This window comes from uncultured Methylophaga sp. (genome assembly GCF_947259025.1).
Classification (GTDB): domain Bacteria; phylum Pseudomonadota; class Gammaproteobacteria; order Nitrosococcales; family Methylophagaceae; genus Methylophaga.
On the sequence record NZ_CAMYKO010000005.1, the window covers coordinates 749,731 to 807,072 of the forward strand.

56 protein-coding genes and 1 tRNA gene (2 of these 57 cut by a window edge) are annotated in these 57,342 nt (G+C 53.2%); 8 read left to right on the forward strand and 49 right to left on the reverse strand.

Annotation, left to right across the window (positions count from 1 at the left end):
- The 24 genes from Q0X64_RS09590 to Q0X64_RS09705 form a co-directional block, all read right to left on the reverse strand.
- Nucleotides 1-1,889, reverse strand: the 5' portion of a protein-coding gene (locus Q0X64_RS09590; protein ID WP_297811931.1) for a TonB-dependent receptor. 448 nt of this gene lie to the left of the window's left edge; the window shows 1,889 of its 2,337 coding nt (coding positions 1-1,889); it begins with the start codon at nt 1,887-1,889; its stop codon lies off the left edge, out of view.
- Between the two features lie 177 nt (nt 1,890-2,066).
- A complete protein-coding gene (cysG, locus tag Q0X64_RS09595) occupies nt 2,067-3,455 on the reverse strand; it encodes a siroheme synthase CysG (RefSeq protein ID WP_297811936.1) in 1,389 nt (462 codons plus the stop codon).
- Nucleotides 3,456-3,457: 2 nt separating this feature from the next.
- Complete coding sequence (locus Q0X64_RS09600) at nt 3,458-4,240, reverse strand: DUF1223 domain-containing protein (protein ID WP_297811939.1); 783 nt, start codon at nt 4,238-4,240, stop codon at nt 3,458-3,460.
- 23 nt (nt 4,241-4,263) lie between these two features.
- Nucleotides 4,264-5,337 (reverse strand): tRNA pseudouridine(13) synthase TruD, encoded by a 1,074-nt coding sequence (truD, locus tag Q0X64_RS09605; protein WP_297811942.1) that lies wholly within the window; start codon nt 5,335-5,337, stop codon nt 4,264-4,266.
- 9 nt (nt 5,338-5,346) lie between these two features.
- A complete protein-coding gene (ispF, locus tag Q0X64_RS09610) occupies nt 5,347-5,814 on the reverse strand; it encodes a 2-C-methyl-D-erythritol 2,4-cyclodiphosphate synthase (protein WP_366517506.1) in 468 nt (155 codons plus the stop codon).
- Nucleotides 5,814-6,524, reverse strand: a complete 711-nt coding sequence (ispD, locus tag Q0X64_RS09615; RefSeq protein WP_297811944.1) for a 2-C-methyl-D-erythritol 4-phosphate cytidylyltransferase — start codon at nt 6,522-6,524, stop codon at nt 5,814-5,816. Before ispD ends, ispF begins: the two co-directional genes overlap by 1 nt.
- The gene (gene ftsB / locus Q0X64_RS09620; RefSeq protein ID WP_297811947.1) at nt 6,517-6,810 is read right to left on the reverse strand and encodes a cell division protein FtsB; all 294 of its coding nucleotides are present in this window, start codon (nt 6,808-6,810) and stop codon (nt 6,517-6,519) included. The genes ispD and ftsB overlap by 8 nt, the downstream gene beginning before the upstream one ends.
- Before the next feature lie 3 nt (nt 6,811-6,813).
- On the reverse strand, nt 6,814-8,097 hold the full coding sequence (eno, locus tag Q0X64_RS09625; RefSeq protein WP_297811950.1) for a phosphopyruvate hydratase: 1,284 nt from the start codon (nt 8,095-8,097) through the stop codon (nt 6,814-6,816).
- A gap of 38 nt (nt 8,098-8,135) precedes the next feature.
- The gene (gene kdsA, locus Q0X64_RS09630) at nt 8,136-8,981 is read right to left on the reverse strand and encodes a 3-deoxy-8-phosphooctulonate synthase (RefSeq protein ID WP_297811953.1); all 846 of its coding nucleotides are present in this window, start codon (nt 8,979-8,981) and stop codon (nt 8,136-8,138) included.
- On the reverse strand, nt 8,978-10,618 hold the full coding sequence (locus Q0X64_RS09635) for a CTP synthase (RefSeq protein WP_297811956.1): 1,641 nt from the start codon (nt 10,616-10,618) through the stop codon (nt 8,978-8,980). The genes kdsA and Q0X64_RS09635 overlap by 4 nt, the downstream gene beginning before the upstream one ends.
- 103 nt (nt 10,619-10,721) lie before the next feature.
- The gene (gene tilS, locus Q0X64_RS09640) at nt 10,722-12,059 is read right to left on the reverse strand and encodes a tRNA lysidine(34) synthetase TilS (protein ID WP_297811959.1); all 1,338 of its coding nucleotides are present in this window, start codon (nt 12,057-12,059) and stop codon (nt 10,722-10,724) included.
- Between the two features lie 18 nt (nt 12,060-12,077).
- Nucleotides 12,078-13,034: an acetyl-CoA carboxylase carboxyl transferase subunit alpha gene (gene accA, locus Q0X64_RS09645; RefSeq protein WP_297811962.1), complete on the reverse strand. Its 957-nt coding sequence runs from the start codon at nt 13,032-13,034 to the stop codon at nt 12,078-12,080.
- A gap of 56 nt (nt 13,035-13,090) precedes the next feature.
- Nucleotides 13,091-14,188 (reverse strand): PilT/PilU family type 4a pilus ATPase, encoded by a 1,098-nt coding sequence (locus Q0X64_RS09650; RefSeq protein ID WP_297812187.1) that lies wholly within the window; start codon nt 14,186-14,188, stop codon nt 13,091-13,093.
- Between the two features lie 91 nt (nt 14,189-14,279).
- Nucleotides 14,280-17,780 carry a DNA polymerase III subunit alpha gene (gene dnaE / locus Q0X64_RS09655; RefSeq protein WP_297811964.1) on the reverse strand — a complete coding sequence of 1,167 codons (3,501 nt, stop codon included), beginning with the start codon at nt 17,778-17,780 and terminating at the stop codon, nt 14,280-14,282.
- Between the two features lie 32 nt (nt 17,781-17,812).
- Nucleotides 17,813-19,567 (reverse strand): mechanosensitive ion channel family protein, encoded by a 1,755-nt coding sequence (locus Q0X64_RS09660; RefSeq protein ID WP_297811967.1) that lies wholly within the window; start codon nt 19,565-19,567, stop codon nt 17,813-17,815.
- Nucleotides 19,564-20,613, reverse strand: coding sequence for a beta-N-acetylhexosaminidase (nagZ, locus tag Q0X64_RS09665; RefSeq protein ID WP_297811970.1), 1,050 nt, complete (start codon nt 20,611-20,613; stop codon nt 19,564-19,566). Before nagZ ends, Q0X64_RS09660 begins: the two co-directional genes overlap by 4 nt.
- A gap of 12 nt (nt 20,614-20,625) precedes the next feature.
- Complete coding sequence (locus Q0X64_RS09670) at nt 20,626-21,111, reverse strand: L,D-transpeptidase (RefSeq protein WP_297812190.1); 486 nt, start codon at nt 21,109-21,111, stop codon at nt 20,626-20,628.
- Between the two features lie 73 nt (nt 21,112-21,184).
- Nucleotides 21,185-22,204: a vWA domain-containing protein gene (locus Q0X64_RS09675; protein WP_297811974.1), complete on the reverse strand. Its 1,020-nt coding sequence runs from the start codon at nt 22,202-22,204 to the stop codon at nt 21,185-21,187.
- Nucleotides 22,205-22,270: 66 nt separating this feature from the next.
- Entirely contained in the window at nt 22,271-23,206 is a 936-nt protein-coding gene (locus Q0X64_RS09680) for a VWA domain-containing protein (RefSeq protein ID WP_297811976.1), read from the reverse strand.
- Complete coding sequence (locus Q0X64_RS09685; protein WP_297811978.1) at nt 23,203-23,742, reverse strand: MxaK protein; 540 nt, start codon at nt 23,740-23,742, stop codon at nt 23,203-23,205. Before Q0X64_RS09685 ends, Q0X64_RS09680 begins: the two co-directional genes overlap by 4 nt.
- Nucleotides 23,735-24,751 carry a VWA domain-containing protein gene (locus Q0X64_RS09690; protein WP_297811981.1) on the reverse strand — a complete coding sequence of 339 codons (1,017 nt, stop codon included), beginning with the start codon at nt 24,749-24,751 and terminating at the stop codon, nt 23,735-23,737. The genes Q0X64_RS09685 and Q0X64_RS09690 overlap by 8 nt, the downstream gene beginning before the upstream one ends.
- The gene (locus Q0X64_RS09695) at nt 24,748-25,593 is read right to left on the reverse strand and encodes a hypothetical protein (RefSeq protein ID WP_297811984.1); all 846 of its coding nucleotides are present in this window, start codon (nt 25,591-25,593) and stop codon (nt 24,748-24,750) included. Before Q0X64_RS09695 ends, Q0X64_RS09690 begins: the two co-directional genes overlap by 4 nt.
- 8 nt (nt 25,594-25,601) lie before the next feature.
- Nucleotides 25,602-26,495 carry an MxaS protein gene (locus Q0X64_RS09700; protein ID WP_297811987.1) on the reverse strand — a complete coding sequence of 298 codons (894 nt, stop codon included), beginning with the start codon at nt 26,493-26,495 and terminating at the stop codon, nt 25,602-25,604.
- Entirely contained in the window at nt 26,495-27,514 is a 1,020-nt protein-coding gene (locus tag Q0X64_RS09705) for a MoxR family ATPase (protein WP_297811990.1), read from the reverse strand. Before Q0X64_RS09705 ends, Q0X64_RS09700 begins: the two co-directional genes overlap by 1 nt.
- Nucleotides 27,515-27,758: 244 nt before the next feature.
- On the opposite strand from Q0X64_RS09705, the gene Q0X64_RS09710 reads away from it, so the two are divergent.
- The gene (locus Q0X64_RS09710; RefSeq protein WP_297811993.1) at nt 27,759-29,126 is read left to right on the forward strand and encodes a sensor histidine kinase; all 1,368 of its coding nucleotides are present in this window, start codon (nt 27,759-27,761) and stop codon (nt 29,124-29,126) included.
- Nucleotide 29,127: 1 nt separating this feature from the next.
- Nucleotides 29,128-29,802: a response regulator transcription factor gene (locus Q0X64_RS09715; protein WP_297811995.1), complete on the forward strand. Its 675-nt coding sequence runs from the start codon at nt 29,128-29,130 to the stop codon at nt 29,800-29,802.
- A 10-nt stretch (nt 29,803-29,812) separates the two neighbouring features.
- Here Q0X64_RS09715 and ahpF read toward each other — a convergent pair whose 3' ends face one another.
- From ahpF to bioA, 4 genes are all read right to left on the reverse strand, one after another.
- Entirely contained in the window at nt 29,813-31,393 is a 1,581-nt protein-coding gene (gene ahpF, locus Q0X64_RS09720) for an alkyl hydroperoxide reductase subunit F (RefSeq protein WP_297811998.1), read from the reverse strand.
- Between the two features lie 139 nt (nt 31,394-31,532).
- Complete coding sequence (gene ahpC, locus Q0X64_RS09725) at nt 31,533-32,099, reverse strand: alkyl hydroperoxide reductase subunit C (protein ID WP_297812000.1); 567 nt, start codon at nt 32,097-32,099, stop codon at nt 31,533-31,535.
- 361 nt (nt 32,100-32,460) lie between these two features.
- On the reverse strand, nt 32,461-32,532 hold the full coding sequence (gene pqqA, locus Q0X64_RS09730; protein ID WP_297812193.1) for a pyrroloquinoline quinone precursor peptide PqqA: 72 nt from the start codon (nt 32,530-32,532) through the stop codon (nt 32,461-32,463).
- A 123-nt stretch (nt 32,533-32,655) separates the two neighbouring features.
- Nucleotides 32,656-33,966 (reverse strand): adenosylmethionine--8-amino-7-oxononanoate transaminase, encoded by a 1,311-nt coding sequence (gene bioA / locus Q0X64_RS09735; protein WP_297812003.1) that lies wholly within the window; start codon nt 33,964-33,966, stop codon nt 32,656-32,658.
- Between the two features lie 110 nt (nt 33,967-34,076).
- Between bioA and Q0X64_RS09740 the strand changes: the two genes are divergently transcribed.
- Both Q0X64_RS09740 and Q0X64_RS09745 read left to right on the forward strand, forming a co-directional pair.
- Nucleotides 34,077-35,504, forward strand: coding sequence for a glutamate--cysteine ligase (locus Q0X64_RS09740; RefSeq protein ID WP_297812006.1), 1,428 nt, complete (start codon nt 34,077-34,079; stop codon nt 35,502-35,504).
- Nucleotides 35,492-36,517, forward strand: a complete 1,026-nt coding sequence (locus tag Q0X64_RS09745; protein ID WP_297812009.1) for a M14 family metallopeptidase — start codon at nt 35,492-35,494, stop codon at nt 36,515-36,517. The genes Q0X64_RS09740 and Q0X64_RS09745 overlap by 13 nt, the downstream gene beginning before the upstream one ends.
- Before the next feature lie 56 nt (nt 36,518-36,573).
- On the opposite strand, the gene Q0X64_RS09750 is transcribed toward Q0X64_RS09745, so the two are convergent.
- The 7 genes from Q0X64_RS09750 to Q0X64_RS09780 form a co-directional block, all read right to left on the reverse strand.
- The gene (locus tag Q0X64_RS09750) at nt 36,574-36,900 is read right to left on the reverse strand and encodes an iron-sulfur cluster assembly accessory protein (protein ID WP_297812012.1); all 327 of its coding nucleotides are present in this window, start codon (nt 36,898-36,900) and stop codon (nt 36,574-36,576) included.
- A 3-nt stretch (nt 36,901-36,903) separates the two neighbouring features.
- Nucleotides 36,904-38,046 (reverse strand): cysteine desulfurase family protein, encoded by a 1,143-nt coding sequence (locus Q0X64_RS09755; RefSeq protein ID WP_297812015.1) that lies wholly within the window; start codon nt 38,044-38,046, stop codon nt 36,904-36,906.
- Nucleotides 38,047-38,058: 12 nt separating this feature from the next.
- A complete protein-coding gene (locus Q0X64_RS09760) occupies nt 38,059-38,505 on the reverse strand; it encodes an Rrf2 family transcriptional regulator (RefSeq protein WP_297812018.1) in 447 nt (148 codons plus the stop codon).
- Nucleotides 38,506-38,559: 54 nt separating this feature from the next.
- The gene (gene cysE, locus Q0X64_RS09765; protein WP_297812021.1) at nt 38,560-39,354 is read right to left on the reverse strand and encodes a serine O-acetyltransferase; all 795 of its coding nucleotides are present in this window, start codon (nt 39,352-39,354) and stop codon (nt 38,560-38,562) included.
- Entirely contained in the window at nt 39,347-40,084 is a 738-nt protein-coding gene (locus tag Q0X64_RS09770; protein WP_297812023.1) for an RNA methyltransferase, read from the reverse strand. Before Q0X64_RS09770 ends, cysE begins: the two co-directional genes overlap by 8 nt.
- Entirely contained in the window at nt 40,068-41,111 is a 1,044-nt protein-coding gene (gene queA / locus Q0X64_RS09775) for a tRNA preQ1(34) S-adenosylmethionine ribosyltransferase-isomerase QueA (protein ID WP_297812026.1), read from the reverse strand. Before queA ends, Q0X64_RS09770 begins: the two co-directional genes overlap by 17 nt.
- A gap of 127 nt (nt 41,112-41,238) precedes the next feature.
- Entirely contained in the window at nt 41,239-42,093 is an 855-nt protein-coding gene (locus Q0X64_RS09780; protein WP_297812029.1) for an HDOD domain-containing protein, read from the reverse strand.
- A gap of 166 nt (nt 42,094-42,259) precedes the next feature.
- Between Q0X64_RS09780 and Q0X64_RS09785 the strand changes: the two genes are divergently transcribed.
- Nucleotides 42,260-42,346, forward strand: a tRNA-Leu gene (locus Q0X64_RS09785).
- 90 nt (nt 42,347-42,436) lie between these two features.
- Here Q0X64_RS09785 and Q0X64_RS09790 read toward each other — a convergent pair.
- Nucleotides 42,437-43,060: a response regulator gene (locus Q0X64_RS09790; RefSeq protein ID WP_297812032.1), complete on the reverse strand. Its 624-nt coding sequence runs from the start codon at nt 43,058-43,060 to the stop codon at nt 42,437-42,439.
- A 323-nt stretch (nt 43,061-43,383) separates the two neighbouring features.
- On the opposite strand from Q0X64_RS09790, the gene Q0X64_RS09795 reads away from it, so the two are divergent.
- Nucleotides 43,384-43,614, forward strand: coding sequence for a DUF2789 domain-containing protein (locus tag Q0X64_RS09795; protein ID WP_297812035.1), 231 nt, complete (start codon nt 43,384-43,386; stop codon nt 43,612-43,614).
- Nucleotides 43,607-44,956, forward strand: coding sequence for a class II fumarate hydratase (locus tag Q0X64_RS09800; protein WP_297812040.1), 1,350 nt, complete (start codon nt 43,607-43,609; stop codon nt 44,954-44,956). The genes Q0X64_RS09795 and Q0X64_RS09800 overlap by 8 nt, the downstream gene beginning before the upstream one ends.
- A gap of 8 nt (nt 44,957-44,964) precedes the next feature.
- Here Q0X64_RS09800 and Q0X64_RS09805 read toward each other — a convergent pair whose 3' ends face one another.
- The 5 genes from Q0X64_RS09805 to Q0X64_RS09825 all read right to left on the reverse strand — a co-directional run bounded on the left by Q0X64_RS09805 (nt 44,965) and on the right by Q0X64_RS09825 (nt 49,500).
- Entirely contained in the window at nt 44,965-45,726 is a 762-nt protein-coding gene (locus Q0X64_RS09805; protein WP_297812043.1) for a slipin family protein, read from the reverse strand.
- A complete protein-coding gene (locus Q0X64_RS09810; RefSeq protein ID WP_297812047.1) occupies nt 45,723-47,075 on the reverse strand; it encodes a nodulation protein NfeD in 1,353 nt (450 codons plus the stop codon). Before Q0X64_RS09810 ends, Q0X64_RS09805 begins: the two co-directional genes overlap by 4 nt.
- 68 nt (nt 47,076-47,143) lie before the next feature.
- A complete protein-coding gene (cfa, locus tag Q0X64_RS09815) occupies nt 47,144-48,337 on the reverse strand; it encodes a cyclopropane fatty acyl phospholipid synthase (RefSeq protein WP_297812050.1) in 1,194 nt (397 codons plus the stop codon).
- 164 nt (nt 48,338-48,501) lie between these two features.
- Nucleotides 48,502-48,981 (reverse strand): bacterioferritin, encoded by a 480-nt coding sequence (gene bfr / locus Q0X64_RS09820; protein ID WP_297812053.1) that lies wholly within the window; start codon nt 48,979-48,981, stop codon nt 48,502-48,504.
- A gap of 312 nt (nt 48,982-49,293) precedes the next feature.
- A complete protein-coding gene (locus Q0X64_RS09825) occupies nt 49,294-49,500 on the reverse strand; it encodes a (2Fe-2S)-binding protein (protein WP_297812055.1) in 207 nt (68 codons plus the stop codon).
- A 151-nt stretch (nt 49,501-49,651) separates the two neighbouring features.
- Between Q0X64_RS09825 and Q0X64_RS09830 the strand changes: the two genes are divergently transcribed.
- Entirely contained in the window at nt 49,652-50,350 is a 699-nt protein-coding gene (locus Q0X64_RS09830) for a response regulator transcription factor (RefSeq protein WP_297812058.1), read from the forward strand.
- Nucleotides 50,351-50,380: 30 nt separating this feature from the next.
- Here the strand turns inward: Q0X64_RS09830 and Q0X64_RS09835 are convergent, their stop codons facing one another.
- The 8 genes in view from Q0X64_RS09835 to Q0X64_RS09870 are tightly spaced (each overlapping or abutting the next) and all read right to left on the reverse strand, a layout consistent with a single transcriptional unit that may run on beyond the window.
- The gene (locus Q0X64_RS09835) at nt 50,381-51,676 is read right to left on the reverse strand and encodes a HAMP domain-containing sensor histidine kinase (protein ID WP_297812060.1); all 1,296 of its coding nucleotides are present in this window, start codon (nt 51,674-51,676) and stop codon (nt 50,381-50,383) included.
- On the reverse strand, nt 51,676-52,713 hold the full coding sequence (locus Q0X64_RS09840; protein WP_297812063.1) for a cyclopropane-fatty-acyl-phospholipid synthase family protein: 1,038 nt from the start codon (nt 52,711-52,713) through the stop codon (nt 51,676-51,678). The genes Q0X64_RS09835 and Q0X64_RS09840 overlap by 1 nt, the downstream gene beginning before the upstream one ends.
- On the reverse strand, nt 52,700-53,470 hold the full coding sequence (locus tag Q0X64_RS09845) for a DUF1295 domain-containing protein (RefSeq protein WP_297812066.1): 771 nt from the start codon (nt 53,468-53,470) through the stop codon (nt 52,700-52,702). Before Q0X64_RS09845 ends, Q0X64_RS09840 begins: the two co-directional genes overlap by 14 nt.
- Nucleotides 53,457-53,990, reverse strand: coding sequence for a DUF2878 domain-containing protein (locus Q0X64_RS09850; protein ID WP_297812069.1), 534 nt, complete (start codon nt 53,988-53,990; stop codon nt 53,457-53,459). The genes Q0X64_RS09845 and Q0X64_RS09850 overlap by 14 nt, the downstream gene beginning before the upstream one ends.
- Nucleotides 53,983-55,248 (reverse strand): cyclopropane-fatty-acyl-phospholipid synthase family protein, encoded by a 1,266-nt coding sequence (locus tag Q0X64_RS09855; protein WP_297812072.1) that lies wholly within the window; start codon nt 55,246-55,248, stop codon nt 53,983-53,985. Before Q0X64_RS09855 ends, Q0X64_RS09850 begins: the two co-directional genes overlap by 8 nt.
- Nucleotides 55,245-56,033, reverse strand: coding sequence for a DUF1365 domain-containing protein (locus Q0X64_RS09860; RefSeq protein ID WP_297812075.1), 789 nt, complete (start codon nt 56,031-56,033; stop codon nt 55,245-55,247). Before Q0X64_RS09860 ends, Q0X64_RS09855 begins: the two co-directional genes overlap by 4 nt.
- Nucleotides 56,030-57,280 carry an FAD-dependent oxidoreductase gene (locus Q0X64_RS09865; protein WP_297812079.1) on the reverse strand — a complete coding sequence of 417 codons (1,251 nt, stop codon included), beginning with the start codon at nt 57,278-57,280 and terminating at the stop codon, nt 56,030-56,032. Before Q0X64_RS09865 ends, Q0X64_RS09860 begins: the two co-directional genes overlap by 4 nt.
- Nucleotides 57,277-57,342 carry the final stretch of an acyl-CoA desaturase gene (locus Q0X64_RS09870; protein ID WP_297812082.1) on the reverse strand. It continues 858 nt past the right edge of the window, so 66 of the gene's 924 nt are visible here — the last part of the coding sequence; its start codon lies beyond the right edge, outside the window; it ends in the stop codon at nt 57,277-57,279. The genes Q0X64_RS09865 and Q0X64_RS09870 overlap by 4 nt, the downstream gene beginning before the upstream one ends.

A 57,342-nucleotide genomic window follows, 5' to 3' on the forward strand; every position in this document is an offset into this window, starting at 1 on the left:
TTGGCGAACCAATCTAACTTCTCGTACTCACCAGCCAGACCAAGTTCAAGCCCCAAACGGGCTGTTTTATCAATATTTCTGAAGTTACCCAAACCCAGTCGGCCAGCTGTTGCATCAGAGACCTCTTCATCTTCAGGGAAGAAGAACAAGTCATCTTTCAGTTGAGTGTAATAAACGTTAGCGTACCAATTGTAATTAGCTTGCTCGCCTCTCAGACCACCCTCAACAGTTCGAGCAACGACATCATCCAATGGAGGATCAGCCAGGAATGCATTTGGATAGGCACAGGGTGATTCAGGCTCAGCGCAAGTTAGTTCTGAAGCTGTTGGGGCGCGGTTAGATTCGCTATAGCTGGCATATGCTGTCATTGACTCTGTCAGCTCGTATGTCATACCCAGAGTTGGATTAAGACGCTTGAAGTCATTCGAGTTACCAGACTCATTCAAATCCTGGTCACCGCCTTCACTGGTACCTGAAATATCAATTGATATCCAGTTATAACGTGCCCCAAGGGTTAATGCCAGACGATCTGTCAGCGAGTGCGTGTTAGTGAAGAAAATACTGTATGTTTCAGTATCGATATCACCATCAACAACCGTTTCTCCAATGACAAATCCGGTTCCGGAGGTTCCGCGTGAGTTTGTAAATTGAGCTATCTCAGACTGCGATGAGTACTTAACATCGGACTTGTCGAAAGAGGCACCAACAATCAGTTGGTTTTCACGACCAAACAAGTCGTCCAGAAATGTAGTCTGAACACCAAAACCATAGCTATCCTGCTCGGTTTCGCTGGTATTGTTCAGTGCAATAAAATCATCATCTGCAAAGCCTAAATCGGCACCGGTTACTGTATTCCCATTGATGCCTTCTATTGCTTCAAATGCTCCATCTTCATCTTCACCGATGTTACCTGTAGCGACATCACCATCAAACTCGAGCTCTGAACCATCGCCATTGAAGGTACTGCGATCACTGCGGCGATAATAAGTATTGGCAGAGAGCATAGTAGTGTCATCAATCCAGTGTGAACCATTCAGCGTGAACATGCGAAGTTCGTTCTGGGTGTTGTCCGGGTAGGTGAATACCGCTTCCCTGTCGATGTCAACCAGCTCTATTGGAGAGGCACCGTTACCATTGAGGTCACTGTCAACGGCGGTAATCCCGAAATCAAGTGTCGAGTCTTCATCCGCATAACTCAGTTTAGAAAAAAACTGCTCCACCCGTGATGGAGAAAAATCACGCCAGCCATCTTCTTTCGTGATTGAACCGTTTACATAGTAGGCAAAATTACCATCGCTACCACCACTCTCAATGGTGCCCGAATCACGACCAAATGATCCTGTATAAGCTTCCAGACTGTGGCCGGAATGAGTAAAACCATTTTTGGTTTCAATCGATAAAGCGCCACCCAATGTGTTCAGACCAAACACAGGGTTTGAACCAGGAATCAGATTCAAATTGGCGATCGCTGAATCAGGGATCAGGTCGAAGTTGACGACATCGCCAAAAGGCTCATTAACACGGATACCATCCATGTAAACGGATAAACCCTGAGAATTACCGACCAGTGGTGATGCGGTAAAACCACGGAATTTCAAATCCGGTTGGAAGGGGTTGTTCTGAGCCTGGTTGAGACTGACACTACCGAGTGTTTTATCCATGAACTCTGACAGGTCAAGGCCCTGAATACGTTCAATATCACGATCATTGGCTGATTGGATATTGGCCGGTATTTCATCAGCTGGCAGACCTACACCCTGGATTGGGGTAGTGCCAATGACCTCGAGGTTATCGAGTTCAACTTGATCTTCAGCCGCTATCGCAGGTCCAGCCAAGAAGGCTGAAGCCAGCATCAAGCTTAATGCTTTCTTGTTATGCGGAACTTGCATTGCTTATTACTCTCCCGAAAATTTTTTTCTTATATGTGGTTATGGTTGAAACCACTTAATTTCTATAGCACAGACAGTGCCAATCATTAAAGTTGATAAAAGACAACCAGTTAAAGACAAGACATCATGCGGGCAGGCAATGATATGGCTGAAATAAACCAGTCTCCCTGGTTGTTTTTAACCAGACTTAAACCAGGCCAGTGTATTATGCAGCCTGGTCACTTCGCCGATAATGACCAGCGTAGGGGCAACGGGTTTTTCACGCTCGGCGATAGCAGGTAGTTCATTAATGGTGCTTACCCATACTTTCTGGTTTTCGGTGGTGCCCTGCTGAACCAATGCAGCGGGTTTGTCCGCTGCCATGCCATGTGCCTGTAACTGACGGCTGAGCTCAGACAGGCCAGCGAGGCCCATGTAAACCACGACAGTTTGTCTGGGCTGCACCAAACTCTCCCAGTTCAGATCCAGTTCGCCCTGTTTCAATTGACCGGTCACAAACACACAGCTTTGTGCGTAATCACGATGGGTCAGCGGAATCCCAGCGTAACTGGCACAGCCTGATGCGGCAGTAATTCCAGGCACCACTTGAAATGGAATTTTTTCATCAGCGAGGGTATCAATTTCTTCACCGCCACGGCCGAAAATAAACGGATCGCCACCTTTGAGCCGAAGTACCCTTTTACCCTGTTGGGCATACTCCAGCAGCAACTGATTAATTTCTTCCTGCCGCACCGCATGCCAGGCACGCTGTTTGCCGACATAAATCAGTTCCGCCTCTTTACGCACCAAAGCCAGTACTTCTTTACTCACCAGACGGTCGTAAAACACCACATCGGCCTGTTGCATCAGCCGTAAAGCCTTGAAGGTGAGCAAGTCCGGATCACCGGGGCCGGCGCCGACCAGATAAACTTCACCGCGACCAATAGTTTCATTCTCAGGGTCAGCCAGCTTTTGCATCAGGGTGGACTCGGCCAATTGCTCACGTCCCGCCAGCATATGATCAGCTACCGGGCCTTCCAGTACCGACTCCCAAAACCGACGTCGTTGTGCCATTTTGCCAAACTTTTGTTTGACGGCTTCACGGTAACGGGCCACCAGTTCACCCAGCTTGCTGTAACCGGGCGGGATCAAGGTTTCCAGGCGGGCACGCAGATTCCTGGCCAAAACCGGGGAGCCGCCGCCACTGGATACTGCCACCACAATAGGCGAACGATCCAGAATGGAAGCAAGAATAAAATCGCACTTGTCGGGGTTATCAGCCACATTGGTCAGAATATTTTTCGCCGTCGCCGCAGCGTGAACCGCGTCATTCACAGCTTCGTCATCGGTGGCGGCAATGACCAGGCGCTGTGAGTTAACATGTTGCGTATCAAAGCGAGACTCAAGCCAGGTGAGCTGCTTTTCATCGACCAGTTGTTGCATCGTTGCAGATATGGCGGGGGCAACAACGGTCACCCGGGCCTGCGCCTTAAGCAGCAGACCGGCTTTACGGGCGGCAATATCGCCACCGCCGACCACCAGGCAGTCTCGCTGCTTCAAGTCAACGAATATGGGTAAATGTTCCATTATTATTTTTCTGTCAATGGCATTGAGAGTCCCTGCAGGACATAGCCGTCATTAAGGTTCTGTACCACTGCCACCAGGCTCATCTCGTTGAGCTTCCAGTCCGATGCCAGCGTGATATCAGCATCAATGTCTGTGCTGCCGTCTGGGTTAAGGTCAAACGGTCCCAGCCAGCGGCGGACCAGGTTCTGATGGTTAAAAACGGCGCCTATATTATCACCTCCGCCTATCTCACTGATAATGTTGTCTTCAATTAGCGCCAGATAGACTTTGCTGTGCTTTCTGTTATCAGGGTCAGGGACAGACACGCTGCTGTGAATTTCTAATTGCTGATCGCTTTTTTCGGCCTGCAGTTTGATATCGGCCTCGGCATCAAAATCATTGATGAACTCAATCGCTGTCACACCGTGCTGACGCCAATTGTGGACAATTTCACCGCCGATAAACACGCCAGGCGTGAAAACGGTCTGATACAGGTTAAGCCGCGCCAATTGCTTTTGCCGTTCGCTATAAAACGGGGTCGCAAAACGATCAACCCAGCCTTTTTTCTGATCCAGGTAATCGATATGAAAAGTCAGCGCGATCAGTTGCTCGCGCGCAAAACCCTGTTCAGGCAACTCGCGGCTCCAGCGCTCGGCAGGCGGACATTGGCCACAACCTTCCGACACAAACAGCTCCACCACTGCAGCTTGTTTGTCGCCGCTTTCTGCTTCCCATCTGTCGGCATAAGCATTATCGAACAGCAGAAATAACAATAAGCCCAGCCCGGTGATTGTCTTGTTCAGCATATTAAGCCCCTGTGATGCCTTTATTACTGAGAAAAGTCAGGTTTTACGGAGTTCCGCAGGCTTACGTCGGTAATGTCGGCCAGTTCCCTTAACACAGCGGTAGCATAACTGCCGGGTGGCAGAAAAAAACTGAGTAATAAATCTTCGCCTTGCCACAGCCAGGAGAACTGCTGAGGCCTCAGCCGCAGCGACCGGCGTTCTTGTTTAAGCCCTGCCTGCTCAAGGCCCTGCTGCCAGTCTTGCCAGTCAGCTAATACCTGCTCTTCCAAAGCCAGAGCCCGCTGTTGGCTCAAGGGCCGTCCCCTGCCCCACAAGGGTCCGGTAGGGTGAATATCAAAGTCGTTCAGCCGCTTTTCAACCCCGTCATCGTTGCTGCCGGGCAGAAACACACTGCCTGACCCATCAAGCTGCATCATATCGCCGGCCAGCCATTGCTGCCAGTTGTTCAGCCTGACCCTCTCTGACACAACCAGGTTAAACAGCCAGGACCGCCCCGCGGAAAGAATCATTTTGCGCTGCTGGCTTTTTTTAGGTTTCAGCGCCTGTTCAAACCATTGCTGAGCACGTTGCAGATTATTCAGACTGTGACCAAAGCGCTGCTGGGCGAAATAATTGGGCACGCCGAAACTTTTAATGCGCTCAAGGTTCTGTTCCCAGCGCGCGGTGTCACCTTCAATATCAGTGAGCAACAGGCTGAACTGATTGCCCGCCAGCACACCGCGTTTGAGTTTTTTTGTATGTTTAGAACGCTTCAGGATACGGTAGTTGTCAGCGTTAAACTGATCCCAGTCCGGCTCATCATGACCCTCAAGCTTGATACTGAACCACTGCGTAGTCACGGCATGGCGATCTTTGAGTCCGGCATACCCGACTGCCACCGAATCAACACCGGCAAAACGGGCCAATTGTCCCGCCAGCCAGTCTGTGTTGCTGCTGGCCTTTTCAATTAACAGAAAAGTATGTCCGCCCTCACCGGCCAGTTCAAAAGGCAAATGTTCATCGACCCGGAAGTGTGTCGGCTGCTGCCGGATACTGGCCCTGCATAAAGCGGCATCCGCATTGGCTCTGGCCAGTTGATTAAAATCAAATTCCGCCACCGGCTAAGCCTATTTGATCAACACTACGGCATGGGCGGCAATGCCCTCTTTGCGTCCGGTAAAGCCCAGCTTTTCGGTTGTAGTGGCCTTGATATTGAGTTCTGCTTCACTGATTGCCATATCATCCGCCAGCAAAGCTTTCATTGCCGGAATATGCGGTGCCAGTTTTGGCGCCTGCGCCACCACTGTGGCGTCAATATTACTGACCGCCCAGCCACGTGCAGACAGATCAGCAATAACCCGCCTCAGCAGCACCCGGCTATCGATATTTTTGAAACTGTCATCGGTATCTGGAAAGTGATGGCCGATATCCCATAATCCAGCCGCTCCCAGCAAAGCATCACAAATCGCATGGATCAGCACATCACCGTCGGAATGGGCTTCCAAACCGTGGCTGTGAGGAATGTTAACGCCGCCGATGATCAGCGGACAGTTATCAGCAAAGCGATGAACATCAAAGCCGTGACCAATACGCATTAGGATTGCTCCGCCTGTTGTTGCATATAAAGAGAAGCCAGCGCCAAATCTTGGGGCACTGTGATTTTGATATTGTCCTGATGGCCTTCCACCATCATCGGCTGCCAGCCGGCCAGTTCTATCGCACTGGCTTCATCGGTCACCGTCAGGCCCTGTTTTGAGGCCGTTTCCAAGGCTTTTTTCAAAATGCCCAGGCGGAACATCTGCGGGGTCGCGGCCCGCCACAAGCCATGGCGATCCACTGTTTCCAGAATTTGATTATCGGCATCCGCCCGTTTGACCGTGTCATTGACCGGGATCCCCAGAATGCCGCCGACCTGGTGGGTGAGCAGCGTTTCCAGCATACGGTCAATATCCTGCTGACGCAGGCAGGGTCTGGCCGCATCATGCACCATCACCCAAGGATCATCATCAGTATGCTCGGCCAGCGCATACAAGGCATTGAGGACCGAATCAGCGCGTTCTTTCCCGCCTTTGGCGAACAACAATTCACAATCAGGATTGAAATCAATTTCAGACCACCACGGATCATCATCGGCCAGCGCCAATACAATACCTTTGATCTGAGGATGGGCAGCGAGTCTTTCCAGCGTGTGTTGCAACACCGGTTTGTTGTCGAGCGTCAGATACTGCTTGGGTCTATCAGCCAGCATACGGCTGCCGATACCCGCCGCCGGCACCACGGCCCAGACATTCTCGGTATTACTCATCCTGTTGGGCGTCGCTTTCGATCACATGAAAAAAAGTCTCGCCCCGGCGAATCATGCCCAACTCACTGCGGGCACGTTCTTCCAAGGCATCGAGACCGCTTTTCAGATCCTGTACTTCGGCCGTCAGCACCTGGTTACGCTCGGCCAATTTGTCATTGTCGAGCCGTTGTTTTTCCACCTGATGATGCAGACGCAGCAAGGAAGGCAGCCCGTCATGACTGAACCAGAGTCGGTATTGCAGCAATACCAGGAATATGGCCAGCACAATCATAACGGGTTTAATCATGGCTTAGGGTTTAACGTTAAACGCCTTGATACCGGGGTAAGTCGCTTTGTCACCCAGCTCTGCTTCAATACGCAGCAACTGGTTGTACTTGGCAACACGGTCCGAACGGGACAGTGAACCGGTTTTAATCTGACCGGCATTGGTAGCCACAGCCAAGTCGGCGATGGTGGTGTCCTCGGTTTCACCACTGCGATGAGAGACGACCGCGGTGTAACCGTTTTCTTTGGCAAGGTTGATGGCATCCAGCGTTTCAGACAAGGTGCCGATCTGATTGACTTTAATCAGAATCGAGTTACCCACGCCTTTATCGATGCCTTCCTGCAGAATCTTGGGATTGGTCACGAACAGATCGTCACCGACCAGTTGCACTTTATCACCCACCTTATCAGTCAGGACTTTCCAGCCGTCCCAGTCGTTTTCGTCCATGCCGTCTTCAATGCTGATAATGGGGTACTTGCTGACCCAGTCAGCCAGCAGATCAGCAAATTCAGCAGAACTCAGTGAGCGATTTTCAGAAGCCAGTACATACTGGCCATCTTTATGAAACTCAGAACTGGCCGCATCAAGCGCCAGCATGATGTCTTTGCCTGCTTCATAGCCAGCGTTTTTGATCGCTTCCAGAATGACTTCAATCGCTGCTTCGTTGGAGGGCAGGTCCGGCGCAAAGCCGCCTTCATCACCGACTGCAGTGTTAAGGCCACGACCATTCAATACTTTTTTCAGTTCATGGAACACTTCAGCGCCATAGCGCACAGCTTCACTGATACTGTCAGCACCCACCGGCATAATCATGAATTCCTGCAGATCGACGCTGTTATCGGCATGTGAACCACCGTTGATGATATTCATCATCGGTACCGGCATCACTGCCTTGTCGTCAGTGGCAAAGAATTTATACAAAGGCTTTTTAGCATCGGCTGCAGCCGCTCTGGCAGTTGCCATGGAAATCGCCAGCAGCGCATTCGCACCGAGACGGGCTTTATTTTCGGTGCCGTCGGTTTCAATCAGCTTATTATCGATGGCACGCTGGTCTGCAGCTTCCATTCCCAGTACAGCTTCACGCAGTTCGCCATTTACGGCGGCCACAGCTTTCAACACGCCTTTACCCAGGTAACGGCTTTTATCACCATCACGCAGTTCTACGGCTTCACGTTCACCGGTAGAAGCACCGGAAGGTACTGCAGCACGGCCCATGACGCCGCTTTCCAGGTGCACATCTGCTTCTACCGTTGGGTTACCGCGTGAATCGAGGATTTCACGTGCTGTTACGTCAATGATCTTGCTCAATGCTCTGCTCCCGTAATCAAATTTTGTATTTTTTGAATTTATCGCGCTGCCAGTAAGGCATCTTCAATATAGTCTTGCTGCTTGACCGTGCTGTCGATGGCCTGCAGTGTCTCCAGCAACGCTGACATTTTGTCCAGCGGCCAGGAGTTGGGGCCATCGCTCAGGGCTTTTTCCGGTTCCGGGTGGGTTTCCATAAACACCCCGGCGACACCGGTCGCCACGGCTGCCCGGGCCAGTACGGGCACAAACTCGCGCTGACCACCGGAAGCGCCGCCCTGTCCACCCGGTTGCTGCACCGAGTGGGTGGCATCGTAAACCACCGGGCAATCCATACCGCGCATCAAAGGCAGACCGCGCATATCGGAAATCAGTGTGTTGTAGCCGAATGAGGTGCCGCGCTCGCAGAGCATGATTTGCTCATTGCCGGTCGCTTTGGCTTTTTCCGCCACATGCTGCATATCCCAGGGCGCCAGAAACTGGCCCTTTTTGATATTGACCGGCAGACCCTGCTGGGCAACATTGACAATAAAGTTGGTCTGACGACACAGGAAGGCCGGGGTCTGCAGCACATCAACCACGCTGGCGACTTCTTCCAGCGGCGTGTCTTCATGCACATCGGTCAATACCGGTAAGTTGTACTGTTTTTTGACCTTTTCCAGGATAGCCAGTCCGGCATCCAGACCGGGGCCCCGATAGCTCTTGGTTGAGGTACGGTTAGCCTTGTCAAAAGACGATTTATAGATGAGCGAGATACCCAGCTTGTCAGTGATTTCCTTGAGCTGACCCGCTACATCCAGGGTCATTTGCTCGCTTTCAATCACACAGGTACCGGCAATCAGAAAAAAAGGCTTGTTATTGGCCGCTTCAAAACCGCACAGGTTCATGAGTGACTACCCCGCTGTTGTTTGTTGGCCTTGGCCGCATTGATAAAGCCTTCAAACAGCGGATGACCGTGACGCGGTGTCGAAGTAAATTCCGGGTGGAACTGACAGGCCACAAACCAGGGGTGATCCGGGATTTCAATCATCTCAGCCAGGCTTTGATCCTTGGACATACCGGAAAAGACCAGGCCGGCCTGCTCCAGTTTCTGCATGTAGTTGTTGTTGAATTCGTAGCGGTGGCGGTGACGCTCGACAATTTCATCAGCACCGTAAATATCGCGGGCCAGGCTGTCGGGTTTGAGCTTGCAGGTATAGCCCCCCAGACGCATGGTGCCGCCCAGGTCGGAATCATGATCACGTTGTTCGACGCTGCCATCGGCATTCTGCCATTCGGTGATAAGGCCAATCACCGGATCCGGCGTCTCCAGATCAAACTCGGTGCTGTAGGCCTTTTCCATACCGGCCACATGGCGGGCATAATCGATCACAGCGACCTGCATACCCAGACAAATACCGAGGTAAGGAATCTTGTTTTCACGGGCATAACGGGCGGTGGCAATCATGCCTTCAACGCCGCGTTCACCGAAGCCACCAGGCACCAGGATTGCATCCATGCCCTCTATGCGGGAAGTGCCATTTATCTCCACCTGCTCTGAGTCCATATAATGCACGTTGACCTTGGTGCGCGAGTGAATACCGGCATGAATCAGGGATTCGGACAGCGACTTATAGGCTTCGGTCAGATCCATGTATTTGCCGACCATGGCGATATTGACCTCGCCTTCTGGCTTACTGAGGTTGTCATAAACCCACTCCCACTGACTCAAGTCGGCGGGTTTGGCATCCAGCCCCAGTTGCTTGACCACAATGTCATCCAGCCCCTGGCGATGCAGTTCCATCGGGATTTTATAGATGCTGTCGACATCAATCGCGGAAATAACCGCTTTTTCCGGCACATTGGTAAACAGCGCAATCTTACGGCGCTCGGATTCCGGTAATGGCCGGTCAATGCGGCAGACCAGAACATCAGGCTGAATACCGATGGTGCGGAGCTCTTTGACCGAATGCTGCGTCGGTTTGGTTTTTATTTCACCGGCCGAGGCAATATATGGCACCAATGTCAGATGCAGGAACAGCGCACGTTCACGGCCCAGTTCCGTGGCCATCTGCCGGATGGTTTCCAGAAACGGCAGCGACTCAATATCACCCACAGTACCGCCGATCTCAATCAGCGCCACATCGGCATCATCGGCGCCGGCATAAATGCACTGTTTGATTTCATCGGTAATATGCGGAATCACCTGAACGGTGTTACCCAGATATTCACCGCGGCGTTCTTTGCGGATCACATTTTCGTAGATCTGACCGGTCGTGTAGTTATTACGACTACTCATATCTGCATCAATGAAGCGCTCGTAGTGGCCCAGATCCAGGTCGGTTTCTGCGCCATCATCGGTCACGAACACCTCGCCATGTTGCAACGGACTCATGGTGCCGGGATCGACATTGATGTAAGGGTCCAGTTTCACCAGGGTGACCTTGAGACCACGCGCTTCAAGAATAGCAGCCAGTGATGCCGCGGCAATCCCCTTCCCCAGAGACGACACAACACCACCAGTGACAAATATAAATTTAGTCATATTATGGAGAGTTCAAAATAAACGACGCGGCCAGAATAGCTGCGCTCAAAATAGGGTATAAATTATCAGAATTGCCCAGTTCGCTCAATCAAAAACTGGTTTATCAAGGCTGTTCCAACAGCGGCAGCCAGCCCTTTTCACCGATATCCGCGGCGTAATGCTCGGCGTAGCCATAGCCCACCACCGCAATCAGTTCCTGCCCGACAAAAAGCAGCGGGATTTGAGTGCGCTGCCAGGGCGGCACGCCCCACTCCTGAAACAGCTGTTTCAGGGATTTGTGCTGGGCATGGCCCTGCAACCTGATACGCTCGCCACCCTGACGAAATTTCAACATTATCTGACTGTTTAACACATGCGGTTTGAGCCCTTGACCGGAACTGAGACGCCAGTGCAGTCGACGGCCATCACCCAGGGTCATCGTCTCGGTGCCGTTGATAAGGGTTTCGCCCAGATCAGTGCGGTCGGTTTCTGCTGACTCAATAAACAACTGATCCCGGTAACGTCTGACCAGTCCACCCGGCCATTCAACATGCGGGTTTTTATCTTCGGCCGCCAGACAGACTTCTTCCAACACCCGCTGCAAAATGGCAGCAGACGGTAATGGCAGTTCAGCCGTTTCAATGGCATAACGCAGCAGATTACGCTGACGGGCCTCAGGCAGTTGCGTCAATGCCGAAATCGACAGACCATCACTGTCCGTTAACAAGACTTGCCCGGCATCGAGCTGTGCCAGCCCGCGCATCAACACGACAGCTTCACGGCAGTGGTCAGCACTGCGGCTGAGGGTGGTGGCCATTCCCGGCCAGCGTTGTTCCAGCAGTGGCCAGATGGCATGGCGCAGATAATTCCGGTTCAGGGTCTGATCGTCATTGCTGGGATCGTCAATCCATTGCAGCTTATGCAGCTTTGCATAGCTCACAATGTCAGTTTTGCTGATGCCGAGAAATGGCCGGATCACAGTCAGGCCCTGATTATCGCTTTCTTCTGCCATTGCCGATAGACCAGCCGGTCCGGCGCCGCGCAGCAGTTGTAATAACAAGGTTTCGGCTTGATCCTGCTGATGCTGTGCGGTGAGCAGAACTTCATTATCAGCCAAATCAAAGCGAAAGGCGTGATAGCGGGCCTCACGGGCCGCGGCTTCCAGCCCCAGTTCATCGACACTATCAACTGACACGCTGACAGACTCAAAACTGACGCCCAAATCAGCCGCAGTCTGGCGGCATTGCACAGCCCAGCGACTCGAGTCTGGATGCAATCCATGATCAATATGAAGTGCCCGGATGGCGGGCAATTGCGGGTGGTGGGTGGTCGCCAGCAGATGCAGCAGAACATGCGAGTCCACGCCGCCACTGTAGGCGACGCAGACTGCTCTGTCATCAACCTGACGGATCAGGTCAACAATAAACTGCTGGGGATTCAGGGCTTTGTGGCTGGATGCCATGATGTCTGCCCCTGTTGATTAACCCTCAAATTCGCCGTAATTGAGGATCCGCTGCTGACGGCGCTTGATCAGGTTCTCATGGGAGACTGATTCCAGTTCTTTAAGCTTGGCTTCCAGCGACTTGCGAACCCGGGCAGCCATTTCCTCGACATTGCGGTGCGCACCGCCCAGTGGTTCCGGCACCACTTCATCAATGAGTTCAAGCTGTTCCAGGCGGTCGGAAGTGACGCCCAGGGTGGCTGCCGCATCAGGCGCTTTTTCAGCGCTTTTCCAGAGGATAGAGGCACAGCCTTCAGGGGAAATGACCGAATAAATACTGTACTGCAGCATCATCAGGTGATCAGCCACGCCCACGGCCAATGCGCCGCCGGAGCCACCTTCACCAATCACGGTACTGATAATCGGAGTCTTAAGTTTGGCCATTTCGTAGAGGTTACGGGCAATCGCCTCACTCTGACCGCGTTCTTCCGCACCAATCCCGGGGTAAGCGCCTGGGGTGTCAATAAAGGTCAGTACCGGCATACCGAAACGCTCGGCGGTTTTCATAATGCGCAGCGCTTTACGATAGCCTTCCGGTCGGGGCATACCGAAGTTACGGGCGACTTTTTCCTTGGTATCTCGGCCTTTCTGATGACCAATGACCGCCACCGGACGACCATTGAGGCGGCCGATACCGGTGACCAGCGCCGCATCGTCGGCATAGGCTCGATCACCGTGCAGTTCTTCAAAGTCAGTGATGATGTGCTTGATATAATCGAGCGTGTAAGGGCGCTGGGGATGACGGGCCATCTGTGTGACCTGCCAGGGCGTCAGCGAGGAAAAGATAGACTTGGTCAGCGACTCGCTTTTTTCCTTTAACTTCTGAATTTCTTCAGTGATATTAAGATCACTGTCGTTACTCATGTAGCGCAACTCATCGATCTTCGCTTCCAACTCGGCGATGGGTTGTTCGTAGTCAAGGAAGTTTAACTGCATCAGGTTACCCTTACATCCAAAAATGACGAATTATACACACTGGGGAGCGGCAAAACTCAGTTGAGGATCAATTCATCCTCAGCATCACTATCCATAGAGCCTTCGCCCAGACGAATTGCCAGACTCAGATCATTGCGTGAGTCGGCATTATTCAGCGCCTCATCCATGGTGATTTTGCCAGATTGATAGAGCTTGATCAGTGCCTGATCAAACGTGATCGTCCCCGGATCAGTGGACTCTCTCATCGCATCCTTGATACTGCCAATCTCACCCTTGTTGATAAGCTCGGAAATATAAGGCGTGTTCAACATGATTTCTACTGCCGGCACCCTGGCATTGCCATCCACGGTCGGTAACAGGCGCTGGGAGATGATGGCCCGCAAATTCAGTGATAAATCCATCAGCAACTGACGGTGCAGGGTTTCCGGGAAAAAGTTGACGATGCGATCCAGTGCCTGGTTAGCGTTGTTAGAGTGCAGCGTGGCCAGACACAGGTGACCGGTCTCGGCGTAATTGATGGCGTGTTTCATGGTGTCCATATCGCGGATCTCACCAATCAGAATCACATCCGGTGCTTCACGCAGGGCATTTTTCAAGGCGTTTCCATAGGACAGGGTATCAATGCCGACTTCACGCTGTTGCACGATGGAGCGCTCATGGCTGTGAACAAATTCCAGCGGATCTTCGATGGTGAGTATATGCGAGCTGGAATTGCGGTTGCGGTGACCGATCATCGATGCCAGCGTAGTGGATTTACCGGAGCCGGTCGCCCCAACCACCAGCACCAGGCCACGTTTTTCCATGATGATATCGCCCAGCGATGCCGGCAGATTCATTTCTTCAAAGCGCGGTATCTTGGTCTGGATATAACGGATGACAATGGAGCATTCACCACGCTGACGGAAAATATTCACCCGGAAGCGCCCCACGCCTTTGAGGGGCACGGCGAAGTTCATTTCCAGCGTATCTTCAAACAAGGCGGCCTGCTCTTCACTCATCATCGAATAGGCCATCTCACGCACATCACCTGGTGCCAGGCGCTGTGTACCCACCGGCCGGATTAGCCCCTGAATTTTGATATGGGGTTCAGTGCCGGTGCAGAAAAACATATCTGAGGCTTCCTTGTCCGCCATCAGCCTGAAATACGGTGTCATATCCACGTGGTCATCCCTCTTTTCTGTGTTTTCCCAATTAGCCTAATCCTACACCATTGTTTCAGGGCAATAAATCGCTGCCGTCAGGGCATTAATTGCTGTTGACCGGCGCCCCGCTGTAACGAACACTGACCGCCACCTCACCGGGCAGAGAACCCAGTTGACTCAGCAATGTATCACTGGGTGTGACCTGCCATTCATTACCCAGGCTGAAACGGGCACTGGCCTGCTGGTTGCGATAACGCAGCTCCAGTCCCAGGCCACCGCCTTTGAACGGGGTCAGCGTGGTTTTCAGCCCTTCCACCCACTGATTGGCTTCATCGCGGCTGGCGATATCAATCTGCAGCGCGCTGGCAAAGGCTTCGCGGGCACCGGTGATATCAAACACTTTTTCCGCGGTAGCGGCCAAACCACCGGTGAAATTGTCCTGACCGATTTTGCCCTGGATCACCACCAGCTTGTCGGGCTGAATAAAGGCCTGATACTGCTCATAGGCTTCGGCAAACACCCGCACTTCCAGCCGACCACTCTGATCATCGAGGGTAATAAACGCCATGCGGCTGCCGTTTTTAGATTTCATGGTGCGAATCGCCACCACCAGCCCGGCCGTCAGTACCGGTTTTTCATTACGCTGATAGCCCTTGGATTCGGGGGCATCCAGATCAGTAATTTTCTTGGGGATAAACTGTGCCAGCTCTGCTTCATAGCGGTCGATAGGATGGCCGCTCAGATACAGTCCCAATGTTTCTTTTTCCGCCTGCAGCAAATGCTCCTCTGCCCACCTGGCAGCCTGCTCCAGCGGTTCGTCCTGATTGGAATCCGACGCCGGTGTCAGACCAAACAGATCATTCTGACCACTGGCCTGATCACGGCGATGCTGCTCGGCAATCTGCATCGCTTTACCCAGACTGGCATCGAGGCTGGCACGATGTCCGCCCAAAGAATCCAGTGCCCCGGCCTTGACCAGCGACTCCATCACCCGGCGGTTAATCTTACGCATATCCACGCGGCGGCAGAAATCAAACAGGGACTCAAAAGCCTCGCCCTGTTCGCGCTCGGCAACAATGCCTGCCAAAGCTGATTCGCCGACCCCCTTGATAGCCCCCAGGCCATAACGGATGGTGCGTTCGTCTTCCACCGTGAATTGAATCTTGCTGTGATTCACATCCGGTGGCTGGACATTGAGCTTCATATCCCGGCATTCATCGATTAGCCCCACCACTTTATCGGTGTTATCCATATCCGCCGACAATACCGCCGCCATAAAGGCCGCCGGATAGTGGGCTTTCAGCCAGGCAGTCTGGTAGGCCACCAGGGCGTAAGCGGCCGAGTGCGACTTGTTGAAGCCGTATTCGGCAAACTTTTCCATCAGGTCGAATATCGGCCCGGATTCTTTTTCCTCTATCCCCCGATTGGCGGCGCCCTCCAGAAAAATTTTGCGCTGCTTGGCCATTTCTTCGGGTTTCTTCTTACCCATCGCCCGCCGCAGCATATCAGCGCCGCCCAGACTGTATCCGGCCAGCGTCTGCGCGATCTGCATCACCTGTTCCTGGTAAACGATAACCCCGTATGTGGGTTTGAGCGCCGGTTCCAGATCCGGATGCGGATAATCAACCCGGGCCCGGCCGTGTTTACGGTTCACAAAGTCATCAACCATGCCAGATTGCAGCGGCCCGGGCCGGAACAAAGCCACCAGCGCGATAATGTCTTCGAAAGTATCGGGCTGCAGGCGTTTGACCAGTTCTTTCATACCGCGCGATTCCAACTGGAACACGGCGGTGGTCTCACAACGCTTGAGCAGGTCAAAGGTGGGTTTGTCATCGAGTGGCAGATTGGTGATATCAATCTCATCCACCTTGTCACCGATCAGGCTGCGCACATTATTCATCGCCCAGTCGATGACGGTCAGGGTTTTCAGACCCAGAAAGTCGAATTTCACCAGGCCGACGCTTTCCACATCGTCCTTATCGAACTGCGACACCAGGCTGGCACCATTGTGTTCGCAGTAAAGCGGCGTGTACTCGGTCAGTTCCTTGGGCGCGATGACCACGCCACCGGCGTGCTTACCGACATTACGGGTCAGACCTTCCAGTTGCAGCGCCAGATCGATCAGGGTTTTGACTTCTTCTTCGTTATCGTAGCGCTCTTTGAGTTGCGGCTCCTGCTCCAACGCCTTGGTCAGCGTCATTTTCAGTTCAAACGGCACCAGCTTGGCCAGCTGATCGACAAAGCCATAGGGATGACCCAGTACCCGGCCCACGTCGCGCAACACGGCTTTAGCCGCCATGGTGCCGTAGGTAATGATCTGGGAAACGTGGTCACGGCCATAATGCTGGGACACGTATTCAATCACCCGGTCGCGGCCGTCCATGCAGAAGTCGACGTCAAAGTCAGGCAGCGAGACCCGTTCCGGATTCAGGAAACGTTCAAACAGCAGGTCATATTGCAGCGGATCCAGATCGGTAATTTTGAGCGCATAGGCCACCAGCGAACCGGCACCCGAGCCCCGCCCCGGTCCCACCGGTACACCATTATTCTTGGCCCACTGGATGAAGTCGGCAACAATCAAAAAGTAGCCGGGAAAACCCATGCTGTTAATCACATCCAGCTCTATCTGCAGACGCGCTTCGTAGGGGGCTTTGTTGGATTCTCGATCAGCCTCACCGGGAAACAGCACCTCGAGCCGCTCTGCCAGGCCCCTGTAGGATTCCTCAGAAAAGAACTCATCAATGGTCATGCCTTGCGGCACCGGGAAGTCTGGCAGGTAGTGCTCACCCAGGGTGAGTTCCAGGTTACAGCGCTTGGCGATTTCCACCGTGTTGATCACGGCTTCCGGAATATCCTCAAAGAGTTTGTTCATTTCCTCGGCGCTGCGCAGATACTGGTGCTCTGAGTACAGGCGCGGCCGGCGCGGGTCATCGAGCTGGCGGCCATCATGAATACAAACTTTGGCTTCATGAGCCTCAAACTGATCCGACTTGAGAAAACGCACGTCATTACTGGCCACCACAGGAATGTCGTGTTCGGCGGCCAAAGCCACGGCGGCGCGGATAAAGCGTTCTTCATCCTCACGGCCGGTGCGGATGAGTTCCAGGTAAAAACGCCCCGGAAACAGCCGCTGCCAGAATGCCAGTTGCTCGCTGGCCTCCTGCTTTTGATGATTGAGCAAGGCACGGGCAAGCGCCCCTTCACGTCCACCGGACAGACAGATAAGTCCTTCAGTCTGACCTTCCAGCCACTCGGCATCCAGCATCGGCACGCCTAAATGCTGTCCCTCGCGGTAAGCCCGTGACAACAAGCGCGACAGGTTATGAAAGCCTTCCAGGTTCATGCACAGCACGACAAAGCGTGTGCTCTGCTTGGCATCGTTGGGATCACGCAGCCTGAGATCGGCACCCAGAATGGGTTTCACCCCGGCCTGCATCGCCGCATTGAACAGTTTGACCGCGGCAAACAGGTTGTGCTGGTCGGTAATCGCCACCGCCGGCATGCCGAGGTCGACAACGCGGCTGACCAGCGGTTTTACCCTGACCAGACCATCAATCAGGGAGTAATCGGTATGAAGATGCAGATGAACAAACTGTTCGGCCATGGACAAGTTAAACCTGTAACAAAATCGGTAATTTAGCGTGGAAACTCAACCGGCCCCGGCACTTCTTCGCCTAGGGTCTGGCTGACAATGGATTCAGCTTCCTGCTGACCGCGTGCCAGCGCATCTTGCTGAGACATGCCCGGCTTGAACGGTTCCACCGGCGGAGTTTCCACATCGCCGCGTTTGAGATAAAGGGTCTGGGTGGGGAAGGCAAACTCCACATCCAGTTGCCGAGCCAGGCGCAGAATATCCAGCAAAAAGCGATGCCGCTCACGCAGCTCGGTGCTCCAGTCGGGCGTCGCCCAGAATACATACACCAGGATATTCAGCGAGGCTGCGCCGTATTCGTTGAAATAGACCTGATAAAAGTCTTTACGCATGTAGGGATGCATCTGGATGATCCTGCGTATGCCCTCGCAGAAAGCCTCGATCTGTTCGGGGCTGGTGTCATAAGTGACTGAGAGCGTATGACTCAGCCGCCGGTAACGCCTTGCCCCCATATTATCAATTTTGGTGGTGGTCAGGATCGAATTGGGCATGGTTACCAGCGAGTTATAGAAAGTGCGCACCCGGGTGCTGCGAAATCCTACCTGCTCGACCATGCCTTCAATATCACCGATCACCACCCAATCACCGATACTGAACGGCCGATCCAGCAACACAGTGACTGAGCCGAAAAAGTTACCCAGCAGATCCTTGGCGGCCAGCGCGAAAGCCAGACCACCCAGCCCCAGACCGGCAAGCAGGCTGGTCACATCAATATTCAGGTTATCGGCAGCGAAGACGATCCCCATGACCACCACAAACACCTTGAGACTTTTGGTGACCATCGGCACTAACAAGTCATCAAATTTGTTATGGGTTCTCAGCGCCCGGCTGGTCCACATCGCATCAAAAATATCGACGATACGAAATGCACTCCAGATCCCGGATAAGGACACCAGCAGTTTGACTGCCACCAGCAGAATCACCAGTGCCGTATCAGGCAGACCCAGCATATTGAGGCCCGACCACCACATCAGGGCCATTGCCATCAGCCCCAGCGGGCGTAGTACATTACTGTCGAGAGACTCAAACGCAGGTTGATTTTTCTGCCAGCGACTGACGTTGATTTTAAGTACCCAGGCCAGCACTTTGTCGGCGATAGAGCCGATCACAATAATCAGGAACAGACCCAGCCATTGCCAGTATTCCAGTAAAAAGCCCTGCTTGAGCACCTTGGGCATTTTCGCCCTTAACTGGACACTGGCAGGCAAAGCGACGACATCACCGTTGTCGGCATCAAACGATTGTTCGCGGGTGAGACTCTCGAATATCGCCGGTACCGACTCTACGGTTTTGCTGGAAAACAGCCAGTTTTGCTGATCGTTGATTCGCAGCACGATATTCCCGGCTTGGCTGCGCAGCAACGTGAACTGCTCCTGTTTGGGCCGCGCTGGAATGGCATCCAGTTCGGGGGTATCCGAGAGTTGAATCACGGTGAATAACAAGCGCGCGGTCTGCTGGCCTTTTTCATCACGGATCAGCGGGCTCACCTGAGACAGGTCGAGGGTGGCGACAGCCCGGTTAATCGCAGCCTCATCACCAGTCGTGACCTCAGTCATGGCGCTGATAAACTGTTTGACTGTGGCCTGCGGACTGGTCAGTTTTTTGCGGCTGCTCTGCTCAGCAGGTACTGGCTTGTCAGCCTGCTCGGCTTCCTTCTGGCCTAGCGCAGCCCCCGAATAGACACCGGCCTGTAAGGACAGGCTCAGCCCCAGCAGCAGGATAAAAACCACCTTTCTCATGCCAGGTTCAGCTCCATTTCCGAGTTCGGTGCATAGTCGTCAATCATCGCTACCGCCTGTTTCCATTGCTCACTGGCCAGTAATTCATCGCGGTCAACAGCATGGCGTCCATGCAGGCGCACCAGTCTCGCATGCCTCAGAGGGTCGGGTTGGATTTTAAGCCCGTCAATAACGGTCTCCACACTGCCCGGGTTATTACACACCAGCAGCATATCGCAGCCGGCTTCCAGTGCTGCCTCGGCGCGCTCCAGTGGGCCGCCGGCAAAGGCGGCGCCTTCCATGCTCAGGTCATCACTGAGAATCGCACCCTGAAAACCGAAACGCTCGCGCAAGACTTCCTGCAGCCAGAAGCGGGAAAAACCGGCCGGCATTTCATCGCTTTGCTCATAAACAATATGCGCCGGCATAATACCGGCCAGCTCTTTCTGACACAGCCTGGCAAATGGCAGCATATCGGCCTGCAGCATATCTTCAAAAAAACGCTTATCCACCGGTAAGCCCTGATGGGAGTCAACCTCCACCGCGCCATGACCGGGGAAATGCTTGCCGACAGCAGACATCCGGGCTTTTTTCATGCCCTGGATATAGGCACGGGCGATATCGGTAACGGCCTGCGGATCGCGGTGAAAAGCGCGGTCGCCAATCACTTCACTGACGCCATAGTCCAAGTCCAGCACCGGGGCAAAGCTGAAATCGACCCCGACCGCGCGTAATTCGGCGGCCATCAACCAGCCAGTCTGCTCAGCGCGCTGCAATGTCAGCGCCGGATGCTGATGATAAGTCTTGCCAATCGCAGCCACCGGGGGCAGCCGGGTGAAGTCATGACGAAAACGCTGTACCCGCCCGCCTTCATGATCAACAGCAATCAGCAGGTGCGGTTCGCGCAGGCTGTGGATCTGTTCGCACAAGGCTTGCAGTTGGCGTACATTATCATAATTGCGGCTGAACAGAATTACACCGCCCACCAGGGGATGTTGCAGAATCTCTTTCTCTTCTGCGCTCAGCTCAGTGCCAAGCAGGTCGACCATCAGCGGTCCTAAAGTCATAGTCTGTGAACCCTATTCACGAATCCTGACCTTGAGTCCGGGTGTCACCCGTTCAAACAAAGCCAGCAGATCCTGATTATGCATGCGGATACAGCCATGTGAGCGTGGTTGCCCCATCGGCTCTGAGTCCGGGCAGCCATGGATGTATATGTAACGGCGCATTGTATCAACATTTCCCAGCCGGTTTCTGCCAACTTCCAGCCCACTCAGCCATAAAATACGGGTCAGGATCCAGTCACGTTCGGGATAGGCGCGGGCCAGGTGGCTATTAAAAATTTCACCGGTGGGACGGCGACCTGCATAAACCGTGTTAAGCGGCTGACCGGCACCGATACAGGCCCGAATCTGGTGCCACCCACGGGGAGTGCAGCCACTGCCATTTTGTTCACCGGCGCCGTTCAGCGCGGTGGAGACCGGGGCCGAGAACACCACTTCGCCCTGCTGCCAAAGCTGGCATTGTTGCTCAGTGATGGAAATATCCAGCCATTGATCGGGCATGGCCTGTTGTGTTTCATCTTGGGAATTCATGGCAAAACGATAGCAAAGCGCTGCAGCGATTGCGACAGCCTGGTTAGCGCTTTCGTTCAAAGGCGCGCGTGACACCCCAGACCGTGTAGACACGGGCTGCGACCAGCAGCAATGAAGACAGCAGCGCTAGCCAAAGAAATACTGCGCGGCGCGACTGTTTGGGCAGACGCTCTTCCACAATCAGCGGTTGATACTGCTGGCGATCAATTTCATCAATGGCAGCGGCAAACTCCTCCAGTGAACCAGCCTCAAAAGCCTGATACGGGGTCTGCAGGGTTTCAAAAAACTGATGCAGTTTACGCTCCGGCATTTCCATCCATAACAGGTTATCGTCATCCCCTGGATCCAGAGTCATGCCGCGCATTGAACGCAAATATATCCAGTAAAGATTGAGCCGCATTTTGCTTAACAGTTGTTCAAGCGCCTGTTTTTCCTCCGCGGTGATTGCGACCCCCCCATCGGAAATCAAGAGAATATTGCGCGAGCCACGGTAAGGCTCACCTTCAAACATCGAGGCCGCCTTGACCAATGCCCGATGTATATCGGTTTGTGACAGTCCCTTGCCCAAAGACCCGGCCTTCACCGTGGCCAGCACCGCGTCGCGGTTGTAGGTCAGTGGCAGAATCTCGGTAGCAGTGGTACTGAACAGGATGTAGCCGAAGCGGTCATCAGGTCGGCGTTTAATGAACTCACTCAGATAATCACCGGAAACCTGGCGCTTGCTGCGGGTTGAGAAGGCTTTACGCGGTAAAAGATTGCGTGGCGGGCGGTTGAAAATATCATCCATGCTACGACTGCGATCCAGCAGAATAACGAACTCGGCGCCCTGGCGACTGCGTTCCACCCACTGCTCAGGAATGTGCGGTCCGGCCATCGCCAGCAACAAGGCAGCAATCAATAATGTCGACAGCAACTTCAGTGCGAAGGTAATAAAACGGGACATACCATCGTGAGGCAACATAGCCTGCCAGGCCACCCGCTTATCGGTGTTATGGCTGAGCCAGGGCAGCAACGCCAGCGGCAATAACCACAACAGCCAGGGCGTATTCCAACTTAGCCACATGATGCTACCTCCGCCGCCGTCGATGACGGGCAATCCCTGCCCGCCGCCAGGATTTATTATCTGCGTTTAATCATCCGTCCTGATAAAAAAACCATAAGGCAGATACACCAGCAGAATCAGTCCCAATGCGATACCGGCTAACCAGAGGTAAAGATCATAATCAATGGTCTGCGGCCTGGTCACAGAGACGTCGCGCACGGCATCTACCAGCTTGCCGGGACTGCGCGGTGATGACAGGAATTCAAAACCCACCCGGTCTGCCAGCGTTTTGAGATGGGCTTTTTTCTGGGATGATAAATGCTCCGTGCGTTTGGTCGGCACGTTGGTGGTGGTATCGGCGCGCAGGGAAGCATACACGTCCTGGTGCATCACATCGTTTACATCCCAGACGCCTTCAATCTCTCCCGCCTCATTGGTTTTGGGAATCGGCAATAAGTCCTCACCACCGATCCCTACCAGCACGCCCTGAATGTCGCCGGGTTTACCATCAAACCGGGGAAACAGCGACTCGTGGATCGGCGGTGACTCATGGCCATCAGTCAAAAACACGATGGTGGGTTCCGGTTCAATCTCTTTAGCCTGACGGATAGCAGTATAGACCGCTTTTGACACCTCACTGGAACGCGCCCAGGCCATATGTGGATCGAACTCATCCAGCATCCGCGTCAAATCATTGTAGCTGGCACAGACTTCAACCGGATTCATCAAAATCAGGCTGCGGGCCTCACTGAAAATCGCCAGACCGGCATGAGCACCGCAGGGCATGTCCAGAAAAGCACGGCGGGTAAACTCCTTGGCCCATTCAAGACGGCTAACCTTGTCGCCATTGAGGGACACATCCTCCACGTTCATGCTGTCGGTAATATCCAGCACAAACAGGGCATCCATGATTTTGACGTCACGTTTGATGGGTGGCAGCCATAACGCCGCCATGACTAACAGCAGCGCTGTCAGCATAATGACAGCCGTGAGCAGGATGCGTTTCTGGTAGCTCAGGATCATGGCAGGTCGACCTTGAAGGCCTTACTCTCGATGGAACGCTGACTGCTGATCACATTTTTTTCAAAATCCTCATCATTTTCCGGGTCTTCAGGGACCACCCGCAAAGCCACCTCCAGATTGTAACGTGCGTTCCACATATCGGGCTTCAAAGCCAGTGCGCTGCGATAATCCTGCTTGGCCAGTTCCACCAGCGGGATCTGGCGGCCGTCGGAGCTGGTCAGGCTGAGCGCCTCCCGCAGATTGATATTGGCACGGTTAAAATACGCCAGTGGCAGTAGCGCCTCATCAGCCTGCCCCAGCACCTCGGTCAGCTGACCCAGTGCGGCATCGGTTTTTTCCTGGCGCTGCAGCATGCCGGCATAAGCGAACTTGGCACGCGGATCATCGGGCACTGTATCAAAGGCTTCAGGCTCAGCAATGTAAGCATTGATTTGTTTTTGCTGCCATAAATTGAACGCGGTCCATAGGGCGACGGCAGCACTGGCAACAATCAAAAATGTTAACGCCCATCGGGCTGCAATCAATGTTTTATTCATGGGCTTTCTTCACTCCCCAGAAGGTATACAGATGCGAGGCTGCCAGCAGCAGCATGGCCAACAGGGTCAACCACAACAAAACGTCGGTCTTGGGCTCGTGCGGCAGCGTTTCTTCGACAATCAGCGTCTGGTAATGCTGACGGTCGATTTCTGCCAGCGCCTCGGCAAAGGCTTCCAGCGAGCCCGCTTCAAAAGCCCGGTACGGCACCCCGATGGATTTAAAAAAGTTATGCAGTTTGCGCTCGGGAATATCGACCCAGAGCATGCTGTCTTCATCCGACTCTTCCAGCGTCATGGCCTGATTGGATTTAAGATAAATCCAGTAGATGCCCAGATTCATCTCCTTATAGAGCCGGGTAATCTCTTCCTTAGCCTCATCAGACAGCAACTGGCCGCCATCAGAGACCAGCAGGACGATGCGTGACCCTCGGTAAGCCTGACCCTCAAACATTTGTGCACTGCTCAGCAAGGCATCTGCCATATTGGTATCGGACAGGCCTTTGCCCAGGGCGTTGGCGTTGATGGTCGCTAAAATCGCTTCTTTGTCATACGTCAGTGGTAGCAGGTTGACTGATTTGGTACTGAAAAAAACAAAACCAAAACGGTCATCAGGCCGGTTTTTAATAAATTCGGTCAGGTAATCCCGTGCTACCCGGCGTTTGGAATTATCACCGCCAACACTGACCGCTGCTGCCTGATGTTTGACCGCAAACGGGTCATCCATACTGCGGCTGCGATCCAATAGCAGCACGATTTCAGCGCCCTCACCGACACGTTCAATGGTCTGCTCCGGCACGCTGGGCCCTGCCAGCGCCAGGATTAAAGTAGCAATCGCCAGGCTGGACAACAGTTTGAGACCAATGCTGATAAACCGGGACCAGGGATCGACCGGCACCAGTTCCACCCAGGCCACAGTTTTATCGAGGTTGTGGTTCAGCCAGGGCAGCACTGCCACTGGTAATAAAAACAAAAACAGTGGATGAAACCACTCCAGCCCCAGAAAGTTCATGCCAGCCGCTCCCGCTGACGGCAGGCGCGCGCCAGTTTCAGCATTTGCTCAAATCCCAGCTGTTCACTGGCGGCCGGGCTGAAGTAATGCGCTGTCGAGTTCTGGTAGAACTTTTCGATATCCGGTTGCAAAGGTGCCAGCCAGGGGCATTGCTGCCAAAGCTTGTCTATTTCACTGAGCACCACCACACCGCCGGCACTGCGGTTAAAAGCATGATGCAGGCTGCGGCTGGCTGCATCTGTGTTTTTGGCACGAAGCAGGCGCATCTTATTGAGCTCAAACACGGCAGTGGCAAACGGCAGTCTTTGGCGCGGGCGCAGGCCGAAGTGCCAAACCAGCCAGATCAGGCCACTGACAATCAATACCGCCAGTGCCAGCCACAATTGCCATAACAGCTCGGTCTGCGCTTGTGGCAGCAGCCGCATATCACCGCGGGCAATCAAAGTCGGTGCCCCTTCGTCCTCACTGGCCGTGGCGATAAATGATCCAATCTGCATCGGCACCGAGGGCACGGTAATAAACGCTCCCTCCTGTGTACGAAGCTGCAGTTCGGGCGTGGCGACTTCACGGTTTTCGGCAGGTACATTGATGACCTGAAACTCGAGTATCATCGTCTGGCCGCTCAGACTACGGCTGTGCAGGAACAGCCAGGGGCCGTAACGTTTTTCCAGCTGCGGCAGCGCGTGGGAATCAAGCTCGGTCACCGGCACCGGTAACTCTACCGTGGCCGTGATCTTGTCACCCACCAACAGGCCCCAGCTTCTGTCCAGGGTAATACTGGTATCAATCGCGCGCGCCTGCAGGGAAAACACGAATAGAGCAATTACAAACAAATAACGCATGGCTTTTCCTATGCTTTTTTCATGCCGTGGAAATATTCGGTCAACTGCTGAGGCGTAATATCACCATCAACAAATAAAGGTCTGATGCGATAGCGCATAAAACATTCCGTCAATTGTGAGAAGTGATCATCCATCTGCTGCTGCCAACGCTTTTTCATCCCCGGCCGCATCCACACGCTGTGGCGTTGCCCGGTCTCGGCATCGCGGGTTTCAGCCCAACCGGCATGGGACGGAAAATGATCGACATCGTCATGGCGCCAGACAATCGGGATCACGGTGTAATGCGACAACTTACGCAGGCTTTGTTCTACCAGCTCCAGATCAAAGCAAAAATCCGAGGCCAGAAACACCATTGCCCGTTTGTTATTCACCAGATCGGAGGCATGATACAAACCTGCCGAGCCTGCTGAGGCGGGATCGGCCGCATTCAACATTTTCTCCGCCGCCAGCGCCGGCATACTGCGCTGGGTGGTCGGCATAATGGTCAAATCCTGGCGCCATTGTGAATCAAAGGCTGCCATGGCGAAGCGGTCACCCAGGCCAATCGCGCTGTGGGCGATCATATGGGCCAGCCGCGCCAGCCTTTCATGATTCACACTGGCGACCGACATGGATTTACTGACATCGGCCAGCAACCACAAGGTGATAGATGCCCGTTGCTGATAGCGTTTGACCAGCCAGCGCTGGCGTTGCTGGGTCACATCAGCAGCCTGGTTGCGAATGCTGGCACGGATATCCAGCCGCCGCGGATCAGGGTAATCAAACAAATCGGCAAAGCCGGCAAAGCGATCGCCACTGCCCAGCGCCGTACCACTGTGGGCACCGGGTACATGACCGAAGACCTTATCCGGAAAACGATAAGTAAATTCCTGCGGTTGCAGGTCTTTCAAACGCTTAGCCATCAGGGTGTGGCGATGTTGTCACGCAGCGCACGCACAAATTGCGGCATGATCTGTTCGCGGCGGCCTTCATAGACCGGCGACAGGAAGACCCGGTGGGTCATTGAGGGCAACAGTACTGTATGAATATCATCCGGCAAGACATGATCGCGGCCGTCCAGCCAGGCACAGACCTTGGCTGCTCTGACCATGGCCGACATACCCCGGACACTGGCGCCGGCAATGACCAGGTCTTCGACGTAGATATCTTCCAGTTCAATGCCCATCTCGGCGGGTTGCCAACTGGCATCCCACAGTCTGACAACGTAATTCTCGATTTCCGGTGACACATAAATGTTTTGCTGTATCTCGCGATCCAGTTCATTCAACTGACGGTAATCCAGCAGCGGTTTGCCGATACTGGACAATAACTGGTCGACATCATGAAATGCCGGATCAAAAATCAGCTTGCGGCGGATTTCATCGGCCACCGGGCGGCTGATATTGATTTCAAACAGGAAGCGGTCACGCGCCGCGGCGCTGAGTTCGAAGGTTTCTTCTTTTTCCACCGCGTTGCGATCAGCAAACACGATCATGTGCGGGAAGCGATATTCCTGGCCGAATGCCTCAACACTGCGCTCGGCCATAGCCCGTAACAGCAGCGACTGTACCTGGGGCCGGGCACGGTTGATTTCATTAAAGAAAAAGACAGCGGTATCTTCACCATGGGCTATCAGCGGGCCGGGATCAATCACCGGCTTGCCGTCAGCATTGACCCAGGCACTGTACAGCAGGTCATTGGGCATTAAATCAACACTACCCTCGATACGACCGAAGGCGCCCCCCAAAGCTTTGGAAAAAGCCCGCAGCAAGGTAGTTTTACCGACACCAACACCGCCTTCCAGCAGCACGTGGCCCCTCGCATGCAAAGCAATCAGAATCAGCCTGACCGCCTGCTCCTGACCAACCACGACCTGGTTGACACCCTGTTCCAGTTCCAGCGCGTGTTCACGTGCCGTCTTTAACAGCTGAGACTCAGCCATGTTCTCTCCCCTCGTTATTGTTATCTGCGATATCGCCCGATTAATGTCGTGCCCTGAGAGCCTGCGCTCAAGCAGCCCTGCCAGCGATGAATCGACCACTGCTTTTTCAACTCCGCTAACAACATAACAGCTATCGCTGGCTGCGTGCCGATAACGGGCAAATTTCCCGAGCTGTATGATAGCGCTTTTCACTATTGCGCATAGCGCCTAGACTTTAACTTCCTTACAAGCCCGTGAAATAGGCATGAATTTAAAAGCCCAGTTGCTGGCCCGCATCCTGCTCGTTGCCTTTGTCTGCCTGTGTGCCAGTGCGTGGTATGTACTTCATCAGACCGACAAGCAGGCCATTTTTGAAGCCCGCCAGACCGCCAAGCGCATAGAAAAACAGACCCTGCAGCAGTTACTGGAAATGTTCCAGCGCTATGATTTCAACCGGCCATTCCCCGATGTCAATCAATGGCGCGGCATCAGCGGCGTGCCCGGCTCCTGTACCCAGTTTCTGTCACGGACACAAAGCCGTCAGCGCAGTCTGTGTAATGACCTGACCGGCTTCGAAAAAAATTACCCCGAATGGTTTGGCCGTGTCTACAGCCAGCTTTTCAGTCCCGATTATGAAGTGCGCCGATCGGTGAATTTCAATGCCCTCAAATATGGCACCGTGCTGGTGACCTTGAATGTGGAAATGGAAACCGCCCGTGCCTGGAGTAATCTGCGCGCTGTGATTGGCGTGCTGACCGTCACTATTCTGGCCATTTGCGTGTTGATGTTTGTCACCATCAATCGCATGCTGCGACCGGCACAACGCATTGTCAGTGGACTGGAAACCATGCGCGAAGGCCAGCTGGATTACCGCATTCCCTCGTTTGAAATTGCCGAATGGCGCCGCACCAGCGAAGCCATTAATGCCCTGGCTGCCAGCCAGCAGTCCACGCTGGCAGAAAATAAAAGACTGGCTTTGAAATTAATGAACGCCCAGGAAGAAGAACACCGCTACATCGCCCGCGAACTGCATGATGAATTCGGACAGTGCCTGGCCGGCATTAATGCGGTGACCACCTCGATCACCCAAACAGCCCGTCAAGATTGCCCGCAGCTGGTCGATGAAGCCACCTCAATTACCCGCATTACCGCGCATATGATGCAGGCACTGCGCAACCTGCTGACCCGGTTGAGGCCCGCTGAAGTCGATGATTTGGGCCTGCAGGCCAGTCTGAAGCAGTTAATCAAGAGCTGGAATCAGCGCAGTGGCAATCAAACCCGTTACACACTGACGCTTGACGACAAGCTGGACAACCTGCCGGAACCCTTACCGGTCAACCTCTACCGCATCGTGCAGGAATGCCTGACCAATATTGCCAAGCATGCCCGGGCCAGCGAAGCTGAAATTAAACTGCAGCGTGAGGGTGACCATCAGATACAACTGCTGGTCAAAGATAATGGCGTGGCGGAAACCAGCTCTTTTGATGCCTCGCAGGGTATGGGCCTGATTGGCATTCATGAACGCGTGACAGCCCTCGGTGGCGCGCTGGAACTGACTACTCAAACTGAGGGCGGTCTGCTGATTGCTATCCGCCTGCCGGTATCCGAAACCCCGCGACAAGAGTCTATGTGATATGGGTAACAAAGTGACTATTATGCTGGTTGATGACCACGCCATCGTGCGTGAGGGCTACCGTTCCCTGCTGCAGAAGCAGGCGGACTTTGAAGTGGTGTGTGAAGCCGGAGACGGTAATGAAGCCTATCTGAATTACCAGCAACACCAGCCGGATGTCGTAGTGATGGATATTACCCTGCCCGGTCAGAGCGGCATCAAGGCAATTGAACGCATCCGCCAGTATGATCCGCAGTCCCGCATTTTGGTTTTCAGCATGCATGAAAACCCCAGCTTTGCCTTGCAGGCGACCCGCGCCGGTGCTTTGGGCTACATTACCAAGAGCAGTGATCCGGAGGCATTGATCCGCGCCATCAGTCAGGTCGCGGCCAACGAGCACACTTTGAGCGCCGATATTGCCCAGGCGCTGGCAATGGAGAAACTGGGCCAGGAACAGGCCGCTTTAGATGAGCTGACTGTGAGAGAGTTTGAAATCCTGCGCTTACTGGTCGATGCCCGATCCAATCAGGACATTGCCGATCTGCTTAATATCAGCCCCAAGACCGTGTCTAACTCACACTACATTATCAAGAAAAAACTGGGCGTCAGCAGTGATATTGAGCTGACCCGGCTGGCGATAAAAATGAACCTCGTCAACCTGTTGGATCTGGTTGACGAGGCGCCGGGTTCAGCTTAAAGATTAGCTATCAGGCGGCGTTGGTTTTCTTCTCATCATCAAAGTCACTGCGGATGATGTAATCAAACGAGCCCAGTGCGGCTCTGGCACCCTCGCCCATCGCCATGATGATTTGCTTGTATGGGATGGTGGTGACGTCACCGGCAGCAAACACACCCGGCAGAGAAGTCTGACCATGATCATCAATTTTGATCTCACCATACTCGCTTAAATCAATGGTGCCTTCCAGCCAGTCCGTGTTAGGCAACAGACCGATCTGAATAAACACAGCATTGAGGTCCAGCGTGTGCTTTTGTTCAGTGGCACGGTCGATATAAACCAGGCCGTTTACCTTGCCACCCTCGCCGGTAATTTCAGTGGTTTGGGCACCGGTAATGACACTGACGTTGTCCAGAGAGAACAGCTTTTTCTGCAACACCGCATCAGCACGCAGTTCGCCGTTAAACTCAATCAGGGTGACGTGGCCAACGATACCGGCCAGGTCGATAGCAGCCTCAACACCGGAGTTACCCCCACCGATAACAGCGACCGGCTTGCCTTTGAACAAGGGGCCGTCACAGTGCGGACAGTAAGCGACGCCATGACCGCGGTATTCATCTTCACCCGGCACACCCAGTTGTTTCCAGCGTGCACCGGTGGCGAGAATCACCGTTTTACTGCTCAAAGTGGCCCCGCTTTCCAGCTCGACTTCGACCATTTTGTCTTTCTTGCTCAGCGCCTTGGCACGCTGAAGGTTCATTACGTCAACTTCGTATTCTTTGACGTGCTCTTCCAGTGCCGCTACCAGTTGCGGGCCTTCGGTTTCCTTGACGGAAATAAAGTTCTCAATCGCCATGGTGTCCATCACCTGGCCACCGAAACGCTCAGCCACAATGCCGGTACGGATGCCTTTACGTGCGGCATAGATTGATGCCGAGGCACCGGCAGGACCACCACCCACAATCAGCACATCAAAGTCATCTTTGGCACTGATTTTCTCAGCTTCGCGCTTGACCGCACCGGTATCCAGTTTACCGATGATTTCCGGCAAGCTCATTCTGCCTGAACCGAAGTTTTCACCATTCAGGTAAACAGTCGGGACCGCCATGACCTGGCGTTCATCGACTTCTTCCTGGAACAGCGCACCGTCTATCATGGTGTGGCTGACATTGGGATTAAGCACGGCCATCACGTTCAGTGCCTGTACCACTTCCGGGCAGTTCTGGCATGACAGCGAAATATAAGTCTCGAAGTGGAATTCGCCTTCCAGGTTTTTGATCTGTTCGATCTTTTCCTGTTCAAGCTTGGTTGGATGTCCACCGACATGCAGCAGAGCCAGTACCAGTGAGGTGAACTCATGGCCCATCGGGATACCGGCAAAGCGAATTTTCTCTTCACCACCGGGCTGTCTGATCTGGAATGAAGGCTGGCGGCTCTGGCTGTCAGCATCCTCAGTCAGCGTGATGTGATCTGACATGCCGGCAATTTCTTCCAGTAGTTCACGCATTTCGCCGGCTTTGGCACTGTCGTCCAGCGCCGCGACCAGTTCAATCGGGCGTATGACGTTGTCCAGATAACTTTTTAATTGTGCGGCGATGTTTGCATCCAACATGATAAATACCTGTAATTAGTTAACAAAAGTTGAGCCAGGACTTGCTTATCTCTCGTCACTGGCATGGCTGCAGTCGATGAGAGATAAACAGGCCCCAGCCCGGGCAAAATGCCCGGACTGAGCTGTAAGGAGTGTCGGTTTAGATTTTGCCGACCAGATCCAGTGATGGAGACAGTGTTTCTTCACCTGGCTCCCAAGAAGCTGGGCAAACTTCACCATCGTGAGTGGCAACGTATTGTGCAGCCTGGACTTTACGTACCAGATCTTTAGCACTACGGCCGATGCCCAGGTCGTTGATTTCGGCAGCTTTAATCATGCCTTCAGGGTCAACGATGAAAGTACCGCGCAGCGCAACACCGTCTTCTTCAATCATGACTTCGAAGTTACGGCTGATACGACCAGTTGGGTCACCGATCATTGGGAATTTGATTTTCTGAATGGTTTCAGAAGCATCGTGCCATGCTTTATGGACGAAATGTGTGTCAGTAGAAACCGAGTAGACTTCTACACCCATTTCTTTCAGCTTTTCATAATGGTCAGCGACGTCGCCCAGTTCGGTAGGACAGACGAAGGTGAAGTCGGCTGGGTAGAATACAAATACAGCCCATTTACCCTTGATGTCTTCGCTTGATACATCGACGAATTCGCCGTTGTGGTAAGCAGTGGCTTTAAAAGGTTTAATCTCTGTATTAATCAGTGTAGACATATTGGCTCCTTGATTTAGGGTTTTGTCATAAATGACAAGACGCATTGTAGTCGAGGCTGATAAATTGGTACAACGACTTAATCCAATTAATATGATTGGTAAAAGCGATTAGATTTTATGACAGGCTTTCACATTGTGATGAGAACGAGGACTGGGCACGATTGCACCTGCAAAATGCTTGGCGCGATGACTGAACCACAGAGGCACAGAGTTCACTGAGAACTAAATAAAAGGAATAAGTGGCATTTATCTCATTGCTCTGTGCTCTCTGTGCCTCTGTGGTTAATTTCATGCAGCCCGAAACAAAAAAGCCCCTGGAGAACAAAGTCTCCAGGGGCTTTTCGTTGAATAACCGTATTGATTAGCGGTTGCTAATGTACATGGTTACTTCAAAGCCGAAACGCATATCTGAGTATTCTGGTTTAGTCCACATGGTGCTAGTCCTCTTTAAATTTGGTTAAACGTTATCTGTCTGAATCGATAACGTGAATACATATTATTCGAGGCCATTAGCCAACACCATCAGCTAAAACCGTGAAATCAATCAGGATTTTCCCTAGTCGTTTTGATGCTGACGATGCTGGATTTCAGCCAGCATATTGCCTATAGCAGCGGTCAGCGTGCTTAAGTCGGCGTCTGAGATGATGTAAGGTGGCATAATATAAATCATGGTGCGGAACGGTCGAATCCACACGCCCTGTTCAACAATAAATGCCGGCAACCAGTCCATGCAGTCATCCAGTGGCCGGTTCAAATCGACCACGCCGATGGCGCCTTTAACCCGCACCTGATCAACTATGGGCTCTGATTCGTAAGGCTTGAGCTCAGCCTCAAGCTGCTTTTCAATACGGGACACATTGTGCTGCCAGTCTGACTCCAGCAGTAAATCAATGCTCTCGGCAGCAACGCTACAGGCTAGTGGATTGCCCATAAACGTGGGGCCATGCATCAACACGCCATTGCCATCAGCAGCGATACCGTCGGCGACTTTGCGGTTACACATCGTGGCCGCCAAAGTCATATAGCCGCCGGTCAGCGCCTTACCTACACAGAGGATATCGGGCACGATGCCGGCCTGTTCGTAAGCAAACAGACTGCCGGTGCGACCGAAACCGGTGGCAATTTCATCAAAAATCAGCAGTACGCCAAACTCATCACACAAGGCTCTGACCCGACGCAGGTATTCCGAGCAATACATACGCATGCCGCCTGCCCCCTGCACCAGTGGCTCAAGAATAACTGCAGCGAGTTCGTGGTGGTGCTGTGAAATCAGGTCTCTGAATTCAGCAATATGACTGTCGTCCCAGTCCTCATCTCGCTGACAGGCGGGAGCAGGCGCAAACAGGTGCTTGGGCAGCACCTGCGCAAACATCGAATGCATGCCATTGACCGGATCACACACCGACATCGCGCCGAAGGTGTCGCCGTGATAACCGTTACGTAATGATAACAAACGCGATTTCTCCGGTTTACCCTGGGCAAACCAGTGCTGTATCGCCATTTTGATAGCCACCTCAACTGACACCGAGCCGGAATCGGCAATAAACACATATTCCAGGCTGTCATCAGTAATATCCACTAACCTGTGTGCCAGCTTCACCGCCGGTTCGTGGGTGAGCCCACCAAACATCACGTGTGACATTTTGTCCAGTTGCTCTTTGGCAGCGCGGTTAAGACGCGGATGATTGTAGCCGTGAATGGTGGACCACCACGAGGACATGCCGTCGATAATTTCACGGCCATCTCGCAGGGTCAGACGAACGCCCTCAGCAGAGACAACTTCATGCAGCAGCAGCGGATGCGCGACGCTGGTATAGGGATGCCAGATATGAGCGGCATCGAACTCAAGGTTATCGTTTTTTTCCATGCGCCGATCATAGCAGCAGTCAGCGCCGCGCCCAACGCTTGCCTGTGTTGGCTAATCATCGCAGCCTGCTATAAGCTTAGAGACAGGACATCAATCTAAGGCATCCTCCTATGGGCCAGGAAATTGCAGGTGTCAGCTTTAATGACAGGGATTTCGAGCGTTTCCGCCAGCATCTCAGGGACGAAACCCGGCAGCTTGAGTCGCTGCTTAGCGCAGCATTATCAGACGCCGACAATCGCTATGCCGGGCTGGAACTGGAAGCCTGGCTGCTTGATAAAACCATGCACCCCGCGGCCATTAACGATGCTTTTCTCAAACGTCTCAACGATCCGCTGGCCAATGCCGAACTGGCCAAATTCAATATTGAGTTCAACACCGATCCTCTGCCACTGACCGGAGACGCACTCAGTCGCCTGCACCGGCAACTGCAAAATGCCTGGTCCAATGCCAGTCAGCAGGCACAAAAGCTGAATGCGGAACTGATGATGGTCGGCATTCTGCCCACCCTGAGCCAGGATGATCTGAACGTGCTCAACATGTCCGATATGAATCGCTACCGGGCTTTGAATGAACAAATTCTGGCAGCCAGGGGCAAGCCGGTCGAACTGGATATCAGTGGTGAGGATCACCTCAAGCTCACCCATCATGATGTGATGCTGGAATCTGCCGCGACCTCCTTACAGTTGCATACGCAAGTGCCACTGACTGTTGCTCATCATTTCTACAACGCGTCGATCATGGCCTCAGCCGCCATGGTAGCGGTCAGTGCCAATTCACCCTACCTGTTCGGTCATAGCCTGTGGCAGGAAACCCGCATTCCCCTGTTTGAGCAGGCGATTGAAGCCGGCGGCTTTGCCGGTGCCGCCCATGGCCCGATTAAAAGAGTCAGCTTCGGTAGCGGTTATGCCCGCCACAGCATTCTGGAATGCTTTGAGGAAAACCTGGAACACTTCCCGGTACTGCTGCCGGTTGATTTAGGTGAAGCCAGCCAGCGCATGGAACACCTGCGTCTGCATAACGGCACTATCTGGCGCTGGAACCGCCCGCTTATCGGCTTTAACGGCGGTAAGCCGCATGTTCGTATTGAGCATCGCCCCCCTGCAGCCGGCCCCACTATCACCGATATGCTGGCCAATGCCGCCTTTTTTTATGGGCTCAGCCATGCCTATTGCGACCGCCTGATCAGTCATGGCATTGAACTGTCTTTTGCCGATGCGCGGGATAACTTCTACAAAGCCGCCCGCTATGGCCTCGACAGTCACATTGTCGATCTAGAGGGCCAGCATCAACGTCTGCAGGCTTACATTCTGGAACAGTGTCTGCCGATGGCCGCCCAAGGGCTGGACAAGCTTGCCATCAATCGCAGCGACAGCGATAAATACCTGGGCATTATTGAACAGCGGGTACGTAAATCGCAGACCGGCAGTGACTGGCAGCGCGCATTCATGGCCAAAAATAATGGTGATTTCCAGTCACTGACACGACATTACCTTTTTCATCAACAGCAAGGCGAGGTGGTGAGTCAATGGCCGATCTGAAACAAGACTTGCTACAGCAACTGGACAGCATTCCCGACGGTTTGCTTGATACCTCAGCCACGGACGTGTATCAGGTTCTGCCCCGCCCCACGCTGTTACACCTGAAAGGTAAGCGCCCTGACACCTTGTTTCTGTCAGTGATGCTGCACGGTAACGAAACCACCGGGCTGATTGCCGTTCAGAAGCTATTGAAAAAATATCAGTCACAACTGCTGCCACGAAACCTGTCGATATTTTTTGGCAATGTGGAAGCGGCCCGCTACCAGCAGCGGCGGCTGGACGGCCAGGCTGATTTCAACCGTATCTGGCCCGGTACAGAATATGCGCCCTGCCCGGAAACCCGCATGGCGCAGCAGATTGTGGATGTGATGGCCGGCCACAAGCTGTTCGCCAGCGTGGATATTCATAACAACACCGGGCTGAACCCACACTATGGCTGTATTAACCGCCTGGACCCGGCCTATCAGCAACTGGCCACGCTGTTTGCCCGCTTTGTGGTGTATTTCACCCGCCCCCGGGGCGTACAGTCGATGGCTTTTGCCCAGCTCTGTCCGGCAGTGACCCTCGAGTGCGGCCGCCCGGAGCAGACTTATGGCGTTAGCCATGCACTGGACTTTATCGACAGTTGCCTCAACCTCAGCGAACTGCCCACCCAGCCGGTCCATCCCCAGAATATTGACCTGTTCCATACCGTGGCCCAGGTCAAAATCCGGCCTGAGGTCGAATTCAGCTTCAAACAGGCGGACGCCGCTTTACAGCTGGATCCTGATCTGGAAAAAATGAATTTCTTTGAAGTGCCGGCAGGTACTGCCTTGGGCTGGGTTAATCATCACAGCGGCTTACCGCTAGAGGCGCGTGATGAGCATGGCGAGGATGTCAGCAGCCGCTATTTTGAATTGCATGGCAAGGAACTGAAGTTCAAACGCCCGACCATGCCCTCGATGATGACGCTCAATGAGCGGGTGATCAAGCAGGACTGCCTGTGTTACTTAATGGAAAGACTGCAGGGATAAAAGGCTAAGAAGCGCTTTTATCCCTGAGTAATCTGCGAATTGCCTGTTTTTCGTCTCTATTTGGTGACGCTGAAACTTTCGCCGCAGCCGCACTCGGAAGTGACATTGGGGTTAATGAACTTAAAGCTCTGGTTCAGCCCTTCACGGACAAAGTCCAGTTCCATGCCATCGAGCATTGGCATGGCATCTTCCTGAATAACTACTTTCACGTCCCCTTGTTCGACCACCACATCGTCAGCCGCCACTTCGTCGGCATAATCCAGCGCATAGCTGTAGCCTGAGCAGCCGCTTTTAACGACGCCAATGCGCAGCCCCACGCCGTCCTGACGTTTGGTCATCATGTCGCGGACACGGTTGATAGCAGACTCGGTTAGGGTAATCATTGTTCACCTGTTCAGTAGATGGTTAAAGCGCTCAGCCTCTTTGGCCAGCACCTGGATCAGTTGGTCTATTTGTTCGACAGTATTTTGTTGCGAAACACTCACACGCACAGCACCTAGAGCAATCATGTCAGGCACGCCCATCGCGGTTAACACATGACTGGGCGTCTGGCGGCCGGTGCCGCAGGCAGAGCCACTGGATACGGCAAAGCCCTGCTTATCCAGCGCCATCAGCATGGTGTCGGAATCAAAACCCTGCAAAGCAAAAAAGCAGGTATTGGCAAGCCGCTCGGCATCGCCAGCAAAGATGGTGACACCGGGCATTTCTGCCAATCCGGCTTCCAGCCGGTCACGCAGCTTACTGCAATGGGCCTGATAGTCACCTATCTGTGACTGCACATACTCAGCCGCGGCACCGAAGCCAACAATGGCCGCCACATTCTCCGTGCCACTGCGTTTTTCCTCTTCCTGGCCCCCACCCAGAATATAACCGGGCCAGTCAAGTTCAGGGGACACAATCAAGGCACCGACACCCTTGGGGCCGCCGAATTTATGTGCCGACAAGGTCAGCATATCCACACCGGCCGCCCTGATATCAAGTGGCAGTTTGCCGGCGGCCTGCACGGCATCGGTTAATAGCGGCACGCCTTTGTCATGGCACACTGCAGCCAAAGCCGCGATATCCTGAATCACACCGGTTTCGTTGTTGGCCCACATTATCGATACCAGCCGGGTGTCATCATCAATCATTTCGGCCAGTTTGGCGGGATCAATGCGGCCATTATCATCCACCGGAATCAAATCCAGCTCAAAACCATGCTGTTGCAGGCGTTTGGCGGGCTCCAGCATCGCCGGATGTTCGGTCGCGCCCACCAGAATTTTGCCGCTATCGAAGCGCTCGGCGACACCGGCAATCGCCTGGTTATTGGCTTCGGTGCCACCACTGGTGAAGATGACCTGGGCAGGCTCGGCATTCACCAGTTTGGCGACCTGCTGACGAGCTCTGTCCAACGCCGCCTGGGCATAACGGCCAAAACGGTGACTGCTGGAAGGGTTGCCCTGCTGTTGGTGCAGATACGGCAGCATTGTATCGAGCACGCCCTCGGCTAGACCGGCCCCGGCATTATTGTCGAGATAAGTGAAAGACATCGGGTAACCTGCTTAAACGACGTCGAATTGAATAACTTTGTCGCCGCTGCGTTTGCTTTGATAATCGCTGACCACCTGGGCCAGGGTAATGCCGTCGAGATAAAGGCGAATCTGATCACTCAGACTTTGCCATAATTCATGACTGACACAGGGCTCATCACCATGGCAGTTGCGGCGGCCTTCGCACTGCGTGCTGTCAACTTTCTCATCCACGGCTGAAATCACATCCAGCACGGTAATATCGTCGGCAACACGACTCAGCCGGTAACCACCACCGGGGCCGCGAGAGCTGCTGACCAGCCCCTGTTTACGCAGCCGGGCAAATAATTGTTCCAGATAGGACAGAGAAATGCCCTGACGCTCGGAAATATCGGCCAGTGTGATCGCCCCCATGCCATAGTTCAGACTGAGGTCGAGCATCGCGGTGACAGCATAGCGCCCTTTGGTGGTCAAACGCATGTTCTAATCCAGAATAAAATCAACCTGATAAGTGTACATGCCTGACTATTTTAGTCAACTTTTTGACTCGTCTTTATCCTCGGAGATATCACACTCGTCAAGCTCATGCATATCAACATCTTCGGGCAGATCGCCGCCCAGTTGATGCACCGTCTGGCATAGCGAATCCACGCGTTTATCCATGGCCTGAATATGCTCGATCAGACCATGAATGGCTGTGGCAACCGGGTCCATACTTTTGCTGGAGGTGCCATAGGCATCAAAGCCCACTGACTGGGCCAGTTTCTGCTGCTGGCGTTCATCCTCGGTCATGCTCGATTTGGCTTTGACTACGCGGCCGGGCACACCCACCACAGTCTCGCCGGCAGCGACATCTTTCACTACAACGGCATTGGAACCGACACGGGCACCATCATGCAGCGTGATCGGACCCAGCACTTTGGCACCAGCGCCCACCACGATATCGTTACTGAGGGTGGGATGGCGTTTGCCTTCTTTCCAGGAGGTGCCCCCCAGAGTCACGCCGTGGTAAAGCGTGCAGTCATCGCCGATTTCGGCGGTTTCGCCAATCACCACGCCCATGCCGTGGTCGATAAAGAAACGGCGGCCGATTTTGGCACCGGGGTGAATTTCAATACCAGTTATCCAACGCCCCAGTGTGGAAATGAACTTGGCCAGCCATTTCCAGTTTTTGCGCCACAGCCAGTGGTTGAGGCGGTGCAACTGAATGGCATGCACCCCGGGATAAGTGGTGACGATCTCAAAGACATTACGCGCCGCCGGGTCACGATCAAACACGCAGTTGATGTCTTCCTTGAAGCGTTGCCAGCGACTGACTCTTTCACTCATTGTTATTCCTCGCTTTGGTTTCAGCGGCGCGTAAAATGCCATGCATGATCTGTACTTCGTTGCGATCCAGATCAGCGCGGTTGAATAATCGCCGGATCCGACGCATCAGATAGCGGGGGTTATCCGGATCCAGAAAGCCGATGGTGGTCAGAGAACGCTCAAAGTGATCATACAAATGAGACAAATCCTCAGCGGTAATCGCTTCACGCTGCTCCCCTATTCTGCCGAAATCAATCTCCGGTTTGAAACTCATCCGCAGCTCATACGCCACAACCTGCACTGCAGCAGCTAGGTTAAGCGAGCTGTAATCCGGATTGGCCGGAATATTCACCAGAAACTGGCAGCAATCCAACTCCTCGTTAGACAACCCCGAATGCTCGCGCCCGAACACAATAGCTATCTGGGTATCATCATCGAATTTTTCAAGTTGTTCGACCGCCTCGCGCGGGTTAATCACCGGTACCGGCAAATGACGCAGGCGGGCGCTGAGCCCGAAGGCATAGTGGCAGTCGGCCAGGGCTGACTGCAGACTGTCATGCACTGTGGCCTGGTGCAGAATATCATCGGCACCAGAGGCCCTGGCAGTAGCTTCCGCGCTGGGATAAATCTTGGGCGAAACCAGGTGCAGGTTCTTCAAGCCCATGGTCTTCATCGCACGTGCCGCAGCACCAATATTACCCGGATGCGTGGTGCCCACCAAAACAAAGCGGATGTTATCCAGCGAAGTCATTGTTATTCCTTGTCATAAACATGGCATCGCCGTAGCTGAAAAAACGATAGCGTTGTTCAATGGCGTGCTGATAAGCGTTCAAAATATGTTGGCGGCCGGCAAATGCCGACACCAGCATCAACAAGGTCGACTCCGACAGGTGAAAATTGGTCACCATGGCATCCACGCTGCGAAACTGATAGCCGGGGTAGATAAAGATATCGGTTTCGCCCTGGTAGGCTTCAATTTCGCCATTTTGTGACGCACTCTCCAGCGCCCGCACACTGGTGGTGCCCACCGCAATCACCCGGCCACCACGTTGCCGTGTGGCTGTGACCTGGTCGCAGGCCTGCTGAGACACCTCGATAACTTCACTATGCATTTGGTGGCTGCGGATATCATCGACCCTGACCGGCTGGAAAGTGCCGGCGCCGACGTGCAGGGTGAGCTCGGCAGTCTCAATGCCGGCATCACTGATTTTTTGCAGCATCGCCCTATCGAAGTGCAAGCCGGCCGTGGGCGCGGCAACAGCGCCGGTATGCTGGGCATAGACTGTCTGATAACGCTCCAGATCAGCGCGATCAACTTCTCGCTCAATATAAGGCGGCAGTGGCATACGCCCCACGGTTTCCAGCATCTCGACCACGGAGTCTGTAGCTGGAAAGCTGAGTTCAAACAGCGCTTCATGACGCGCCACGACTTCAGCCTCGACCTGCTGTTCCAGCAGCAGTCTGCGTCCTACGCCCGGTGATTTACTGCTGCGTACATGGGCCAGCACCCGCTGATGATCCAGAACGCGCTCCACCAGTACTTCAACCTTGCCCCCCGTCTCTTTCTGACCCAGCAGGCGCGCCGGCATCACCCGGGTATTGTTGAACACCAACAAGTCATCAGGCTTCAGTAAAGACAGTAAGTCAGTAAATTGCAGATCCTGTACCCGGCCGCTATCACCATCCAGTGCCAGCAAACGACTGGCTGAACGTTCACTGGACGGGTATTGGGCAATCAGTTCTTCGGGAAGGTCAAATCGAAAGTCACTCGTTTTCATGGACGCGATCATAGCAGAATGCGCGACCAAACTTGCGCTGAAATGGCCTGATAAGCGCAGTCAGGGGCTGATATTGCTCATTTATCACTGACCATTGTGAGCCTGCGCCTGTTTTGCGCTCAGCCAGCTAGAGCGATAAGCCGCTCAGACGCTGCTGTATATCGTCTTCCATCTCCAGCAGACCTTCAACCTGCGCTTCACTGAGACCTAGCCGCTCAAAGGCTGATAATTCCAGCAGCGTCTCACTGTCGTCTTCAGCCGCAATATCCAGCATATAGGAAGCCAGCCTTGATGCCGCATGCACGGCAGCAGCCGTGTCAGAGGCTTTATCAGCGGCCTGATCAGGATGGTATGGTTTGATGGCATCAATCACCTGCTGTGGCATGCCCCAGCGGATCACCACCAGCTCTGTCACCGGCTGACTGTATTTATTTTCCAGCCAGAACACCGCTTCCGGCGTCAAAATCTGTTGATGCTGCTGTGCCAGTTCCAACAAGGTCTGCAGCACAGCAGGACGGCCGATCGAATGTAACAAGCCAGCCAGAAAGGCAATGCCCGGCTCTATATCAGCTTGCTGAGCAATTTCCCGCGACCAGAGTGAGGTTGCAAGGGCGTGCTGCCAGTTGTATTCAACGTAGGCTTCATAGCCGGGGGTGTGGAACAGCTTGCTGCTCAGTGCAGCAGTGAGGGCGATTTCGCTGATGACATTCATGCCCAGCCGGGCAACAGCCTGTTGCAGCGAGACCAGATTGGACAGTGGTGTATAGGCAACCGAGTTGGCAATCCGCATCACATGACCGGCCAGAGACTGATCGGTTTCTATCAACTCAGCCATTTCCCGGGCACTGACCTCGGGATCACGGGCCAGCTCAAAAGCTCGGCTTGCCACCTCCGGCAATAGCGGCACTTCAACAAAGCCTTCAAAAATGGCCTGTCTTAACAACGCCTCGAGTTGCTTTGTATCTACTGGCTCAGTGCTCATCGCTTCCCCTGTTGGTAACCCGGATTTTTAGCGTAAAGTCTGAGTGTGTCCCGAGCGCCAACTCAGGGTCAAGTCCGGACGCGGCGAAAAGGTGACCAAGCTCACAGGCAAGCAAATAAGGCTTCACTTCAAGCGGTGGAGTCGTTATAATCACCGACCTTGGTATGCCGGGGTGGCGGAACTGGTAGACGCGCCGGATTCAAAATCCGGTTGGGGAAACTCAGTGTGGGTTCGATTCCCACCCTCGGTACCAACACCCTTCTCTCAAACACCATCCCAAGCTACATCTATGCATAAGCTTGCTCGTCACTCCCCCAGACCAGCGAAAAGACGCGGCTTGATGTTACTGGAGCGCCGCTGCATCCCTGTCAGCCAGATGTTCGCTCACCAGTTGCTGAATGCGGGTGAAAGCTATTGGTTTATCTTCAAATAGCACATCCTCGGGAAAGGCCTGGTTTATCTGCGCCTTGTTGTCATCGGGGCTGCTGACAATGATGATGCGGCAATGTGAAAAATCCGGTTGCTGGCGTATCAATGTCACCATGTGATCACTATCCACCAGCGGTAAGCTTGAATCAACAATGATAACGTCAGGTTTATTAGCACCTATCTGAAGCATTGCATCATAACCGTCATGAGCCAGATAGACTTTGGCTTTGGGGGTTTCCCAGGTACTAAGTTGCATCTGGTAAAGTTTGAGCAAGTCATTGTCTTCATCAACAAACATGATGCCGACGGCCTCCTCTTCAGCCTGAATGTCCGTGACATCGCAAAAAGCGTCATTATCCACCAGACTTTTACCCATCTTTCGCGCCAGCCTGACAATTTCTTCGGCAGTGATACGCCTGTGACCACCTACCGTTTTGATTACCTCTAGCATGCCGCTATCAGCCCATATTTGAATTGTTCTGGCACTGACACCAAAAATATTGGCTGCTTGTGTGGTTGTAAACTGCTGCTTTTTCATTTGCTTCTCACTATCGTCTTGCGCACAACATTATAATCAAAATTATCTTGCTTGATAGAGGTTTATATACACTTAAGCTTCGACTTTTTGGTATTTTTTCTGCACTGTTTTTGATCTGGATCAAAAACTTTTCAAATGTTCTGTTTTTTCTTTTTATGGTGGACTCAACCCGGTATTCCAGTATTTCTTTCAGGATATGCTTTTCTTGTAGATTTATTATTTCTGATAGCTGTCATAAAGACCTCAATAAGCTGTTTGCTTGAACTTTCATCAGCGAGTTAACTGAAGTAAGCTTGAGCCAGTGTCTCGCTCAGGAGAGCCTTATGGAATCGACTTTTCATTCGCTGGAGAATCTCTTTCTTCAACTGGGCCTGGATAACGATCCTGCCTCTATAGACAGTTTTATCAGTCAGCATAAATTAAGCTCAGATCAAAATCTGGAGACGGCCCCATTCTGGACACCGGCTCAGTCAGCCTTTATCAGTGAGTGTCTGAGTGAAGATTCGGACTGGGCTGAGGTTGTTGATCAACTCAACGCTTTACTTCATGAGTGACCCACACACGCCCCTCTGGGGGCCTCAAACCGAGGGAGCTTTACGCCACTTTCAGATCGGTGAGGAGCGCCTGCCGAGCGTCATAATTCACGCTTACGGCATGGTCAAATTTTGCGCCGCCGCCAGCAACAGGCAATTGGGCAGCCTCGACAGCCTTGTCGCAGAAGCAATAATGCAGGCGGCAAGGCAAATGCAGGCGGGCGAACTCGATGAGCAATTCCCGCTCAGTATCTGGCAGTCCGGCTCCGGCACCCAGTCGCATATGAATGCGAATGAAGTCCTGGCCACTCTGGCCAGTCAGCAACTGGGCGGCGAGCAGCAGGTTCATCCCAACGATCACTGTAATCTCGGCCAGTCTACCAACGACAGCTTCCCCACCGCGCTGCATATTGCCTGCGTGTTGATGCTTGAACAAAAGCTGCTGCCCGCGCTCAGTCAGTTACAACAACACACCGAACAAAAAGCACAGCAGTGGCAACAGCAATTAAAAAGCGGCCGTACCCACCTGCAGGATGCCACTCCCATTGCTTTAGGTCAGGAGTTTTCTGCTTTTGCCAGCCAGTTAGCGCAGGCTCAAGATGCTATCCGCAGCGGTATGCCGGCCTTACAGCAATTGACCATGGGTGGCACCGCGGTCGGTACCGGTATTAACACCCATGAAGCCTTCGCGGAGATCTTCTGCTGTGAGATCAGCGAGTTGAGCGGATATGACTTTCAACCCGCGCAGAACTTTTTCGCTGCGCAGAGCGCTCATGATGCGGTTGTGCAGTTATCCGGCAGTCTCAATACCCTGGCCAGTAGCCTTAACAAAATAGCCAGTGATATCCGCCTGATGGCGTCTGGCCCACGCTGCGGATTGGGTGAGATAACGCTGCCGGCCAACGAGCCCGGCTCTTCCATCATGCCCGGCAAGGTCAATCCATCACAGTGTGAAATGCTCAATATGGTCTGTGCCCAGGTGATGGGCAATCACAGCACACTGACAATTGCCAATGCCCAGGGCCAGTTTCAGCTCAATACTTTTAAACCGGTGATGGCGCTGAATATTGTGCAGTCTTTGCAATTGCTGGCCGATGGCATCAGCAGTTTTGATCGCTATTGCCTGCAGGGGATTGAGCCCGTACCCAGCCAGTTAAAAAACAACCTGGAACGCAGCCTGATGCTGATTACCGCACTGACACCAGTGATTGGCTACGACCGGGCGGCTGCGGTGATTCATCTCGCTGTTGAACAAAATCTCAGCCTGCGCGAGGCTGTGATTAAAGATGGCGCACTGACTGCAGAAGCGTTTGATCGTCTGGTGCAGCCTGAGCAGATGATTCATCCCCGCCCTGCTCCCTAAACCGGCAGTCAGCGCTTATCAGTGCCCGCCATCGACTTGAGCGCATCCAGCAACTCCACCGGTAACGGGAAAACTATCGTTGATGACTTGTCGCCGGCAATCTCGGTCAGCGTTTGCAGGTAACGTAACTGCAATGCCTGCGGTTGTTTGGCGAGGATCTCGGCCGCCGCCATCAGCTTTTCCGAGGCCTGCAATTCGCCTTCGGCATGAATCACCTTGGCACGGCGGTTACGTTCTGCCTCGGCCTGCTTGGCGATCGCCCGGATCATGCTCTCATCCAGATCAACATGCTTGATTTCAACGTTGGCGACTTTGATACCCCAGGCATCGGTCTGCGAGTCGAGGATCTCCTGAATGTCATTATTGAGCTTGTCACGCTCAGATAACATTTCATCCAGTTCATGCTGGCCCAGTACCGAACGCAGCGTGGTTTGCGCCAACTGGCTGGTCGCATCGTAATATTGTTCTACCTGGATGATGGCCTTTTGCGGGTCCAGCACCCGGAAATAGACCACGGCGTTAACATGCACGGACACGTTGTCCTGCGAAATCACATCCTGGGTCGGCACGTCCATGACGATGGTGCGTAAATCCACGCGCACAATCTGTTGGATAAACGGGATGATAATGATAAAGCCCGGTCCCTTGACCTTGTAGAAGCGGCCCAGTAGAAACACCACGCCCCGCTCATATTCACGCAGAATACGCACCGCGCTGAACAATAAAGCCAGCACTGCCACTGCGATCACGGCGAAAAACTCTATGCTCATAAGCCTTCTCCATCCTTTAGCGGTTCAACATCAAGAATCAGTCCGTCGATTGCATTTATTCTTGCCTGATCGCCTTTCTTCAGTGGTGTCTGTGTTCGTGCTGTCCAGTGTTCACTGTGTGCCAGCACCCGACCTTCATCACTGAAATCTTCCAGCGCCGTGCACAGCGAGCCCAGCATTTCTTCTTCACCGGACACCACAGGATGATGACGGTTGCGCAGCACCATACCCAGAGCCATCAGAAAAAAGACCACCGTGGAGACTGTGACGCCGGCTACCACGCCCATATTGATTCCGTAGCCCGGCAGTTCGGTATCAATCAGCATCACGGAACCGGCCACAAAAGCCGCCACACCGCCCAGCCCCAACACCCCGAAACTGGGCTGAAACGCCTCGGCCACCATCAAGGCAATGCCCAGTAGCATCAGTGCCAGCCCGGCATAGTTAATGGGCAGAACCTGGAAAGAAAACAAAGCCAGTAACAGGCAGATAGAACCAATGGTGCCGGGCACAATCGAACCGGGATTGGCAAACTCGAAGATCAGGCCGTAAATGCCGATCATCATCAGAAGATAGGCAATATTGGGATTGGTAATGATCGCCAGCACTTTGTTGCGCCAGTCAGGCAGGAGTTCAGTCAAGGTGACCGCCTCAGTCGCAAGGGTCGTGTCCATACCCAGCACCTTGATATTCCTGCCATTAAGCTGCTTAATCAAATCGCGTTGATCGGCGGCGATGATATCAATCACATTGTTTTCCAGCGCGGCTTCTGCCGTCAGGCTGGCGGCGTCACGCACTGCCTGCTCTGCCCAGTCGGCGTTGCGGCCACGCAAATCAGCCAGCCCGCGAATATAGGCCGCCGCATCATTGACCACTTTACGGGTCATGGCATCACCGGACGGCTTATCTGGCTGCGCCTCGTCGCCGTCTTTCTGCTGAGGATCCGGCAAAGGAGATTTATCCTGTTCCGGCGCAAAGCCGGGTGAGAATTGCACCGGTGTCGCTGCCCCGAGGTTTGTGGCCGGGCTCATTGCCGCCACATGGCTGGCATAAAGCATATAAGTGCCGGCACTGGCAGCGCGGGCCCCGCCTGGCGTGACATAGGTGACAACCGGCACCGGCGAACTGATGATGGCTTTAATCATTTTGCGCATCGACGCATCCAGGCCACCCGGGGTATCGAGCCGGATCAGCAGGAATTCGGCATTGGCATCAATGGCTTTTTGCAAAGACCGGGAGAAATAATCGGCAGATGCCGGACTGATAATGCCGTCAATCTGAATGATATAGCCTTCCCTGCCCGGCGCCGATCCGGCCTGCAGCGAGACCAGGCATAGCAGCAGGAGCATTAAACATCGCCGCCATAATCGATTCATCTTCCGGCTCCTTACAGGGCGCTGAGATCCTTTTGTGGTTATCAGCGTATAGAGCGGTACATCTGCGGCCGGCTGCGTTTACTCAGCACCAGTTGCCACAACTGGCCCTGCCGCGATTTGAAAAAACCGGCGCAGCACTGCAGGTAGTACTTCCACATACGGTAAAAACGCTCATCGTAGTGCTGTGATAACTGCGGCCAGGCCGTATCAAAATTCTGCCACCAGGCCATCAGCGTCAGGTAGTAGTCCTGACCAAAATTGTGCCAGTCCTCAATGATCAGCCGTTGATCGAGCGCACGGGTAATCTGCTCGGCAGACGGCAATTTGCCGTTGCAGAAAATATATTTATCTATCCAGGGATCAGCGCGGTGGGTGGTTTTGTAGATGCCGATTGTGTGCAGCAGAAACAGGCCATCATCTTTCAAAAGCCGGTTCACCGTGTCGAAATAAACCGGATAATTTTTTTCACCCACATGCTCAAACATGCCCACTGAGACGATCTTGTCGAATTGACCTTCAAGATCACGGTAATCGACCAGTTCAATGGAGACCGGCAAGCCGGCACAGTGCGCTTTGGCCAGTTTCTGCTGCTCACGGGAAATCGTGATACCGGTGACTTCGACCCCGTAATTTTCAGCAGCGTAACGGGCCAGCCCGCCCCAGCCACAGCCGATTTCCAACAGCTTTTCACCAGGGCTGAGTTCCAGTTTTCGGCAAATCATATCGAGTTTGTTGATCTGCGCCTGATCCAGCGTTTCAGCCTCCTGCCAATAGCCACAGGAATAGCTCATAGTGGGGTCCAGCATCGCTTCGAACACATCGTTGCCGATGTCGTAGTGTTGTTCGCCAACCTGGAAAGCACGCCGGCTTGATTGCAGGTTAAACAGGCGGTGGCGCATGACCTGCAACAACAAGTGGAAGCGGGCCCAGCCGCTCAGTTTGTCTTCAATATTGAATTTCAGCAGGCGGTAGAAAAGCTGGTCGAGGCTTGGACAGTCCCAGAGCCCGTCCATGTAAGTTTCGCCAAACCCCAGCGATCCCTGACTGAGGATACGGTCATAGACCGCTTCGCTGTGCACCTGGATATCCCAGGGCGCGTCTCCATTGAATTGAACGCCGCACTGTGCTGCCAACTGCTGTAACACACCGGGAGGTGTCAGTGATGTCTGGCTTGCGCTGCCGGAGCCGGCATAGGTTTGCTCCATTTTTTGCTGGTATCGCTCAAATCTAGCCATGCTGCATCCCATCCCGTTGAGAATAGCCTGAATAAATTGTTGCAAATTGCTGCTATTAAGCTACCGCGATTCGCCGAGGATATCAATTGTCAGCGCGGTGCGGTGACCGCTTGTAAACATCATAAAAAACCCCGGCAATCTGATGATTACCGGGGTTAATGAGCTTATTCTGCTTCTTTTACAATCTGAGCCTGGTGATAATTTTCCAGACCCATCTTGGCAATCAGGTCGAGCTGGGTTTCCAGCCAATCGACATGCTCTTCTTCTGCATCAAGGATTTCACGGAATAAATCACGGGAAACATAATCCGATACGCTTTCGCAGTATTTGATGGCTTCTTTGAGATCAGGAATGGCATCCAATTCCAGCGACAGGTCGCACTCCAGCATCTCGCGGGTGTTTTCACCGAGTCGTAATGCGCCCAAGTCCTGCAGGTTAGGCAGCCCTTCCAGGAAAAGTATCCGTTCTGTCAGCTTGTCAGCATGCTTCATCTCATCAATCGATTCGTGATATTCATGCTCGTAGAGATTGTGGAGTCCCCAATCTTTATACATCTTGGCATGCAAGAAATACTGGTTGATGGCAACCAGCTCGTTGTAGAGCACCTTATTGAGGTATTCAATGACTTTTTTATCGCCTTTCATGGCCTTTCTCCTTTTAGCTAACTTGCTAGAGATTATCGGTCATTTTTATAAAATGTCAAAGCTAAGTCATTGATTTTTAAATAGAATAGAAACAATTCTCATCTAGATTGGAAGTATTTGCAGTCGTTTGCTGAAGTCCGGTGCTGAGAGTGATGATTGTTAACTCAGAATTAGCTTGTAAAAGAGCGATTTACAAAGACAGGTTGATAACGGGGTGAACAGCCATGAAATGGCGTATGATTGGATAGAGGATTGATGCTGCGCTGCCGGCATTTTCTGTCGGATCAGAGAAAAACGGCTTTTGCGCAAATATCAAGGGTAAATGGCTTCAGCCAAGTACTCTGATTGCAGTGTTTCGGACTGCCTGTCCTGCAGGATACGATTGACCTTGAACTGGCACTTGCCACAGCACGCCGCGGCACCGGTGTCTTCACGGATTTTGTCAACACAACTCGCTCCGGCATCAATAGATGAGTGGATTGCGTCAGTGTTCACATTGTTACAGATACAAACGATCATGTTCGGTCCGCGTTAATCAATCTTGTTATTAATGATAATGATTGTTATTTATTTCGTCAACAAAAATTAACACTATGTTTTGCTATTTTTCACATGACTGTCACACAGCGCGCGGCTATGCTTGGCAGAATTATTTTCCGGGAGTCGCTTAATGAAAATGAATCCAGCCACCGTACTCATCGTCGAAGATCATCAGGATCTTGCTGCCAATATCGGTGATTTCCTGGAGGCCGGAGGCATGACCGTCGATTTCGCTGCTGATGGCATGACAGCGCTGCAACTCTGCAGTCAGCACAACTACGATGCGCTGGTGCTGGATATCATGATGCCCGGTATTGACGGTTTTGAGGTCTGTCAGCGCGTTCGCGAAGAGTTGCAGCAGGATATGCCCATCATCATGCTGACTGCCCGCGATACCCTGGACGATAAGCTCAGTGGCTTCGCTCAAGGCAGTGATGACTACCTGGTGAAACCCTTCGAGATGAAAGAGCTGGAAGCCCGGCTAGTCTCACATATCCGCCGTCACCGTGGCGAACTCGACAGCAAATCGCTGCAGGTGGCCGATATTGTATTCGAACCCAAAACCATGCGGGTTTTACGCGGCGGAGAAGTTATCCGGCTGTCACCTATCATGTTACAAATCCTGCGCATTCTGATGCGCGAATCGCCCAAACTGGTGACCCGCGAAAAGCTGGAGGCTGAAATCTGGGGCGAAGATACCCCCGACAGTGACACTTTACGCAGTCATCTCTACAACCTGCGTAAGTTGATTGATAAACCCTTCCAGCAGAACCTGCTGCATACCATTCCCGGCATTGGCTACAAACTGTGCGAGGAAAAAGACCTTTAGCGAAAGCTAAAGTGGTCCAGCGCAATCAGCTTACGATTTATCCAACTGCGCCTTGGGAAAATAGACACTGATTTCAGTGCCGCTACCCAATTCGCTGGCAACGGTTAAATGCCAGTTATAGCGGTTGCAAAGCCGTTTGACGATGGTCATGCCCAGGCCATAGCCATTGCTGCCCTTTTCCACCTGGTAAAAGGGCTGGAAGACCTGTTTGACCTGCTCTTCATCCATGCCTACCCCGCTGTCCTTAACGGCAAAGCCCTGGTCCCAGATCCTGATGGAAATCGTGCCTTTTGGCGTGTAATTAAAGGCATTACGCAGCAAATTACCAATAAGAATCTGCAGTACCCTCGCCGGCGCTTGCAGCACCAGTTCTGAGTCTTCTTCAATCTGTACCGCAATCGCCTTGTCCTGGAACAGCAGGCGCAGAGTCTCCACTTCCTCAGAGAGCAGCTGATTGACGATTACCCGGCTGCTGGGCAGGGTATCTTCCTCCTCACGCGCCAGTAACAACAGGGTTTCTATCAGTGCTTCCATATCGTAAAGCGTGCGGTAGATACGGCGGATGGTTTTATCTTCTTCCACCTGGTAGCGGCGTTCCAGCAGTTCCATGGCACTCCGCAGCACAGCGATTGGCGTTCGCAGCTCGTGACTGGCATCACGGGTGAATAAGCGCTCGCGGTCGATAAACAGTTCCAGCCGATGGGTGAACTGATCCAGTGCTTTAACCAGACTAGTGACTTCTTCATCCGGAATTTGGCGCAGTTCACTGAGATCCAGGTCCGGCAGGCTGCCCTCGCGAATCTCGGCTTCTTCCACCGCTGTAGCCAGCTTGACGATAGGTGACACAGCTTTGTGCGACTGGCGGTAGGCAATCCAGGCCAGCAAATAGAGCGTCACCAGCACCGCAGCCAGCGGCAAAATACCGAACACCAGGGCCAGCCGCGATACCTTGACCTCATCGAATACCAGAAACAACCTCTGGTCGCCCTGATCTTCGACATAAACCAGCGGTTCTTCTCCTGCCAGTTGTGTGCGCTGCAAACCCGGCTGCAAATCACGCAAGGCTTCAGGCACTGCCGACATATCGTTACCGGTAGCGAGATAGGCGATCAGGTTCATGGTGTTGGGCAAGGGAAAGTCAGGCTGTTGCTGACGTAATTGCCAGAAATGCTGGGCTTCTCCCTGCAAAGCTTCTCTGACCAAAACATCTTCCACCGTGGTTTTGGCGGCGTAAATCCCGGCAATGGTGACCAGACTGATCAGCACCACCTGGATCAGAAAAACTTTTATCAGTTTGGCACGCAGGTTGGTTCTGGGTTTGGCCATTAATCCATCGCTTTTTTGCTGAACAGGTAGTGGCCTACCAGCCACTCAGTTCCATCACGGTAACCAAATAACTCAGCACAGGCCATAAAGAACAGCCGCCAGCGCTGCCACCATATTTTGCCCTGACCGGTGCCGTAGACCTCTTCAAACAGCTCGATAATCTCATGCTGGTGTTGATCGCTGTTATCCAGCCAGGCTTCAGCCGTGCGCTGATAATGCTTGCCATTGACCAGCCATTGCTGCTCAATCTGTAGCTGTTGCTGAAAATGCAACAGCGTGTCGGCAGAAGGCATCAGGCCGCCGGTGAAGAAATAGCGCCCCATCCAGTTATCTTCGCCTTCTGTTTCAAAGGGATACACCACGCTGCGATGACAGAAAATATGCACAAACAGCTTGCCGTCTTTTCTCAGCCATTGGCTAATTTTGTCGAACAGTTGCTGATAGTTACGCATATGCTCAAACATTTCCACCGACACAATGCGATCAAACTGTTCATCCAGGGCCAGCTCATTAACATCACAGGTGATCACGCGGACATTGCTCAGGCCGCGCTCCAACAAGGTTTTTTCGATATGACGTCGCTGTGAGTGCGAATTGGAGACGGCCGTGATCTTGGCATAAGGCAGTTGTTCAGCCATGTGCAGGGTCAGCGAGCCCCAGCCACAACCCAGCTCCAGGATCTGCTGGCCGTTTTGCAGTTCGGCCCGCTGCAGGTATAGATCCAGCATTGCCCGTTCTGCGTCATCCAGGGTCAGGCAATCGCGGTTCCAGAAACAGCCACTGTATTTTAGATGTTTGCCCAAAACACGCTGATAAAAGGCGGCAGGCACTTCATAGTGCTGTTCATTGGCGGCATTGGTTTCGATAGCGATTGGACTGCTACGCAGCATTTCAATACAGGCGTGCTTGCGCAGACTGGCCTGTTCCGGGTCATAAGCCATTTCATCCTGTAGTCGCTTTTTCAATAACTGCCTGATGCCCAGGCGCACCACAGGATCTGGCAAGATTTTTTTCTCGGCAAAATCAATCAACCGCATGTTTTTTTCTCCACGGTATAAAGGCACTGGTTGTTTGCTGATAGCGACGATAAGCTTCCCCGCGACTGCGGATTGCCTGCTGCTCGGTGTAGGGAATGCCGGTAATAAAATAGAGAAAAGCCAGCATCACCAGCGGTGCCAGCCACAGCCAGTTACCACCGGCCATGCCCAACGCCATCAGCGGATAGCAAAACCAGTGCAGCCATTCGAAAAAGTAATTAGGGTGGCGCGAGTAATACCACAGGCCCCGTTCACAGACTTTACCCTTGTTGGCAGGATTGGCACGAAACTGTTGTAACTGCCGGTCGGCAATCGTCACCCCCGATATGCTCACCAGCGCCAGCACAAGGGCTGAAAGCACAGCAAGCGGGCTGAAACTGTCAGCCTGGCTCAGCCACCAGACCGGTAGGGTAAACATCAGCGCCAGCAGCGCCTGGAACTGGAAGAAGAAAAAATGATTGCGATGGGCCTTTTCACCCCAGTATTCACGCAGGTATCGATAACGCCCGTCTTCCTCTTCACTAAACACGCGGCCGCTGAGATGCCAGAACAATCTGAGATACCACAAACTCATCAAACCGCCCGCGACTAGTCGTATCCAGATATCGCCTTCAGCCAGCACGGCATAATAGACCGGTAAAAATGTCATCAGGCCGGCCCACAGCACATCGACCACACCGGCGTTGTCTGTTTTGCCTTCGTAAATCCAGCCCAGCCACATCACGACGGCAGCAATCAACCAACTACACCAGAGCATGTTTCCCCTCCTCTTCCTGACGCTGCCAGACCCGCGCCAGGGCCATCAGCATCGGCACCATCAAAGCCCAGCTCAGAGATAGCGCGAGTGTGGCACTGCCCGGTTGCAGCAAAGTCACGGCGCCCAGTTTACTGCCGGCCAGATAAGACAATGGCGCTGCAAACAGGGTGCAGAACACCACCAGTTTGGTTCTTTGCTGTAACCAGCTCAGGGAGTGCGTCAGCGTCAACATAAAATTAATCCACAGACAGCCAATCCACAGGGGGGCCAGCCCCGCCTGCGTTGCCTGCTGATAATCAATCAAACCCAGGTTGAGCCAGATGGTGTCGAGCATCATGCCTGCTAACAGGCCCAGCCCCACCAGCTTGCTGTCAGTCAGCCGCCAGCGGCTGAAATAGAGCTGTAGCAGCATAAAAGTCAGCGTCGCCAGGTAAGCCAGCGGCAGCATATCGGCTGCTGCCGCCAGAATCACGCAGAACCAGACTGCCTGGAAAGCCACAAAGTTAAAAACATTAGCCATCTGATGGCACCCACTGCGGCCGGCGATTGGCCGCTTTGCTGAACAATAAATGCACATCACTGATGCTGCGTTCGATAAAGCCTCCCTCGCAGTAGCACAGATAAAACTGCCACATGCGGATAAAACGTTCGTCGTAACCTAAGGTCCTGACCTGCTCAAGCTGAGACATAAAGCGCTCACGCCAGGTTTTGAGTGTCGTGGCATAACTGGGGCCAATATCTTCCAGACTGGTCAGTTTCAGCTCGGCTGAAGCCGCAGCATTGACCAGTACACTGACACAGGGAATAAAGCTGCCCGGGAAAATAAAGCGCTTGATAAAGTCGACCGATTTCAGCGCTTGCTGATAACGGTGATCTTCCAGGGTAATAGCCTGAATCACCGCCAAGCCGTCCGGTTTCAAAAGCTCGCTACAGCGGCGGAAATAATCATCAATAAAGTGATGGCCCACCGCTTCCACCATTTCTATCGAGATCAGCTTGTCGTACTGGCCCTGCAGGTCGCGGTAATCTTCCAGCAGCAGCGTCACTTTGTCTTCCAGGCCCAGTTCAGCAACTCTCGCACGTGCGTAATCATACTGCTGACGGGAAATCGTGGTCGTGGTGACCCTACAGCCGTAGTGGAGCGCGGCAAAAATAGCGCAGCCGCCCCAGCCGGTGCCGATCTCCAGCAAGTGGTCTTCAGGCTGTAAATCCAGTTTGTCGCAAAGGCGGCTCAACTTATTGAATTGCGCTTTTTCCAGGCTTTCCTCGGGGTGGTAATACAGGGCCGAGGAATACATCATGTGCTCACGGTCGAGAAAGGTCTCGAACAGGTCATTGCCCAGATCATAATGCGCGGCAATATTGCGGCGACTGCCGCTACGTGTGTTACGTCGCAGCCAGTGCATGCCCTGCAGCATAAAACCACCCAGCCGTGCCAAGCCCTTTTCCATGCCGTCCAGCAGGTCACGGTTTCTAACCAATAATCTCACCAGAGCCGTGAGATCATCGCATTGCCATTCGCCGTCCATGTAGGATTCAGCAGCGCCGACAGAACCGCCCAGCACCACCGACTCGAAAAAACGCCCCTGTTCTACCATCAGGTTGACTGTCAACGGATGATCTTTATCACCGAACAGTATCATCTCCTGTCCAGGCATATGCAGCTTGAGACAGCCCTGTTTGAGTGCCTTGAGCTGTTTTATCAGCAGTTGCTGACACTGACGCTGGAACCAGCTCAGCGCCAACGGGCTATTGTCACTGGTGATAGGCATATTCATGTTTTGTCCTCACACTGCTTGTTCTGCTGACCGCTTTGTTTACCGGTGCTGCCCGGATGGCCGAAAAAAGGAATACGCTTGAGCCAGAGACGCAATGCCTGCCAGTAAATCCGTATCAAAACGCGCAAAGTCTGTAACGGAAACTGCCATGGCAGGCGGTTCATATTCGCCGCACTGAGCGGCTCTGCCTGCATCAACATATCGGCACTGAACTGTAAAAGCCTGTCACGGTATAGCTGCATCGAGACCTGCAACTGCTGCGCTGTCACCTGAAACTGCCAGTCATAGCCCATATCCATGGGCATAAACGGCGAGATATGAAACTGTTTATCAAAACGGGCACGCACGCTGCCATCTGACTCTGCCTTGAGCACATAACAGTGGCGCTGGTTCCAGGGCGTGTTATTGATATCAGCCAGCACGTATTCAAGTTCACCCGTGTCATTGATACAAAAATAAAAACTGACCGGGTTAAAAATCAGCCCGAGATAACGCGGATGAGTAAGCAGGAAGACTTTGCCATTGAACGTCTGCCCTGTTTGCTCAAAGATGACATCGGCCACCCGGTTTTTCAGATCCGAGTTATCACGGCCCAGATAATCGCGCCGGTAAAAGCTCATCAGGTTGAAGCGCTCCAGCGACCACCATTTGCTCAATGCGATGGTCGATTCCAGCTGATCGAGGTCAAACAACACCATCGCCAGTGGATATTGAAACTGATGCGGACGCGGCTGAAAGCGCTGATGATTGACCTTGCCACGCAAAAGAGACGGTGTCAGTTTCATTGGCTTATCCCACTGAACTGCTCAACGACCCTGAGCGCACTGTTCACACCGTCTTCGTGAAAGCCCCAGCCCCAATAGGCACCGCAGTAATATGTGTGCTGATGGCCGGAAATCGTCTCCCAGTTCTGCTGGGCCTGTAATGTTTGTTCACTGAATACCGGGTGGGCATAGTGCCTTTCGGCAAAAACCTTGTTGGCATCAACCCGATCGCGGCTGTTCAAAGACACGATCAATTCCACCGGCGCATTCAAACGCTGCAGCGTGTTCATGTGATAAGACACGGTACAGCGCTGTTCCAGGGCACTGCTGATATGCACATTCCAGCTGGCCCAGGCATCGGGATTTTTCGGCAAGACTGACTCATCGGCATGCAGTTGCATTAAATTCTGTTGATACTCGATGCCGCCCAGCACGGCAGATTCCTGAGCACTGGGGTCAGAGAGTAACTTCAAGGCCTGATCTGAATGACAGGCCATCACCACCGCATCAAATGGCCACTGTTCGCCGTCCACCGTCAGGCTGACGCCGTTATAGACGCGCCGCACGGATTCAACCGGGGTATTCACTAACACTTTGCCGGGAAAACGCTCGAGCAGTTTATCCACGTACTGACGCGAACCGCCTTTAACCACCCGCCATTCCGGCCGACCGGCCAATGACAGCATTTTGTGGTTGGCCATAAACGCCACCAGGAAACGTGCCGGCATATGCAGCAGCTGTTTGCCTGGCCCAGACCAAAGGGCGCAGGCCATCGGAATCAGGTGATCATGAATAAAAATATCGCTGTAGTGATTGGCTTTCAGATAGTCCGACAGGGTCTGTTTATTATCTTTATCATCCAGCAATGCCGGTGCCTGGCGGTAAAAGCGCAGCAGATCCGCAAGCATTCGATAAAAGCGTGGGTTAAAAAAATTGCGGCGCTGGCAGAATAGTTTATTGAGACTGGTGGCGTTGTACTCAAGCCCTGTCTCGGCATTGTGCACACTGAAACTCATTTCTGTCGGACGTGACTCAACCTCTAACTCTGCGAGTAGCTGGCAGAAATTCGGGTAGTTATGCCGGTTGAATACGATAAAACCACTGTCCACTGACCAGGGTTTGCCGAGAATCTCCAATGTATGGGTGTCGGTATGGCCGCCGATGTAGTCATTGGCCTCGAACAGCGTGACCTCGGTGCCTGCCTGCTTGGCCAGATACCAGGCAGCACTGAGACCGGAAATACCGGCACCAATGACTGCCACCTTCATGATACTGCTCCGTCACGGATATGATTTCTGTCGCGTTTGGCGCGGGGAATGGTTCGCAAATC

Bases quoted from the DNA above. Each gene is read 5' to 3' on its own strand.
- cysG (WP_297811936.1), bottom strand. From the start codon at position 3,455: ATGGAACATTTACCCATATTCGTTGACTTGAAGCAGCGAGACTGCCTG.
- Q0X64_RS09600 (WP_297811939.1), bottom strand. From the start codon at position 4,240: ATGCTGAACAAGACAATCACCGGGCTGGGCTTATTGTTATTTCTGCTG.
- ispF (WP_366517506.1), bottom strand. From the start codon at position 5,814: ATGCGTATTGGTCACGGCTTTGATGTTCATCGCTTTGCTGATAACTGT.
- ispD (WP_297811944.1), bottom strand. From the start codon at position 6,524: ATGAGTAATACCGAGAATGTCTGGGCCGTGGTGCCGGCGGCGGGTATC.
- ftsB (WP_297811947.1), bottom strand. From the start codon at position 6,810: ATGATTAAACCCGTTATGATTGTGCTGGCCATATTCCTGGTATTGCTG.
- kdsA (WP_297811953.1), bottom strand. From the start codon at position 8,981: ATGAACCTGTGCGGTTTTGAAGCGGCCAATAACAAGCCTTTTTTTCTG.
- Q0X64_RS09635 (WP_297811956.1), bottom strand. From the start codon at position 10,618: ATGACTAAATTTATATTTGTCACTGGTGGTGTTGTGTCGTCTCTGGGG.
- tilS (WP_297811959.1), bottom strand. From the start codon at position 12,059: ATGGCATCCAGCCACAAAGCCCTGAATCCCCAGCAGTTTATTGTTGAC.
- accA (WP_297811962.1), bottom strand. From the start codon at position 13,034: ATGCAGTTAAACTTCCTTGACTACGAACAACCCATCGCCGAGTTGGAA.
- Q0X64_RS09650 (WP_297812187.1), bottom strand. From the start codon at position 14,188: ATGACACCGTATTTCAGGCTGATGGCGGACAAGGAAGCCTCAGATATG.
- dnaE (WP_297811964.1), bottom strand. From the start codon at position 17,780: ATGGCCGAACAGTTTGTTCATCTGCATCTTCATACCGATTACTCCCTG.
- Q0X64_RS09660 (WP_297811967.1), bottom strand. From the start codon at position 19,567: ATGAGAAAGGTGGTTTTTATCCTGCTGCTGGGGCTGAGCCTGTCCTTA.
- nagZ (WP_297811970.1), bottom strand. From the start codon at position 20,613: ATGACTTTAGGACCGCTGATGGTCGACCTGCTTGGCACTGAGCTGAGC.
- Q0X64_RS09670 (WP_297812190.1), bottom strand. From the start codon at position 21,111: ATGCCCGATCAATGGCTGGATATTTCCATCACTGAGCAACAATGCCAG.
- Q0X64_RS09675 (WP_297811974.1), bottom strand. From the start codon at position 22,204: ATGTGGCTAAGTTGGAATACGCCCTGGCTGTTGTGGTTATTGCCGCTG.
- Q0X64_RS09680 (WP_297811976.1), bottom strand. From the start codon at position 23,206: ATGATCCTGAGCTACCAGAAACGCATCCTGCTCACGGCTGTCATTATG.
- Q0X64_RS09685 (WP_297811978.1), bottom strand. From the start codon at position 23,742: ATGAATAAAACATTGATTGCAGCCCGATGGGCGTTAACATTTTTGATT.
- Q0X64_RS09690 (WP_297811981.1), bottom strand. From the start codon at position 24,751: ATGAACTTTCTGGGGCTGGAGTGGTTTCATCCACTGTTTTTGTTTTTA.
- Q0X64_RS09695 (WP_297811984.1), bottom strand. From the start codon at position 25,593: ATGCGTTATTTGTTTGTAATTGCTCTATTCGTGTTTTCCCTGCAGGCG.
- Q0X64_RS09700 (WP_297811987.1), bottom strand. From the start codon at position 26,495: ATGGCTAAGCGTTTGAAAGACCTGCAACCGCAGGAATTTACTTATCGT.
- Q0X64_RS09705 (WP_297811990.1), bottom strand. From the start codon at position 27,514: ATGGCTGAGTCTCAGCTGTTAAAGACGGCACGTGAACACGCGCTGGAA.
- Q0X64_RS09710 (WP_297811993.1), top strand. From the start codon at position 27,759: ATGAATTTAAAAGCCCAGTTGCTGGCCCGCATCCTGCTCGTTGCCTTT.
- Q0X64_RS09715 (WP_297811995.1), top strand. From the start codon at position 29,128: ATGGGTAACAAAGTGACTATTATGCTGGTTGATGACCACGCCATCGTG.
- ahpF (WP_297811998.1), bottom strand. From the start codon at position 31,393: ATGTTGGATGCAAACATCGCCGCACAATTAAAAAGTTATCTGGACAAC.
- ahpC (WP_297812000.1), bottom strand. From the start codon at position 32,099: ATGTCTACACTGATTAATACAGAGATTAAACCTTTTAAAGCCACTGCT.
- bioA (WP_297812003.1), bottom strand. From the start codon at position 33,966: ATGGAAAAAAACGATAACCTTGAGTTCGATGCCGCTCATATCTGGCAT.
- Q0X64_RS09740 (WP_297812006.1), top strand. From the start codon at position 34,077: ATGGGCCAGGAAATTGCAGGTGTCAGCTTTAATGACAGGGATTTCGAG.
- Q0X64_RS09745 (WP_297812009.1), top strand. From the start codon at position 35,492: ATGGCCGATCTGAAACAAGACTTGCTACAGCAACTGGACAGCATTCCC.
- Q0X64_RS09750 (WP_297812012.1), bottom strand. From the start codon at position 36,900: ATGATTACCCTAACCGAGTCTGCTATCAACCGTGTCCGCGACATGATG.
- Q0X64_RS09755 (WP_297812015.1), bottom strand. From the start codon at position 38,046: ATGTCTTTCACTTATCTCGACAATAATGCCGGGGCCGGTCTAGCCGAG.
- Q0X64_RS09760 (WP_297812018.1), bottom strand. From the start codon at position 38,505: ATGCGTTTGACCACCAAAGGGCGCTATGCTGTCACCGCGATGCTCGAC.
- cysE (WP_297812021.1), bottom strand. From the start codon at position 39,354: ATGAGTGAAAGAGTCAGTCGCTGGCAACGCTTCAAGGAAGACATCAAC.
- Q0X64_RS09770 (WP_297812023.1), bottom strand. From the start codon at position 40,084: ATGACTTCGCTGGATAACATCCGCTTTGTTTTGGTGGGCACCACGCAT.
- queA (WP_297812026.1), bottom strand. From the start codon at position 41,111: ATGAAAACGAGTGACTTTCGATTTGACCTTCCCGAAGAACTGATTGCC.
- Q0X64_RS09780 (WP_297812029.1), bottom strand. From the start codon at position 42,093: ATGAGCACTGAGCCAGTAGATACAAAGCAACTCGAGGCGTTGTTAAGA.
- Q0X64_RS09790 (WP_297812032.1), bottom strand. From the start codon at position 43,060: ATGAAAAAGCAGCAGTTTACAACCACACAAGCAGCCAATATTTTTGGT.
- Q0X64_RS09795 (WP_297812035.1), top strand. From the start codon at position 43,384: ATGGAATCGACTTTTCATTCGCTGGAGAATCTCTTTCTTCAACTGGGC.
- Q0X64_RS09800 (WP_297812040.1), top strand. From the start codon at position 43,607: ATGAGTGACCCACACACGCCCCTCTGGGGGCCTCAAACCGAGGGAGCT.
- Q0X64_RS09805 (WP_297812043.1), bottom strand. From the start codon at position 45,726: ATGAGCATAGAGTTTTTCGCCGTGATCGCAGTGGCAGTGCTGGCTTTA.
- Q0X64_RS09810 (WP_297812047.1), bottom strand. From the start codon at position 47,075: ATGCTCCTGCTGCTATGCCTGGTCTCGCTGCAGGCCGGATCGGCGCCG.
- cfa (WP_297812050.1), bottom strand. From the start codon at position 48,337: ATGGCTAGATTTGAGCGATACCAGCAAAAAATGGAGCAAACCTATGCC.
- bfr (WP_297812053.1), bottom strand. From the start codon at position 48,981: ATGAAAGGCGATAAAAAAGTCATTGAATACCTCAATAAGGTGCTCTAC.
- Q0X64_RS09825 (WP_297812055.1), bottom strand. From the start codon at position 49,500: ATGATCGTTTGTATCTGTAACAATGTGAACACTGACGCAATCCACTCA.
- Q0X64_RS09830 (WP_297812058.1), top strand. From the start codon at position 49,652: ATGAAAATGAATCCAGCCACCGTACTCATCGTCGAAGATCATCAGGAT.
- Q0X64_RS09835 (WP_297812060.1), bottom strand. From the start codon at position 51,676: ATGGCCAAACCCAGAACCAACCTGCGTGCCAAACTGATAAAAGTTTTT.
- Q0X64_RS09840 (WP_297812063.1), bottom strand. From the start codon at position 52,713: ATGCGGTTGATTGATTTTGCCGAGAAAAAAATCTTGCCAGATCCTGTG.
- Q0X64_RS09845 (WP_297812066.1), bottom strand. From the start codon at position 53,470: ATGCTCTGGTGTAGTTGGTTGATTGCTGCCGTCGTGATGTGGCTGGGC.
- Q0X64_RS09850 (WP_297812069.1), bottom strand. From the start codon at position 53,990: ATGGCTAATGTTTTTAACTTTGTGGCTTTCCAGGCAGTCTGGTTCTGC.
- Q0X64_RS09855 (WP_297812072.1), bottom strand. From the start codon at position 55,248: ATGAATATGCCTATCACCAGTGACAATAGCCCGTTGGCGCTGAGCTGG.
- Q0X64_RS09860 (WP_297812075.1), bottom strand. From the start codon at position 56,033: ATGAAACTGACACCGTCTCTTTTGCGTGGCAAGGTCAATCATCAGCGC.
- Q0X64_RS09865 (WP_297812079.1), bottom strand. From the start codon at position 57,280: ATGAAGGTGGCAGTCATTGGTGCCGGTATTTCCGGTCTCAGTGCTGCC.